Genomic DNA, 40586 nt, shown 5'->3' with positions numbered 1-40586 from the left:
GCGCTGGTGTTGTTTCGGCAATCACTGAGTAATCACAGCTGTGCTGTGATGGTGGCAACAGGGTATCCGCGCCACGGTGCGGATGTCCCGAGAGCCACTCAGGTGAAATGATAAAGAAGGGCTGCCTGAGGGCGGCCCTTTTTGCGTTTTAGGTAGCCACTTAGGCAGCAGTGATTAGTTTATAGTTTTTTAAAGTGAGGCAGCATGAACCCAATTGAATTAGAGTACCCGTTGTTGGGTCTTGTTGAGCAGTGTGCAGCATTGTGCGAACCTGCCTGCTGTGGTTTGGATGCCTACGATTTCTCACATATTCATGTCGCATCATTCTTGCTGCGGTTCAGCGGCGAGGGGAAGGCCAATGAACTTGATGTTTTAAAGATACGGTCACAACTGGAAACTTTAGATGCAAACTATGGTGTTTTCGGAGCGAGCGGGTCAAGGGCAACGATTATGGGCATGAACCAACACTTTACAGGTGAGCTCATTTCAAAAACCGTCTTTGAAATCCGAACTGCCCTAGAACAAGCCGCTGAGTTGTTGCGGTCGGAAGGCTTGCTCTAAATATCGGGGTGCTTAGGCCCATCTAACGCGGCACAAACGGTTTTGAGACGGTTTTAAGAACTCCGAGCTTATTGTCCTTGTCCCGTATTTTGCACCCAACGAGAAAGTGGTTTGGTGCGGGGCCCTTTTTCCCCCTTGCCACATCCTCCTAACAGGCGTATAGCGCGCAAGTTCGCTTTATGTGAATAACCTATCGGCAGGATTCGCTCCTGCCGTTTGGGTTTGAAGAGGGCCGGTGGAATGAGCTGTCGGTCGTCCTATCAACTCCTTAGCCTCGAAAGGCTATAGACAATGCAAAGCCAAAATATCCGTATTCGGCTCAAGGCATTTGACTATCGTGTACTGGACGCCAGCACACAAGAGATCGTCAACACTGCCAAGCGGACCGGAGCCTCCGTACGTGGCCCGATCCCAATGCCGAACAAGATTGAGAAGTTCACCGTTCTGCGTGGACCTCACGTTGATAAAAAATCGCGCGACCAGTTTGAGATCCGTACTCACAAGCGTCTGCTCGACATCATTGATCCGACCCCCCAGACCGTTGACGCGCTGATGAAGCTCGACCTCGCTGCTGGTGTGGACGTCGAGATCAAGTTGCAGTCATAAGATCGGAGGGTAAATCATATGCGCTCTGGTATTATCGCTAAAAAAGTGGGCATGACCCGCTTGTTCATGGAAGACGGCAAACAGATTCCTGTAACCGTTCTTCAGTTGGAAAACCTGCAGGTTGTTGCGCAGCGTACAGACGAGAAGGACGGCTATACAGCTGTTCAGCTTGGTGCTGGTGCTGCTAAAGCAAAACGTACGTCTCAGGCTATGCGCGGTCACTTCGCCGCTGCAAAGGTTGAGCCTAAGCGTAAAGTTGCAGAATTCCGCGTTTCCGCAGATGCTCTGATCGAAGTTGGTGCCGAAATTTCGGCCGAGCATTACCTGGAAGGTCAGAAAGTTGACGTTTCCGGTACTTCGATCGGTAAAGGTTTCCAGGGTGCTATGAAGCGCTGGAACTTTGGTGGTTTGCGCGCGACACACGGTGTTTCGATCTCGCACCGTTCGCACGGTTCCACAGGTCAGTGTCAGGATCCCGGTAAGGTTTTCAAAGGCAAGAAAATGGCCGGTCACATGGGTGCTGCCCGTGTAACCACTCAGAACCTGGAAGTTGTCAAAACTGACGCCGACCGTGGTCTGGTCTTCATCAAAGGCGCCGTTCCTGGCTCCAAAGGTGGTTGGGTCACTGTCAAAGATGCTGTCAAGAAGAAGGCCCCAGAGGGTCTGCCTTTCCCAGCAGCTATCAAGTCGGCAGCTGCCGAAGGTGGTGAAGCATGAAACTTGATGTAATCAAACTTGACGGCGGCAAAGCCGGCAACATCGAGCTGGATGCCGAACTGTTCGGTCTCGAAGCACGTGCGGACATTCTGCACCGTGTGGTTCGCTGGCAGCGTAACAACGCACAGGCCGGTACCCACAAGGTAAAGACCCGTTCGGAAGTGAACTACTCCACCAAGAAGATCTATCGTCAGAAAGGTACTGGCGGCGCTCGTCACGGTGCACGTTCTGCTCCGATCTTCCGCGGTGGTGGTGTTTACAAAGGTCCAGTTGTCCGTTCGCACGGCCACGAGCTGACCAAGAAGTTCCGTAAACTGGGTCTGCGCCACGCACTGTCTGCCAAAATGGCTGCTGGTGAGCTGGTTGTGATCGATAACGCTGACACCGACGGCAAGACTGCTGCTCTGGCGAAACAGGTTGCTAACCTGGGCTGGAAACGCGCTCTGGTCATCGATGGCGCAACAGCCAACGAAGGCTTCCTGAAAGCTGCCAAAAACATCGAAGGTCTGGATATCCTGCCGTCGATGGGCGCAAACGTCTATGATATCCTCAAGCGTGACACCTTGGTGATCACCAAAGCAGGTATCGAAGCATTGGAGGCTCGCCTGAAATGAGCGCTAAAGCAGAACACTACGACGTAATCCGTAAGCCGATCATCACTGAAAAAGCCACCATGGCGTCCGAAAATGGCGCGGTTGTTTTTGAAGTTGCGATCGACAGCAACAAACCACAGATCAAAACCGCCGTTGAGGCGCTGTTTGGTGTGAAGGTTAAGGCTGTGAACACAAGCATCACTAAAGGTAAAGTGAAGCGGTTCCGCGGTGGCTTGGGCCGTCGCAAGGACGTCAAAAAGGCCTATGTTACCCTCGAAGAAGGTAACACAATCGACGTGTCCACCGGACTGTAAGATTGCTAGAATGAATTGAGAAAGGCCCTCGCTGCAAAGCGGGGGCCTTTTTCGTTTGCCGTCTGCATGTTGCAGATGCACTCATGAGATATAGAAGCCATTTTTGAACAGGGTCTTACCGTCGTGAAGTATTATCGTGCGAAAAAGTTTAGTATTGAGTGGTGGGTTGGAAGTGTTGCAGCAGGAGTGTTTCTGTTGGGGACGGTTCCGGTATTTTCATCTATGCTTGTACACCCTTTCCTTGCTTCTCCTGATTGGGCTTTGCGCACCCATTGGTTGGCAGTTGTTCTGGGAATGTTTGGTGCTCTTTATGGGATATGGCTGATAGGAAAGAACGAAGGGTTAGGTCAGAAGCTTGGGCACCCTCTCAACCGCCTGCTTTTTTATACTTTCACAACCGGTTTTTGCTTTTGGCTTTCGGTCTCAAGTGTCGTGGTTGGGATTCCATTGGTAGGGGCGTTGGTGTTGGGAGTTGAGTTCAACATTGAGTATGAAGTCGCCGACCCAGAGGCGCGTAATTCACGAGGCTGCGCGCGACCAATCAAGGTTTCAGGGATGCCATTTGCGCTAAGCAAAATTTGTGGAGCGCCAGATGGGCTTCGGGCGTCATTAGCCCAAGGCTCGCGTGTCAAAGTTGTGGGGCATGGGACATGGATGGGTGTTTTTGTGAAGTCAGTTCGCAAATTGGATTAATTGATTGTTGCGAATTGACCCTCGCGCGGAATCAAGGGCGTATCCTGCTGCGCGAGCGTCATGCTGAAGGCATGTCTCTGGTGTAATCCGTCACCAATGGGGCGGCGTTGATGTAAAACACTTTTGAATTGAGGGGCCTGGTATATTAATCTACCCTGAAGTTTAGTGGCCTGCGGTCTGCCGTCTGACACGAGTTGATTTGAGAAGTTATATTTCGAACGAGCAAAAGGGATATTGGAATGGAGCTGTTATTGCTTGGGTTGGTTGGGGTGGCAATGCTGGGCGCCTTAGTATTCGATTCTTCAGATGATGATGTTGTGTCCGAAGATACCGAGAACAGCACGCCTGATCCTGCCGTGGCGGGGCAGGAACTCATTTTTGATGGCTCGCTTGTTCTTGAAGGCACCGAAGGTGACGACACGATCTCGTGGGGGCAGGAAAGTGACACCGTACCCGAGGAGATTAGGTTGCTCGGCGGGGATGATGTCGCGTTTCTTGACGAGCATATCGGCGTCGGTGTTTTTGGAGGTGAGGGCGATGATACCCTAACGAGTGTCGAGTATGGGACCCCGCTGCATGGCGGCGAAGGTAACGACGTTCTTGCGGGTGTTAATGCCAATCCCATGTATGGCGATGCCGGCAATGATCAGATCACCCTTGATATGAACGCCCAGCCGGGACCCGATACTTTTAGGATCGACGGTGGAGAGGGTGATGATACGATCAATGTTCACGCGGATGTTGGGATCGATACACCCCATCGAAGCGGAGCTGGTATCGAAGGTGGAGATGGCAATGACTCGTTTGAGTTCTTTCTCAATCTGGAAAACAGTGATGTGGATCTAGACGATTCCGGTGGACCGCTATTGACCACTCTGGGGCGTATCGAGGATTTCGACCCCAGCGAAGATAGCCTAGTGATTCAGCTTGCCTCGGACGAAGAAGCGGAAGAGCGCGAACTCGTGACAACCATGGAGCAAGTGGAGACCGATGGGCAGTTTGTCTCAACGATCCGCTTCGGGTTCCAGGAGCACGAAGATATCCCCGATGCCGCTGCGGCTGTGGCGATATTGACGGTCGTGAGCGATGTGCCTATTGGCCTTGAGGATATCGTAATAATGCGTGTTTGACGGAGTCGAACTGCCTTGTTTGTTCGGCTTTGGTTTGCTTTGAGACGGACGGATAACTCTTCCATTGCCAACCCTCCGATTCCCTGCTACCTCGCTCCAATCATCTAGCCTCGGATTCGTTCCGGGGCTGCTGATTTTTGGATGGGGACCTTCGGGGCCTTATATCGATGGCCACCTTCGGGGGGCTGAACATAGTCCAGGATGCCGGGAAAACTCGGTGCTTGGACACTGCTAAACGGAAGACAGAAAGCATGGCACTCAAGTCGTATAAACCGACGACGCCGGGCCAGCGTGGGCTGGTTCTGATCGACCGTTCGGAGCTTTGGAAAGGACGTCCCGTCAAGTCTCTCACTGAGGGTTTGACGAAATCGGGCGGCCGGAACAACACCGGACGGATTACCTCGCGCCGCCGTGGTGGCGGGGCAAAGCGCCTCTACCGGATCGTTGACTTTAAGCGTAACAAATTTGATGTTGCGGCGACCGTCGAGCGGATCGAATATGACCCGAACCGGACCGCATTCATCGCGCTGATCAAATACGAAGATGGCGAACAGAACTATATCTTGGCTCCACAGCGTCTTGCTGTTGGTGATCAGGTTATTGCGTCTGCAAAGGCCGACATCAAGCCGGGCAACACAATGCCATTCTCGGGCATGCCAATCGGTACCATCATTCACAACATCGAAATGAAGCCAGGCAAAGGCGGCCAGATCGCCCGTGCAGCTGGTACATATGCTCAGTTCGTTGGTCGTGACGGTGGCTACGCTCAGATCCGTTTGTCTTCGGGCGAACTGCGTCTGGTGCGTCAGGAATGTCTGGCAACAGTTGGTGCGGTTTCCAACCCCGACAACTCGAACCAGAACTTTGGTAAAGCTGGCCGTATGCGTCACAAGGGCATTCGTCCCTCTGTGCGTGGTGTGGTCATGAACCCGGTAGATCACCCACACGGTGGTGGTGAAGGCCGGACCTCGGGTGGTCGTCACCCGGTGACCCCATGGGGTAAGCCTACCAAAGGTGCTCGGACCCGTAACAAGAACAAAGCGTCAAGCAAGCTGATCATCCGCTCGCGTCACGCCAAGAAGAAGGGACGTTAATCTATGTCTCGCTCTGTATGGAAAGGCCCTTTTGTTGACGCTTATGTTCTCAAAAAGGCCGAAGCTGCTCGTGACTCGAGCCGCAAAGAAGTGATCAAGATCTGGTCGCGTCGCTCCACTATTCTGCCCCAGTTCGTGGGTCTGACTTTTGGCGTGTACAACGGCAAGAAACACATCCCTGTCAACGTCACAGAAGAAATGATCGGTCAGAAGTTTGGTGAGTATTCGCCAACTCGTACCTATTATGGTCACGCTGCTGACAAAAAAGCGAAGCGGAAATAAGTCATGGGTAAGGAAAAAAATCCCCGCCGCGTGGCAGACAACGAAGCAATGGCAAAACTGCGCATGCTCCGTACTAGCCCTCAGAAACTGAATCTGGTTGCTGGTCTGATCCGTGGTAAGAAAGTTGATAAGGCTCTGACCGAACTGACTTTCTCGAACAAGCGTGTTGCTCAGGACGTGAAAAAATGTCTTCAGTCGGCAATTGCCAATGCTGAAAACAACCACAACCTGGACGTAGACGAGCTGATCGTTGCTGAAGCCTATGTAGGCAAGAACATGACCCTGAAGCGCGGTCGTCCGCGGGCTCGTGGTCGTTTCGGCAAGATCTTGAAGCCGTTTGCTGAGATCACCATCAAGGTGCGTCAAGTTGAGGAACAGTCCTAATGGGTAACAAAGTAAATCCAATTGGCATGCGCCTCCAGGTCAACCGTACCTGGGACAGCCGCTGGTACGCTGACACCAAAGATTTTGGCGATCTTCTTCTGGAAGACATCAAGATCCGCGACTTCGTCAAAGAAGAGTGTAAGCAAGCTGGTATCTCGCGTATCATCATCGAACGTCCGCACAAAAAGTGCCGTGTTACGATCCACACAGCGCGCCCTGGCGTCATCATCGGCAAGAAAGGTGCAGACATCGAAACTCTGCGCAAGAAAATTGCCAGCATGACCGATAGCGAGCTGCACCTGAACATCGTTGAGGTTCGCAAGCCGGAACTCGATGCTGCTCTGGTTGGTGAGTCCATCGCACAGCAGCTGGAGCGCCGGGTGTCTTTCCGTCGCGCCATGAAGCGTTCGGTACAGAACGCGATGCGCATGGGCGCCCTGGGTATCCGGGTCAACCTTGCGGGTCGTTTGGGTGGTGCTGAGATCGCGCGTACCGAATGGTACCGTGAGGGCCGCGTGCCCTTGCACACACTGCGTGCCGACATCGATTACGCACACGTCGAAGCAAAGACTGCTTATGGTATCATCGGGATCAAGACTTGGATCTTCAAAGGTGAGATCATGGAGCACGATCCGCAGGCACGTGACCGTAAAGCACAGGAACTCCAGGACGGCCCAGCACCTCGCGGTGCAGGCGGTCGTCGCTAAGGGGGACATGACTAATGCTTCAACCAAAGCGCACTAAATTCCGCAAGATGCACAAAGGCCGGATCAAGGGTGAAACCAAAGGTGGATCCGATCTGAACTTTGGCACTTTCGGTCTCAAGGCACTCCAGCCCGAGCGTGTGACTGCACGTCAAATCGAAGCGGCTCGCCGCGCGATGACACGTCACATGAAACGTCAGGGCCGTGTTTGGATCCGTATCTTCCCGGACACTCCAGTGACCTCAAAACCTACCGAAGTCCGTATGGGTAAAGGTAAAGGTTCTGTGGACTTCTGGGCAGCCAAGGTTCGCCCTGGCCGCGTAATGTTCGAGATTGATGGTGTCGATGACGTCGTTGCACGTGAGGCCCTGCGCCTGGCTGCGATGAAGTTGCCAATCAAGACTCGCGTCGTGGTTCGCGAAGACTGGTAAGATCTTACCAATCTGAAAGAATTAGGCCCCCGCTGAGAAGTCAGCGGGGGCTTTCTTTGTATAGCACTGTTCAGTAAATGACCTAAGCTCTGCTAGGATTTACTGATGTTACAATTGTGCAACTCAATTAGCTTAGCCCAATAGTCCTTATTCTTTAGAGACAATACCAATCCATAGTGTGTTCGGGAGAAAGTTTCCGCCAATGGCTGTTTGGCTTCGGGCGAGCGCGTTCTTAGTTTGTATTTTGCGTCGCCAATTTGCCTTGTTGTCGAGTTGAGTGTCATGCGAACTCCGTTTGAGTTGGTGTAGGTCTCGGTGCATTTCCCAACTATTCCATAACAACTGAATGGTTCACGGCGCTCCCATTGTTTGTTCGGCCAAACCCGTTGAACAAACAGTCCTTGTTGATTGTATTCGTCTGTAGAAATTGGTCTTTTGTCGCCGTACTTCATCCGTGTCTTGACGATATAGTTTCCGTTGCGGGAGCCGGAAAAAGTGCTATCGACGATTTTGCCATCAGACGTTTCTACAGTCCACGTGCACCCTTTAGGCATTTCCCAAAAACGGATTCCATCTGTGTGTCCCGCTGTTGCGACGATTGACAGGCAGCCGGCCAACACGAGGGCGCCTAAGGTGCTGTTGAAGGGTTGATATAGATTACTCAAAGTCAGCTCCAGAAAATGTCAGACAAAAATAGTCTCTTAGAACGTTGGATCAGTTTCGGACTAGTCGCAATATGTATCCGCCTGGTGGAAGCTGGTCCAACGCTGCGTGACAACCCTCGTTTGGTGGCAGCGGAAGCGACCGGGTCGAGGTGGTGTTGAATGCAGGGGGCGTAGAGCCGACGAGCGACCTCGAGTCCGTTGGTGCCCATCTGGTTGGAGCGAATACTTATCGTTTTGATGCATTTGAGCGGCCGGATTTTGAACCGGCGTGGATACTCTGGTTCCTGAGCCAAGCGAGTCGAACGAAGAATACTCAGTATCCTCAATTCGCATGGAGCAGGTGTCGGGTGACGGTGGCGCGCGTACCGAGATCATTCTGTCCTATGACAGTGAAATATCCTTTACCCGCGAAGTGGTGGTGAGTGTTGAGGTTGTGGGTATGGATTGGAGTGATGTGGAGCTTGAGAGTGTTGATCGGTCGCTCCTGATGCCGCTTGCATAGGGCTTTGCTGGCACAGCTTGAACACCAGAAAGTTTCACAACGCAGAGTTCATAAGGGTGGGGGCCGCTTCTGCAAACAGCCCAGCCTTGTGAAACTTAGGGCGTTTGATTTTGGTTTTCATCGTAAAGTCCTAGTAGAAAAGAGCGCTTAGATAGTGAAATACCTCTAAATTAGTCTAGCTCGGCTCAAACAAGCGGTGTTTCACCGCGCCCTGGTTGGGTGTCTTTTCACAATAGCTAAATGCCATCGGCTGGCGTTTCGCCAGCCTTCGAATGCTCTATGTGTTTAGGGCGTGCACCTTCTTGTGCCAAGGGCGCAGTAAGCGTTTCAGGATGGAGGGTCCTAAGTTCCGATTGATTGCACCTGTTGCCTTGATGAGCGGCCTTGCGGCGTGCGGCGTGCGGCGGGGCTACATTTGATGGTAATGATATGTCTGCAGTTTTTGGCCTGTCCACAAATCTCAACAATCCAGTCGGTGGTCAGGCTACGGTTAGACCGTTTTCAGAGAGTGGACAAATACACTACGGCCCGTTGGTCAGGTTTGGACATCTCCGCAGGGCTGTACCTATTCGCGGACCCAGGGGCCGGGTGCGGCCCCCGTTTGGTATCTCGTGCTGAATCCTCATCATGTCGGCATGCCAAATACGCATGCCGGTTGCCCAAATACAGTGTTCTGACTACAGGCCGGGATGCCCTGGCAAGGGATGAAAATGCAGCAACTGTGCAACTGACATCCAGCTAGGGCTCCTTCGCAAAATTATGAGCGTCGATATCGGTATGTCCACGTCTAATCATCCCTTCAATCTAACTGTTCATGATATGGACATGTTTTGTGCTCATAAAGTTCTAATCACCCCGTTGGCTTGTTGTCAGAGTGAGATTGTTCGTAACGGGGCCTGTTTGTTTAACAAGTGGAGTTTCCCATGTTTCGAATGATTGTACCTGTTGTGCTGGTGTCCAGCCTTGCGGCCTGTGGCGGCGGCAACCGTGGTGTGGAATATGACAATAATGATATTTCAGCGATATTTGGTCCATCGACCAATCCCAAAAACCTAACTGTTGAGTCGTCGGCTGCCCTGGCCTTTGCGCAGAATGGTAGCCGTATTGGGCGTCCAAGCGGGCAGCATTGGACCTCGCCCAATGGCTGTACTTACTCGCGTACCCAAGGCCCAGGTGCTGCTCGGTCTGGTATCTGGTTCTAAATCCACATCACGTTGGGATGCCCAACGCCCATGCGGGTTGCGCGCTGACCATGTACTGACCGCATAGCGCGGAAAGGTGTTGAAACGCGGATCGATTAAGGGCACCTGCTGTGTAGAGTGAACCAACACAGCAGGAAATATGCCATGATCGAACGTATCGAAACAGGGGTCCGATCCTCTAAAATCGTCAAGCACAATGGCGTTGCCTATATCACTGGCCAAGTGGGCGAGGGTGAAACCATTCAAGAACAGACCGAAGAGTGTCTTCGTCGTCTGGAGGTTCTACTGATCCAAGCAGGGTCCTCACGTAAGCAGATGCTGCGGGCGACAATCTGGTTGGCAGATATGAGCGACTTTGCTGGCTTGAACGAAGTCTGGAACGCTTGGGTGCCCGAAGGCTTTGCACCAGCGCGCGCCTGTGGTGAGGCTAAACTTGCCCGGACAGAGCTGAAAGTCGAAATTATCGTAGATGCAGCCTACGACTAGTCAGTTCTCAGGTCGCTCACGTCTGACCTGGTGCAGTTAATAAGCTGGGCGCGGCAAGTCATTTGCCGCGCCCTCTCATTTTAAGATCAATCCTGATCAAACCGATCCGCGTGCATCACTTTTGACCAGGCTGTTACAAAGTCCATGACAAACGTGCCCCTGGAATCGTCTTGGGCATAGACTTCGGCAAGGGCGCGCAGCTGCGAGTTCGACCCAAACGCAAGATCTACACGTGTGGCTGTCCAGTTCAGATCTCCGGTCGCGCGGTCCCGCCCTTCATAGACGCCTCCATCAACGGGCGTCCACTTGGTGCCCATATCCAGCAGGTTCACAAAGAAGTCGGTCGATAGGGTGTCAGATGCATTGGTGAACACACCGTGTTTAGAGCCGCCATGATTGGCCCCCAGCACCCGTAGGCCGCCAACCAGAACAGTCATTTCAGGTGCAGTCAGTCCCAGCAGCTGACTCTTGTCCAGCAGCATCTCTTCAGGCGAGACGCTATAGGCCTGCTTTTGATAGTTGCGGAACCCATCCGCCTCGGGCTCCAGCACGGCAAAGCTGTCGACATCGGTCTGGTCCTGACTGGCATCCGTACGGCCCGGCGCAAACGGCACGTCCACCTCGTAGCCAGCATTCTTCGCCGCCTGTTCCGCCCCGGCTGACCCAGCCAATACAATCAGATCCGCCATCGACACCTTTTTGCCGCCAGACTGCGCTGCGTTGAACTTCGATTGAATGCCCTCAAGCGCAGACAATACCTTGGCCAATTGCGCGGGTTGATTGGCCTCCCAGTCCTTTTGCGGAGCCAGACGGATACGCGCACCATTGGCGCCACCCCGTTTGTCCGACCCACGGAAGGTTGAGGCCGAAGCCCAGGCGGTTGATACCAGCTCTGACACAGACAAGCCCAAGCTAAGAACATCAGCCTTTAGCGCCGCAATGTCATCGCTATTTACAAGAGGGTGATCCACAGCAGGTACATTGTCCTGCCACAACAGCTCTTCCTCGGGCGCTTCGTCGCCAAGATACAGCGACCGTGGTCCCATGTCCCGGTGAGTCAGCTTGAACCAAGCACGGGCAAAAGCGTCGGCAAACTCTTCTGGGTTTTCGTGGAACCGCTTGGCAATCGGCGCCAGCTCGGGGTGTTCACGCAGTGACAGGTCAGCTGTGGTCATCATAATCGGCACGGTCTTGTCCGATCCATCCACCTCTGGTGCATGGTTGTCCTGGGCCAGATCCTTGGCATGCCAGATAATAGCCCCCGACGGGGCCTCGACCTGTTCCCATTCATAGTTGAACAGCATGTCGAAATAGGTGTGGTCCCAGGTAGTTGGGGTAGGGGTCCAGGCGCCTTCAAAGCCCGAGGTCGTGGTGTGTACGCCTTTGCCGCTTTCAAAGCCATTGGTCCAGCCCAGACCCATTTCTTCAACATCGGCCCCTTCTGGCTCCACGCCAACCAGTTCGGGATCACCGGCGCCATGGCCCTTGCCAAAGGTATGGCCGCCTGCAACCAGCGCCACGGTTTCCTCGGGTGTCATCGCCATGCGGCCAAAGGTGTCGATCACGTCAAAGCCGGATTTCACCGGATCAGGCTCGCCATTTGGCCCCTGCGGGTTCACATATATCAACCCCATCTCAACCGCCGCCAGTGGGTTCTCCAGATCCCGCTCGCCACTATAGCGTTTGTCGGTCAGCCATTCGCCTTCAGATCCCCAATAAATGTCTTCTTCGGGCTCCCAAACATCAGCGCGGCCACCAGCAAAACCAAAGGTCTTGCCGCCCATGGATTCGATGGCGCAGTTGCCAGCCAGGATCATCAGATCCGCCCAGGAAATCTGGTTTCCGTATTTCTGTTTGATCGGCCACAACAGGCGGCGCGCCTTGTCCAGGTTGCCATTGTCTGGCCAGCTGTTCAGCGGTGCAAAGCGCTGGGTGCCGGTGGATCCGCCGCCGCGACCATCCGACATGCGATAGGTGCCGGCACTGTGCCAGGCCATGCGAATGAACAGTGGGCCATAGTGGCCATAATCGGCGGGCCACCAGTCCTGACTATCTGTCATCAACGCATAAAGATCCTGTTTTAGGGCCTTTAGGTCCAGCTTCTGAAACTCTTCAGCATAGTCAAAATCAGCGCCCATTGGGTCAGACTTCGCCGAGTGCTGGTGCAGGATTTTTAGGTTTAGCTGGTTGGGCCACCAGTCCTTGTTCGACTGTACACCAACCGAGGCGCTCATGGCGCCGCTGTGCATCACCGGGCAACCGCCTGTTTTTGAGGTGTCATTTCCGTCCATGTCAATCTCCTAGCTTTTTGAAATACGTCGGCTTGGGCTGCGCATGCCAATTGGGTGGCAAGCCACAGTGTTGATCGGAGGCTAGCAATGTGGTTCGATAGATGGAAATTGTAAGTTTGTATTGCTTCGATAAGGGAAAATTATGATGCAAGCCTGAATCCGTGCGTGGTGATGGGCTGCTTGACAGTGCCACATGGTCAGCGCTTTGCTGGTGGTTGTTGATGTGTTGGATCCGCGGGGCAAGCTCGTGGTGAGTGTGTAGCGAGTGAGGGTTTTGTGATGACTTTATTTGTAACGAGTTGGCGTGTGATTTGTCTTGTGGCGTTGGGCCTATTCAGTGCCAACATTGGGCTGGCCAGTGACCCCAAAATTGACCCGGCCGCGGCCAGCCGCACGATGTTGCTGCAGTTCTTTGAGCCTGATGCCGACCATGTTGCGTTAACTGCTGCCCTCAAGCCAAGTGCCGAGGATGTCCGGGCCGTTTACGCCGAGCCCCTGGCAAGTGAGATGATCAAGACCTACAACGAGATGTTTCAGCCCGGCATCGCGATCCGACCCAAACCCGACCAAAAAGAGCTGCTGACATTCTCGTCCACAACGGGCGCGCTGCAGTCGGGTGATCCGATGCTTGCGGAGTTTCCCGGTGGATACAAAGAGGTCTTGCCGCATATGATTTCAGATGTGCCCATCGTGCGTTTCAAGTTTGTCAAAACTGGCGAAAGCCTTGGTTTGGCTTTTGATGGATTGATCTATGTGAATGATCGCTGGGTATTCATGCCCAAGCCCTGGCGCAGCCTGCCATAAAGGGCGAAACCGTCGAACGTCGCATTGCGCGCTGTTTACCCCGTGTTGCGGCGATCCTGACTGCGGGCTTCGATCCGCTTGTCAAAAACCACCCGAATGTCGTCGCGGTTCTCGGTTGCCCAATCATGCAGCAACGCCAGGGGTTCAACAAACCTCTCGCCCAGCGGGGTCAGCGCATACTCCACATGGGGCGGCACCACATCGTAGACAGTGCGCTGGACCACGCCCCAATGCTCAAGATTGCGCAGCGTTTGGGTGAGCATCTTTTTCGAGATCCCCTCCATGCGGCGGGCGAGGGCACCGGGGCGCTGAGGTCCATGCGACAGGCTATAGATCAGCCCGGGCACCCACTTCTCTGACATCATCTCTAGCAACTGCCGGGTCGAACATTTCTTGTCGTAGTCTTCCTTGCTGATAGGGGTCATAAGCGATTTTCTTTCGTGGTTACCAAATGGTGCCTAGTTGAACTTTGGTTCTCGATGGTCAGATCTTAGTCACAACGCAAGCCAAAGCAAAGAAAGGGGCCCAACATGCCCGCCTATATGCTCTCCTTTGTTCGTGTCGACGATGTCGAGGCCCACGCCAAAGACTACATGCCCTATGCCCACCCCATTCTTGTACGTCACGGTGGCAAACCCTTGGCGGTAACCGATCACTATGCCGTGCCCGAGGGAGAGCTGCCCAAGGGGCGGTTGGTACTGGTTGAATTCCCCAGCACTGCAGCGGCCAACGGGTTCTACAATGACCCGGAATACCAGCCCTACAAAAAATTGCGGCACCAGATCTCGTCCAGCGACTTTGCCATCTTCGACGGTTTGCCTATGGCCTAAGGTTCATGCGCGGTGCCGGGCTAATCCCCTCGCACCGCCTCTCTTACTGCGGTAGACAGGCCTCATGTCACAGATTGAATCGCTCTTCGCCACCCGCCTGTACCGCGCTCCGCTGTCTGAACACGGCCCCAAGATTGACGCGGATGAATTGGAAAACTCTTGCCTTGTTATCGCCGAAGATGATGAGGCCGGCCAGGACTGGTGTGAGGAGAACGCCTATCCCGGTTATACTTCTTATGCCTCGCTGACCGATCTGCCTTGGCGGTTCCCGATCTTTGCTGACTTGGTGAAGTCGCTGGATCTACATGTGGCCGAGTTCGCCAAGGACGTGCAGTTTGATCTCGATGGCCGCGCTCTGGTGCTTGAGGATCTGTGGATCAACATCCTGCCCGAAGGCGGCATGCACGCCAGCCACATCCACCCGCATTCCGTGATCAGCGGCACCACCTATGTTGCCATGCCCAAAGACACCAGCGCGCTGAAGCTTGAGGATCCGCGGTCGGCAATGATGATGGCATCCCCCATCCGCACCAAAGACGCCCGTCGCGAATTGCAGCCCTTTATCTACATGAAGCCAGATGTGGGCGATGTATTGCTATGGGAAAGCTGGCTGCGCCACGAGGTGCCGATGAACATGTCCGAAGACGATCGCATTTCAGTCAGCTTCAATTATCGATGGGAGTGAGCGCCTGTCCACGAAGTGGCAATCGTTCCGGGGGAACGATTGAGGCGCGAACGGTCGGAGACCTAAAGCTTCCTGGAAACGCTCTGGGAGAGCGTTTCGGTTGCGAACTGGCGGAACACGAGGTTCGCGCCTGAACTTACAGTGGTGCAAAACGCATTCCCGTGGGAAGGGGCAAGCGCTAACGGGGTTTTAACCAGTGGCAGTTTCACGGTACCAATCGAAGAAAATCGCTGGGGAGAGATGTCATCGAATACGCAGAATTGACCCAATTGGCTGAAACGGTCCGAACAGAAAGGCTACTCCTTGTTGAGGTGCTTCTTTACGATGCTGATTTTCGTGACGGGGGGCGGCAAGAGTTGCCCCCATTAGCAAGAGAATTCTTGTCGCGTGTGGGGCGGGACAAAGTAAATCAGCTACTCCAAATTTTGGACGATTTGGCAAATATGCAATGGCGTTATTGCAATCCTAGAAGAGTGCTCAGCATGCACCACTCTGAGCCAAGCATGCTCGAGGAAACAAGATTGGCACGTGAGGTGTTGCGAGTTTTCGTTCCCGATATTCCAGATGAGGTTGCGCAGCGCCTTTCTAGTCAATTTATGCACGACGTAAGGTGATGGTGCGAACGGGCAGAACCAAGCCCCTTCACATCGCCCCAAACTCAGCTCTGAACGAACACAATGTCATCAAGCGTCAGCCCGGTTACGCTATCTAGCTGTATTGACGTGATGACTTCTGGCTCAGTTTCAGTCCCGGCAAAACTCATAACCAGAGTTGTGTAGGGGATAAGCTCACCGTCAATGTTGTAGGCCCTTGGCACCAACTCGGCCGAGGTCATCTCGCGGCCTTCGGTTTCCTCTGTGCGTTCAATTTGAACTGTCAGCGAATCCTCGTCAGGATCAAAATCGGTGATCCGAACCCCGGAAGAGGGTTCAATACTGCCGTCTGCGGGCCCATCATAATCAACCGTCGGGACCAACTCCAAGGTGACGTGGAATTCATCCTGGCCTTCGCCACCGGCCAAACCAACGGAAGAGTAGGAGGGCCACGGATCGCCGATTTCTGATCTAACTTCGAGACGGTCATCCCCTTCGCCGCCTCGTGCGTGGGTGTAGCTGTCATGTAGATCTGCCGTTAAATCGACCACGATCGTATCATTGCCCACCCCTCCGTCCGAAGTGTTGCCCGGTCCTACAAACAGCGTGTCATCGCCTTCGTCACCATAAATCGTATTGCTCGGGAAAGAACTTGTGATCTGGTCTTTCCCGCTGCCGCCGTGAACAGTGACGGTATCGAAGTTAATCTCGGCGGTGTCATGCCCACCCCCTAGATCGATTTCCTCGGTTTGAAAAATCAGGTCAGTTTCTTCGCGGTCCAATTCGTCAAAGTTAACAGCCGCAAGCGTGTCATCGCCCTGGGTCCCACTCAAGAGAGTATCCCCGTTGTAGGTTAAATCCTCGCCGGATGCCTCTTCGGCGCTGTCATCGGGTTGGTCGTCTTCGTTATCGAAAAGTGTCATCAGGACGCCAGCCCCAATAACTGCAGCAAAAAGGCTTAAAAACATAACGCACCCTTGGATTGAAGTTCTTAAATAAATTCTGCTTATAGAGTATTTGCAAACCATTAGGTGGTCAACTTGCCGAAACCTATGGGGCGGGTGTGAGTTTAAGAGGTGCAAGTTGATTGCCGACGTTGGTTGCTGCCAGTGGTTTGGTTACTCAGAACTGCACTGGCCGCCTCTAATGTTGAGGACTTCAGCTATTCGTGGCAAGGGTCATGCGCAAGAGGCCCGTCGTAAGGAAGCCAAGTTTATGAAAGAAGTGATTTTCATTTTTGCGGTTCCGTTGATGATCAACATAACGCTCAGCGTGCTTGCCGGCGTCACAAGTTTCTCAGTAATGGCGGCTACATATCTCGTAGGTGAAAATGTATGGGTTCTGTTGGCGATGGCGGTAGTCTTGCACCTGTGCGGGTTGCTGGTCGCGTCGCAAATCGCAGCCAGGCTTGTGCAGAGCGTGGTTTTGCCACAGGCCGCGTACACGCGCTGGTCCTTCTGGATCACTCGAATAGGATGCGCGATCGCCTTTGTCGCGCCTGTTTGTACGGGCTCGGTGTTAGTCTATACAGGCTGGCTCACGCCACGAGAGACCTTATCGGTTTCTGCCGCGCTAGCTTGCTGCCTGGCATATGGGGTTTTGGTGGTGGCGGGTTCTAGATCAGGTGCGCGTGTAAATAAACGATAGCCGTTTCTATTGATCGACTGGGAAAGGTATGTTTTAGACCGCTACATACGAAGCTATGAAAGACATTGATTATGAAGTGTAAACTAGTAATTTCAGCCATGCTGGTTGCTGCAATTTCAGCATGTAGCGTAGATCCACAAGCTGCCTACGAACGTCGCCAAGCGCTGATGACGCAGGTATTTCCTGTATCCTCTGATCGGGTAGGGCTGCACCTTGTGTTTCCTGTCGACTCGGTGCTGGAAGTGGTCTTTTTCCCGGAGCAGGTTGGACAAACCGAAGTCGATCGTCGTGTCGCAGGCTATTGCCAGCGCCTAGGCAAGCCGACGGTCAAGATCTCCAAGGCTCCGGAGTCTAGTAGCGCGACACTTGCAGACGGTACTGTGAGAGCCGCCACTCAGGTTTGGTACGACTGCGATTGATCGATTTTTGCTGGGGGCGAGGAGATCTCGCTGTGTTCAAACTAACGTGGCCAACCTTTCCCTTGCCCCCACACCCACACTCCCCTATAGGGACCCATCGCTAACCCCTATTCCGCATGGAATCAGGGCTAGGTGATTCTTTTGCTGCGCATCTCGTGCAGCGTGACATAACCCACCAGGTGCGAGGTTACCCAACAGGGGCCTTCTGGTGCTTTGGAAAGGACTGAGGCTATGAACGCCAAGGATCTTCGCGAAAAATCCGCGGATGAACTCCGCGATGAACTCGCAAACCTGAAGAAAGAAAGCTTTAACCTGCGCTTTCAACAGGCCACCGGTCAGCTGGAAAACACATCAGGCATCAAAGCGGCTCGCCGTAACGCTGCCCGCGTGAAGACCATTTTGAACCAAAAAGCTGCAGCAGCAGCTGAATAAGGAGCGACACGATGCCCAAACGTATTCTCACTGGCACCGTGACCAGCGACGCCAACGCCCAGACCGTAACTGTCTCGGTTGAACGCCGCTTCACGCACCCTGTTCTGAAGAAAACCATCCGTAAGTCCAAAAAATATCGGGCCCACGATGAAAAGAACGTTTTCAAAGTAGGTGACTCTGTACGCATCATCGAATGCGCACCTAAGTCGAAAACGAAACGCTGGGAAGTTCTGGAAGCTTAAGAGCCTTTAGAACCCTTAACCGACAGACATCCCAGTTTGTCGAAACCCTGGAAACGCCACGGCACGCATCGCCAGTTTCCATAGGTCGGGAGAAACCAAATGATCCAGATGCAAACTAACCTGGATGTTGCTGATAACTCAGGCGCTCGCCGAGTCCAGTGCATCAAGGTTCTGGGTGGTTCTAAGCGTAAGTACGCTTCCGTAGGTGACATCATTGTCGTCTCGGTTAAAGAAGCCATCCCACGTGGTCGCGTTAAGAAAGGTGATGTCCGTAAGGCTGTCGTCGTTCGCACCGCCAAAGAAGTTCGTCGCGCTGACGGCACTGCTATTCGTTTTGATGGCAACGCCGCTGTGATCCTGAACAACGCCAACGAGCCAGTAGGTACTCGTATCTTTGGCCCAGTTGTTCGTGAACTGCGTGCCAAGAACTTCATGAAAATCATCTCGCTTGCTCCGGAGGTGCTGTAACTATGGCTGCTAAACTCCGCAAAGGTGACAAGGTCATCGTGCTGGCTGGCAAGGACAAGGGCAAAGAAGGCGTTATCGCTTCCGTTGACCCAACTGCTGGCAAGGCTGTTGTTGAAGGCGTAAACATCGCCATCCGCGCAACACGTCAGACACAGACCGAGCAGGGCGGCCGTCTGCCCAAAGCTCTGCCAATCCAGCTGTCGAATCTGGCACTGCTGGACGCAAATGGCAAAGCAACCCGCGTTGGCTTCCGCATGGAAGGCGACAAGAAGGTTCGCTTCGCAAAAACCACAGGGGACGTAATCGATGCTTGATACTGTTGCTTACACCCCGCGCCTGAAGACCTTCTACAAAGAGAGCGTTCGCGCCACTCTGAAAGAGGAATTCGGCTACAAGAACGACATGCAGATCCCTCAGCTGGACAAAATCGTTCTGAACATCGGTTGTGGTCGTGCTGCTGTAAAAGACAGCAAGAAGGCAAAGTCGGCTCAAGCTGATCTGACCCTGATTTCTGGCCAGAAAGCACTGACAACTGTCGCTAAGCAATCCATCGCTGGCTTCCGCGTTCGCGAAGGCATGCCAATGGGTTCCAAGGTGACACTGCGCGGCGACCGGATGTATGACTTCCTGGACCGTCTGATCACCATCGCAATGCCTCGTATCCGCGACTTTCGCGGCGTATCTGGCAAATCTTTTGATGGTCGTGGCAACTACGCCATGGGCCTGAAAGAGCACCTCGTGTTCCCAGAAATCGATTTTGATAAAATCGACGAAAACTGGGGCATGGATATTGTGATCGCTACGACCGCGGATAACGACGCGGAAGCCAAGGCGCTGTTGAAAGCTCTCAACATGCCCTTCAATTCGTAAGCGCGGGAAGGAATAGACATGGCTAAGAAAAGCATGATCGAACGCGAGAAAAAGCGGGAGCGTCTGGTAGCAAAGTATGCTGCAAAACGCGCCGAGCTGAAAGAAATCGCGAATGACCAGTCCAAACCAATGGAAGAGCGCTTTGCTGCGCGTCTGAAATTGGCAAAATTGCCGCGCAACAGCTCGGCTACACGTTTGCACAACCGTTGCCAGCTGACCGGTCGTCCTCACGCTTACTATCGTAAGCTGAAGATCAGCCGGATCGCGCTGCGGGACCTTGGCTCAGCAGGCCAGATCCCCGGCATGGTGAAGTCGAGCTGGTAAGGGAGAGACAGATATGAACGATCCTATCGCAGATATGCTCACCCGGATCCGTAACTCTTCGTTGCGCGGCAAATCCACAGTCCTGACACCAGCTTCCAAGCTGCGTGCATGGGTTCTGGACGTGCTGACAGACGAAGGTTACATCCGTGGCTATGAGAAAACCACTGGTGCAGATGGCCACCCGGCTATCGAAATCAGCCTGAAGTATTACGATGGCGAACCTGTCATTCGCGAACTGAAGCGGGTCTCTAAGCCCGGTCGTCGCGTTTACATGGGCGTCAGTGACATCCCATCCGTCCGTCAGGGCCTGGGTGTGTCGATTGTCTCCACTCCTCGGGGTGTGATGTCGGACGCAAAAGCACGTGCAGCCAATGTTGGCGGCGAAGTGCTCTGCACCGTCTTCTAAGGAGGTCAATCAATGTCTCGTATTGGTAAAAAACCGGTTGAGCTGCCCGCAGGTGTTTCGGCATCTGTGTCCGGCCAGACCATCGAAGTTAAGGGTCCGAAAGGGACTCGTAGCTTTTCAGCCTCCGACGACGTGACCCTGGCGGTCGAAGATAACGTTGTCTCCATCACACCACGTGGCATGTCCAAGCGGGCACGTCAGCAGTGGGGCATGTCCCGCACCATGGTTGCCAACTTGGTAACCGGCGTGACCTCCGGCTTCAAAAAAGAGCTGGAGATCCAGGGTGTTGGTTACCGGGCACAGATGCAGGGCAACACCCTGAAGCTGAACCTGGGCCTGTCTCACGATGTGGAATACGTAGCACCCGAGGGTGTCACTGTGACGTCTCCTAAGCCAACTATCATCATTGTCGAAGGCATTGATGATCAGGCTGTAGGCCAAGTCGCAGCGAACATCCGCGCGTGGCGTAAGCCCGAGCCCTATAAGGGCAAAGGCATTCGCTACAAAGGTGAATTCGTCTTCCGCAAAGAAGGCAAGAAGAAGTAAGGACCAGCATCATGGCAAACAGCAAAAGAACCCTGTTTCTGAAGCGCCGCCTGCGCGTCCGGAACAAACTGCGCAAAGTGAACGCTGGACGTCTTCGTCTTTCTGTTCACCGTTCGAACAAGAACATCAGCGTTCAGCTGATCGACGACGTTCGTGGCGTTACTCTGGCTTCGGCTTCGACCCTGGAAAAAGATCTGGGCTTCGTAGGCAAGAACAACATCGAAGCAGCTACCAAAGTGGGTTCGGCAATTGCCGAGCGTGCTAAGAAAGCTGGTGTTGAAGAAGCATATTTTGATCGCGGTGGCTTCCTGTACCACGGTAAAGTGAAGGCCCTGGCCGACGCTGCCCGTGAAGGTGGTCTCAAGATCTAATCAATGCGGGCGGTGCCTTGGTGCCGCCCCGATGATCCGGGGGTTCCCTGCAAGGGGAACTCACCAGGATTGGAAATTTAGGCGCATAGCGCCGGATGAAAGGAATGCCTCATGGCAAGAGAAGATAACCGCCGCGGCGGCCGTCGTGATCGCGACGAAGCTCCGGAATTTGCAGATCGCTTGGTCGCGATCAACCGCGTTTCCAAAACCGTAAAAGGTGGTAAGCGCTTTGGTTTTGCAGCTCTCGTAGTTGTAGGCGACCAAAAAGGCCGCGTTGGCTTTGGTAAAGGTAAAGCGAAAGAGGTCCCTGAGGCCATTCGTAAAGCCACCGAGCAAGCCAAGCGTCAGATGATCCGCGTTCAGCTGCGTGAAGGTCGTACTCTGCACCACGATATGGAAGGCCGTCACGGCGCCGGTAAAGTGGTCATGCGTACAGCACCTGAAGGTACTGGTATCATCGCCGGTGGTCCAATGCGTGCCGTTTTCGAAATGCTTGGCGTCAAAGACGTTGTTTCGAAGTCGATTGGTTCGCAGAACCCTTACAACATGATCCGTGCAACCATGGATGGCCTCCGCAAAGAGTCCAGCCCACGTTCGGTTGCTCAGCGTCGTGGTAAGAAAGTTGCCGACATCCTGCCCAAGCGGGACGAAGCACCAGCAGCGGCACCTGCCGAAGCTGAAGCTTAAGGAGACCGGAAGATGGCTAAAACTATCGTAGTTAAGCAGATCGGTTCCCCGATCCGTCGTCCCGCCAAACAGCGTCAGACGCTGATCGGCCTGGGTCTGAACAAGATGCACAAGACACGTGAACTGGAAGACACTCCTTCGGTTCGCGGCATGGTGAACAAAATTTCACACATGGTCGAGATCATCGAAGAAAAAGGCTAAGTCCTTTTCCTTGAAGACATCGAAAACGCCTCCGGTTCCGCCGGGGGCGTTTTTTATGGAATGCAGTAGTTATACATGGACGATACCGTGTGTTTTCATTCCTAAACTCTATGCTGCTGGCCAGGTGCGGCTCGGACAGGAAGGTTCATCTCTGTAGGCCTTGATTGCAGCAGTGATTTCAGTTCTCAAATCTCTGGGCAGCTTGGTGTATTCTAGATCTGAGCAGTTGACTGTTCTGTCTGCGATGTCATGAAACATTTTGCCGTGGACATGGTTTAAAAGATAAGGTCCACACTTTTGCTCAAGTGACTCTGCAAGATTCCTGAATCTGTATGCTCTAAGGGTAATTGGGTTAGAGTGACGGCTTATGTGATCCAGCATCTCAGCTTTTACGTCAGGTTTTTCTTTAGCAATCATGTCCCATATTTTTCCCAAGTGGAATTTCATAGCGACGGTCCTGTAGTGTTGCCTTGCCTTGAATAGATCATCTTGAGGAAGCTCCCAATGCTCGGCCCACACCCCGTTAATCAAACGAATTTCTTCGGTGCATTGTAAATTATTTGCTCTGTTGATGTACTTCTGCTGGTCAACAAGCTGCTGTCTGATAGACGAAGGGATCTCCATTGCTTGAAGCATGTGGGAAACAACGCCTTCTTTTGAACGTTTGGCGTTGTCGTATGATAAGACAGCTAACTCATCAAATTCCGTTGTTCGAAGGTTTCGTAATACAAGTTCCATACGTGTTTCGAAACGATTGACGCTCGTGTTGAGCATGCCTGAAACGAATTTTCCAAATGGCATTGTATCTCGAACGCGGCTGTTATGTTGCCAGCGAGAGGGGAAAAATCCGACCCAATGGCGAAAACAGACGATCAACTTTGTTTGGTGACCACATAGGGCGTGCAATAGGAGAGAGGCTTGAGAAGAACTGATGGTGGAAATGGCCTCACTTGACACGATCAGGGTATGATAGCCCAATTTTTCTTTTGCCTGTAGCTCGCGGGAAAATTCATCTAGCGCACCGGGTGTCGAAACCTTGGTGTTCAAGCGGCGATCATGTACAGAAATCAGGATGCCGACCTTATTTAGCTGATCACTATTTCGCTTCAACAGGGCCTGAACAGACGTAGTTGCTGTTTTATGCATACCAGCATGGATAATGACTTTCATGAAAAATACCCGGGTTGGAGAGGGACTTGGGTTTGAATGCTGATACTCTGAAATAACAAACATTGACAGAACCCTTCTCAGTGAGGGCAGATGTTCTATGGAGAGGAACCGGTGGAACCCACGGAGTACGCCCTTGCAAAGAGATCGGGTTGACCGGGCAGAGCTGAAGTGTTCTTTATTTAACCATATGATTAATTAGAGGAAGCCTATAATGCCCGACCTTATTACCGCCTATTCCACTGCCCTTATCTCACTGCTGGTCTTTGTCCTAATTGTCCTTCTGCAATCCGCGCTGGTCGGCGCGGCCAAGGCCAAGGCGAACATGACGCCGGGCAGTGAACCTAATGCGGATTATGACAACCCGGTTTACCGTCTGAACCGCAGTCACCAAAACGGCATCGAGATCATGCCCGCAGCCGCCATCGCGGTGTTTGCCAGCATTCTGACCGGCGTATCGGCCTGGTGGGTCAACCTGCTGATGGTGCTGTTTTTGGTGCTACGGCTGATCTACGTCGTGATCTATGCGCAGAATGTGGGCAAGCCGACCCAGGGCATTCGCACCTTTGCCTTTGTCGCAGGCTGGGCGATGATTGTGGCCCTGTGCATCCTGTCTATTCTGGCGCTGCTCTGACGGCTTGTTGTCATGCCAAGGCTGCATAGCGGCTTGGCAGACTCGGCAATTGTTGGATAGCCGCCTCACTCCTATCTTTGTCTCATCCAAGATGAACCCCGCCAGCCAATTCGGGCTGGCCTGACAAGATGGAAGATAAAAATGACCAATGTACTCTCTTTTGATCTCGGCAACCGCCTGCGCGGTGCAATGGCCGACCTGCGGGCCTCACGCGCGCGTCAGACAGCGTTCAACCGCACCTATGCCGAGCTACAAAGCCTGTCGGCGGACGAGCTGATCGAATTTGGTATGCACCGTTCCGACCTGGCGGAGATCGCACGCCAACACGTTGAGGCCGCCTGACACGGCGACAGTTACGGTGCGTGCAAGCACACACCCTACACAAGACCACACGCCCACGGGAAACCGGGGGCGTTTTGCGTTGCTGAGTCTTTAGAGTGGGTTAACAACTGCATGCGCTCAGCGCATAGCGGCTTGGCCGAACCAGCATTTGTTCTATGACCGCACAATCATGTATCCATAGGGCAGCAAAAGACACGACGATCTAAGCCAACAAATGGCAAGTTAAAAGGACAAGAACAATGGCACATGCAGTAAACACCGTATCGACTGGCTTCAACCTGACCGCACGCATCCAAGCCTTTTTCGAAGGCGCTGCTCTGTCCTGGAAGCAAGCGACCGAATACAAGCGCACCTACGCCGAGCTGGACAAGCTGACCAGCCGTGACCTTGCTGACATCGGCGTGCGCCGCTGCGACATCGCAGAAATCTCCCGTATCCACGTATACGGCAAGTAATTCAGATTTCATTCGTCCCTTTTCCTCCTCCCTGGGGGATGAATGATCGCAGACGCCTCCGCCAAGCCGGGGGCGTTTTGCGTTTGAGGTGTTGCGCACCCAGCGTACGCCCTGGTTGGGGGATCTTAAGCGATACATGGCATTGTGCCCCTGATCGCGATCTTTGCCGGGTTTGGCACCCCGGCGCATATGGAGCCTGGCCCTCGTAAAGAAGGGGGCGCAACTGAACCGTTCCTTGCACGGGGGCAGCCCCCGTCTGCATCCATCCCGGCGGCGCCGCCATTCTTAACCGGCCCATCCGTTAGATACAGAATGACACCGCAGAAACCGACAGGGCAGGGGCCTTGGCGGGATGAAAGGATTCGTGTGTTAAAGGTCCGTTGACCCGCGCGCGTTCAAGTGGTCTGTGATGCGTCATGAAATCGGGACTAGAATACACCAAGCTTGCGCTCGCCGAGTATGATGGCAGTTGCCGTGACATTAATTTTGTCGCGCCCGATCCTTCGAGACTGCTGAAGCTGTTAGAAGGTCTGCAGTCGCGATTTGAAGAGGTTTCCGGAAGGACTTGGGAAGGTGATGAGTTTTCTGACGTAGGTCCTGACGGCGCCTATGGCTACTATCAATCAACAGGGGATATTAGTTTGAGGCTGAGCAAGGGCAGCGATCTAATTTCGGAAATGCAAGTCTTCTTGTTTCGAGAAAAAGACGGGTCGTTGTTTATTGAACTGACATTTTTCCCCGACGATATTTCTACTGAAAGACCCGTTGAACGATTTGTCGAACTGGTTTCAAAGTGGAAGAGCATTCTTAGGGCTGAAAAGGTCTTTTGTAGGTATGAAAATGCGTCATGGGCTTTAGACACTGGCGATACCGACGATGTATTTTGGGTCGGCTGATGGCTTGCAGAATGGGGGAGGTTCTTTTTCTTAGGTTTTGCATAGCAAACCCGCGCCTGACCTTCCCGTCAAACCGCAGGTTTGCCTCCGGCAAAACGGAGAAGGCGCTTTGCACCTCCCCAAGGTCAGGCGCTGATGCGTTTTCAGATTGTCTTGCAATCCAGTTCTCATAAACATGCTTGCCAATGTTATGGGAACGGGTCTCCTAAGTGGAGCGCAATTAACTGAAGCGAGTGATTGAAATGTATACGAGCCAAACAATTAAAACCTACGTTAGTTGGCTCACCTATCTTATACTATCGACTTGTATCGGAGGGGTGTTTGGCTCTGCTGCTACGGCTGATGGAGCGGGCGAGGTATTCAAGCCACATGTCGTTTTTTGGTACAACCAGGACTACTATGTTACGCCACCGCAATTTGTCGAACCTTTAGACGATACTCTGGGCGTTTTGTCTAAAGAAGTGCCTGACGAAAACACTATTCCCAACATTTGGGTCCTGCTTTTGGATGGGATGGAAACTATCAAGAGCTTTCCGAGGGCAGAGGAATTTGGGTTGGATGTAGATGAATTGTCTAGAAAACCAAGTTCCACAGTTGTCGATATACAAGTCCATTATCCGTTTTATGATGGCCTTAACCCTGAAGCCGCCTGGATTCGGTTCATAGTTGTCGACATCAAGTTTTTTGAGAGAGTTTTATCCCCAGAATGCTTGGATGACCTAATTTACAGAACAATAATTCATGAGTTTGGGACTCTCGCTGATTTTCAGGATTGCAAGCGAGACGAAACTTAGTTTTTGCATGGGCATTAGAATTTGCGCAGGTTTGCCAAAAACTTTGATCCTCACAGTCTGGGCGGTAACTGGACCCATGTTAGGATTAGTGCGAAGCAAGTCACTTGATCCCCGATCCCAACAGGTCTATAGGCACCCGGTGGCCATCCGGGCCACAAGAATCAAAATCACTGTACGCCGTGGTTGGCCCGAATACGCTTCGTGGGTCACATCCGGCAAGGAGAAGCGACATGAAACTTCACGAACTTAGCGACAATCCTGGCGCAACCAAAAAACGCAAGCGCGTTGGCCGTGGTCCGGGTTCCGGCACCGGTAAAATGGGTGGCCGTGGTATCAAAGGTCAGAAATCCCGTTCAGGTGTAGCCATCAAAGGCTTCGAAGGCGGTCAGATGCCTTTGTACCAGCGTCTGCCAAAGCGTGGCTTCAGCAAGCCAAACCGCAAGGCATTTGCTGTCATCAACCTGGGCCTGATCCAGAAATTCATCGACCTGGGCAAACTTGATGCCAAGTCGATCACTGAAGACGCTCTGGTCGAATCAGGTGTTGTTCGTCGCAAGCTGGACGGTATCCGCGTTCTGGCCAAAGGCGAAATCACTGCCAAAGCTAACATCTCTGTGACCGGTGCCTCAAAAGCAGCTGTTGAAGCAGTAGAAAAGGCAGGCGGTGCCCTGACTGTAGTGGCAAAAGAAGCCGCAGCTGAGTAAGCACTTGTGAGCGGCTGAAATGCCGCTTACATAGTCACCAGTTTTCCAATTGACGCCGCCCGAGCCGGAAAACGGCTCCGGGCGGCGTTTTCGCAATAAAGAGACCTTTTTCATGGTATCAGCAGCAGAACAAATGGCGGCGAACACCAGCTGGTCCGCGCTTGGCAAAGCGACAGACCTGCGTAATCGCATCCTGTTCACCCTCGGCCTTTTGATCGTCTACCGTCTGGGCACATTCATTCCGGTTCCCGGTATCGATGCAGCCGAGCTGCGCAACGTCATGGAGGAAGTCGGCCAAGGCATTGGCGGCATGATCTCCATGTTCACCGGTGGTGCGCTTGGCCGAATGGGCATTTTTGCTCTTGGCATTATGCCTTATATTTCGGCTTCGATCATTATTCAGCTGCTGACCTCGATGGTTCCATCGCTGGAGCAGTTGAAGAAAGAGGGCGAGCAAGGCCGCAAAAAGATCAACCAGTACACCCGCTACGGTACCGTGGCACTGGCAACCGCACAGGCCTATGGTCTGGCTGTTTCGCTTGAGGCTGGTGGGTTGGCAACCGATCCTGGCATGTATTTCCGTCTTGCCTGCATGATTACTCTTGTTGGCGGTACCATGTTCTTGATGTGGTTGGGCGAGCAGATCACCCAGCGTGGCCTGGGTAACGGTATTTCGCTGATCATCTTTGTTGGCATCATCGCCGAAGTTCCTGCCGCTCTGGCTCAGTTCTTTGCCTCGGGTCGTTCCGGTGCAATTAGCCCGGCTGTGATCGTTCTGGTTCTCTTGATGGTGATAAGCATCATTATGTTTGTGGTCTTCATGGAGCGTGCCCTGCGCAAGATCCATATCCAGTACCCGCGTCGTCAGGTTGGTATGAAGGTCTATGATGGTGGCTCATCGCATTTGCCGGTCAAGGTAAACCCAGCGGGCGTTATCCCGGCAATCTTTGCCAGCTCATTGTTGATGCTGCCGGCCACGATTTCTGCCTTCTCGTCTGAAGCTACCAGTGGTCCTGTGATGTCCTGGCTGTTGGCGAACTTCGGCCCCGGCCAGCCGCTGTACCTGTTGTTCTTCATCTCGATGATCGTGTTCTTTGCGTATTTCTATACGTTCAACGTTTCGTTCAAACCGGATGATGTCGCTGACAACTTGAAGAACCAGAACGGCTTTGTTCCGGGCATCCGCCCAGGTAAGAAAACCGCCGAGTATCTTGAGTACGTGGTCAACCGCGTGCTGGTGTTGGGCGCCGCCTATCTGGCTGCGGTCTGTGTTCTGCCGGAAATCCTGCGCGGTCAGTTTGCGATCCCGTTCTACTTTGGCGGCACCTCGGTTCTGATTGTTGTGTCGGTGACCATGGACACCATTCAGCAGGCTCAGAGCCATCTGTTGGCGCATCAGTACGAAGGTCTGATCGAAAAGAGCCAACTGCGTGGCAAGGGTAAGAAGCGCGGTAAGCGGGGACCATCACGCCGATGAACATTATTCTGCTTGGACCCCCAGGTGCCGGTAAAGGCACCCAAGCCCGCCATCTGGTTGAAACCCGTGGCATGGTACAGCTGAGCACCGGCGATATGCTACGCGAAGCCAAAACCAGCGGCACTGAGATGGGCAAAAAAGTTGCCGCGATCATGGATGCAGGCAAGCTGGTCACCGATGAGATCGTGATTGGTTTGATCGAAGAGAAGCTGACCGCTGAATCCGGCGCTGGTTTCATCTTTGACGGCTTCCCACGGACCTTGGCTCAAGCCGATGCCCTGGCTGCATTGCTGGCTAAGCTGGGCCAGTCGCTGCACACGGTTATTGAAATGCGTGTGGATGACGAGGCCTTGGTCAAACGCATCACCGGTCGTTTCACTTGCGGTGGTTGTGGAGAGGTTTATCACGACGAGACCAAGCCTACAGCCGAGGCTGGCAAATGTGATCATTGTGGCAGCACCGATATGGTGCGGCGTGCAGATGATAACGAAGACAGCCTGCGCACCCGTCTGATGGAATACTACAAAAAGACCTCGCCGCTGATTGGCTACTACTATGCCAAAGGCGACCTGCGCCCGGTCAACGGTCTGGCCGAAATCACCGAGGTGCAGAATTCGATCAAGGCCATTCTGGGCTGAACGATTTGATGACTTGATAACGAATTAGGGCTAGGGTTTTCCTAGCCCTTTTTTGATTTTAGGACATTGAATTATGATACCCCGCCTTTTTTCTAAATACCTATTGGCTGGTTGCTTTGTCACTTTGTTCACCTCTCAGCTACCGGCAGAGATAAGCGTCAAGGGCGTTCAAATAACTGGCATCGAGCTTCGCTATGAACTGAAGAACGGTCCAGATAGATTTTGCTTCTTGATAGCTGAATCCGTCAAAGACACCCCTTGGCTTCTAACCAATGTGGATTATTGGTTTGTTCCTGACGGCGATGAGAGTTCTGTGCCGCCATTGTATTGGGCGGTGTATTCAGCAGACAAGTATGTAATTCATGAGATACCACCTTTGAGTGTGTCCAGCGGCCGAATTACGATATCCGAAGAAGGCTCGCCCACAGGAGATAGCGCAAGGTTGCTGCTATTTAAACGTGGTTTCGACTGTACCCAAGTACCTGACCTTCAAGCGGTCTATGCAAAACAGGACATCGATACTCGTTTGCGTATGCCGATCGGGCTTTCCGAGGACGCAATGTTGACCTTGAAATCTGAAGTTTTTGAGGTGGAGTTTCGTAGGCAGAACTGAATTCACTGCCAATGCCAAGCCTTATCTACCAAACACTTCCCATGACCACAAAGGACACTGATCTATAATGTCTCGCCAACTCTTCTACGTTGTTGCCCTTCACCTTGCCGCAACAACAGCATCTGCCCAAGTCCTTGTCGATGACACCCGCGCCTGCGCCATGATGGAGGAAGAGCACGGGCTGCTTGATTTCGCGAGCGATGGCGGGCTGATCCTGGATCAATACGGCTACAGCTCGATGGAAATGTTCTGCCAGTTTTCACCCGAGCTGACCTTCAACTGGGACAACTACCAAGTCTCAACTCATATGGGGCAATGTGAATTTCCCGGCCCGGATTATGAGCCGCGATTGTTCACCTTTGTGATGAGCAACGAAGAGCCCGGCGTGGTGAAACTGTATAACGGTCAAGACGAACCACTGCCGTTCTATTCGTGTCCACACTAATTTTTTGGCAGTGCAACGCTGAGCAGATAGGTTGACTGTGCAAGCGACGTTCCACTTGGTCGAGGACTTTACTGATGTCTGCTGCGAAGAGTTGCTTTGAAAGCTTTGTCGAGTTTTTGCTTGGCCAAGGTCTCTTGGATAGAGCAAGCATCGAGACTGCATTGGCGCACCTTGACGGTTTGGATGGGGTCATTGCAGATCAGGCGTTCACCATAGGCTATGAGGCAATTGCATGGGAGGTGCGGCGACGCATGCATTTCTCCCAGCTTGTCGACTTTGTAAGGCAGAATAAGGCGGAGCTAGCGGAAGATCCTGGTGCTAGGTATTTCTTTGCCCAAGCGCTGCTTGATGATCCTGAGATGAGCGACGAAGAGCGCCAATTGTTGATTGGCTTGATGCCGGAACGGTATCAGAGCTTCTTGTCGAGGAGGTTTTTGGGCGACTAATTGTGGAGCCGCTATCGAATATAGGTAGGTAATTTTTTTGAGAGGTCATATATGAAAGTCATTCTCTCCTTTCTGGTGTTATTGGCGCTATCCGCATGTAACGATCAGAAGGGTTTCGACGCTTATATTTCGTTGGCTGCTATGAAGCTTCAGCCAGGAATGTCGCATGCTACAGTTGTTGAGGAAGTAGGTCGTTACGAGCAAGAAAGCGAGGGTCGCTCCGACGGAGGGAGTTATTCTGTGAATGGGGAAACTTTTGTTCTTCCCCTCAGTGACCGCTTCCATTTTCCTCGGCGGGATCTCGGACAAGAAGACCTGAAGGCATGTTCGAGGTCGGGCAGATGCTGGCCATCGACGTTCTTTGAAGAACTGGCGACGGGTTTGAAGGATGTTCAGGACTACGAACAGATAACCTTCATCAACGATGGAAGTATGCGCCTACGCCCTGTGCTTCGTGGCATTATTGACCGTTCGACAGATGAACTTGTTGGCATAATATCGAAAGCCCAGCTAGAGACCTGGCCCCAATAGTGGAAACATCAACCGATCAGGTCGAACCGGCCATGATCACAAAGAACCATCGCGTCAACCAAAAGGTGGGTTGACGATCTGTAAAATACCTCATACCCAAGCCCATCCCTTTAGGGAATCAATTCCTGTGGATGGGCTTAGCCTATTTGCAAGACTACCTCGAAATACTGGACCAAATGGCGTTACTGCCGGGGTCGAGTGTTGTGAAAAAAGGTTCCGGAGCTACGGAATCGCAACAAAAGGAACGTATCACGTGGCACGTATTGCCGGCGTAAACATCCCGACTGCAAAGCGGGTTCCAATCGCCCTCACATATATCACCGGTATCGGTAACACCACGGCTCAGGCCATTTGCGAAGCCGTAGGCATCGAAATGACCCGTCGTGTGAATGAACTGTCCGACGCCGAAGTTCTGAAAATCCGCGAGCACATCGACGCCAACGTCGAAGTCGAAGGCGACCTTCGCCGCGAAGTGACTATGAACATCAAACGTTTGATGGATCTGGGTTGCTACCGTGGTCTGCGTCACCGTCGCAACCTCCCCGTACGCGGTCAGCGTACTCACACTAACGCTCGCACCCGCAAAGGCCCTGCAAAGGCCATCGCTGGTAAGAAGAAGTAAGGGAGGGTTTGATCAATGGCACGCGAAAAGACTCGTACGAAGAAAAAAGAGCGTAAGAACATCGCCTCCGGCGTTGCTCACGTTAACAGCTCGTTCAACAACACCAAGATCCTTATCTCGGATGTTCAGGGCAACGCAATTGCATGGTCGTCGGCTGGAACCATGGGCTTCAAAGGCTCGCGGAAATCCACACCCTACGCTGCGCAGTTGGCTGCAGAAGATGCAGGCAAAAAAGCTCAGGACCATGGTGTTAAAACTCTGGAAGTCGAAGTTCAGGGCCCAGGTGGCGGTCGTGAATCCGCTCTGCGCGCTCTGGCCGCAATCGGCTTCAACATCACATCGATCCGTGATGTAACTCCGATGGCACACAATGGCTGCCGTCCGCCTAAGCGCCGCCGCGTCTAAGCGATATTAAATACCGCTGGGGTCCCGTGTTTTTTGCATGGGCCCCAGTTTGTCATTAGAAACCTCGGGCGCCTGAACCTACCGGACATGGGGTACAGGCAGGAATGGAGGGAACGCATGATCCATAAGAATTGGGCTGAACTGATCAAGCCGACACAGCTTGAAGTTAAGCCGGGCAACGACCCAGCGCGTCAGGCGACAGTCATCGCCGAACCACTGGAACGTGGCTTTGGTCTGACCCTGGGCAACGCCCTGCGTCGGATTCTGATGAGCTCGCTGCAAGGCGCCGCCATCACTTCTGTACAGATCGACAACGTCCTGCACGAGTTCTCGAGCGTTGCTGGTGTACGTGAAGACGTCACCGACATCATTCTGAACCTCAAAGGTGTTTGCCTGCGCATGGAAGTCGAAGGCCCTAAGCGTCTTTCGATCAATGCCAAAGGTCCAGCTGTTGTGACTGCTGGCGACATCGCCGAGTCCGCAGGTATCGAGATCCTGAACCGCGACCACGTGATCTGTCACTTGGACGATGGCGCTGATCTGTTCATGGAGCTGACCGTGAACACTGGCAATGGTTATGTTTCGGCTGAAAAGAACAAGCCGGAAGATGCACCCATCGGCCTGATCCCGATCGACGCAATCTACTCGCCGGTTAAGAAGGTTTCGTATGACGTTCAGCCGACCCGTGAAGGTCAGGTTCTGGACTATGACAAACTGACCATGAAAATCGACACCGACGGTTCGATCACGCCGGACGACGCCGTAGCTTTTGCTGCGCGTATCCTGCAGGACCAACTGTCGATCTTCGTGAACTTTGATGAGCCTGAGTCTGCTTCCCGTGCAGACGAAGACGATGGTCTCGAGTTCAACCCACTTCTGTTGAAGAAAGTGGACGAGCTGGAACTGTCTGTTCGTTCAGCAAACTGCCTGAAGAACGACAACATCGTTTACATCGGCGATCTGATCCAGAAAACCGAAGCCGAAATGCTGCGCACGCCGAACTTCGGCCGCAAGTCGCTTAACGAGATCAAAGAAGTGCTTTCGGGCATGGGTCTGCATCTCGGCATGGACGTTGAGGACTGGCCACCGGACAACATCGAAGATCTGGCGAAAAAGTTTGAAGACTCGTTCTAATAGGACTGGTCAAAAGATTGGAGAGGGCGTAAGGCCCTCTCCGAAATGCCCACATTGGTGGGGAAGTCTGGGCGATAATGCCCCAAGGAGAGTAGCCGACCCGCATCGGTTGCCAGACAAAGCATAAACCTTACGAAGGAATACGAAAATGCGTCACGCACGTGGTTACCGCCGCCTGAACCGTACACATGAGCACCGTAAAGCTCTGTTTGCTAACATGGCTGGCTCGCTCATCGAGCACGAGCAGATCAAAACAACTCTGCCAAAAGCAAAAGAACTGCGCCCAATCATCGAAAAGATGATCACGCTGGCAAAACGCGGCGACATTCACGCCCGTCGTCAGGCCTCGGCCAAGCTGAAAGAAGAGCAGTACGTTGCAAAACTGTTCGACATCCTGGGCCCACGCTACAAAGACCGTCAGGGTGGCTATGTCCGCGTCCTGAAAGCTGGCTTCCGTTATGGTGACATGGCTCCGATGGCGATCATCGAATTCGTTGACCGCGACCGCGATGCCAAAGGCGCAGCTGACAAAGCCCGCGTTGCAGCTGAAGAAGTTACTGCTGAAGAATAAGACCTTTGGATCCTAAGATCCCAAGCGTCGAAAGCCCTCGTTCCAACCGGAGCGAGGGCTTTTTTGGGAACTTGGAACGACATTTGAAACGGTCATTGCTAAGCTAACTCTGTCGACTATTCGACAAGCCCAATGTTGGGAAGTTTCCACGACTTATCCCAGAAGGGTTCAGTTGGTCCAAAGAAGCGAAAATAGGAGAACCAAGCACGCCCAGGTATGGTCTCGATCCAGTTATCCATTTTTCCTGCAGGTGCAGTCGGGCCGAAATAGACATCCACAGAACCATCAGAATTGGTTGCATATTTTGGCTCTTGTGACCCAATCATAGTGTTTTCATTACCCTCAATGAATGTGCGCGTGCCCTCGTCATATGCGACGACACTCCAGAACAAGGCAGCGGGAACGTTAGCAGGGATGTGTAGCATGTAGGACCTTCCCCCATCCAGCAGCTCGCCATTATTGTCCCAATGTGTGACTGCGTATTTTGATCCGGTGCCTGGCCCCGTAGACTGAATGCCAATGCCGAAGATCTCCCAATACAGGAGCGCCCGTTCTTCGAAGTGGTCAAAGTGTTCTTCCCGTTGACTGGGCGGATAAACGAACAGCTCTTTCCACTGTGTCCCGTCCCAATAGGGTGTGGTGACACGTCTTCGGGCGGTTGCCGCCCTAAGGGTAAGCTCACCCAATAGAGCGGCTTCGGTCAGAATTCGCTTTTGCCTTTCGTCAGGGGCAAAGGGCTTACCGACCTCGATGCCCAAAGACCTGAGTTTGGCCATCATGAAACGATCCCGCTCTGCAACAGGTTCGTTTTGAAGAATCTGCGAGAGACGCTCAAAATAGGCAAGGCCGGTGGGAGGGTTCTGGGTCCACACTCTATCGTCTGCCAGTATGAGTGGATAATCCGGTGGGCTTTCTCGTTTTGAGTACGGGTAGCCTCGAAACTTTGGTCCCAATTCTCGAACAGCTTTGGCTTTGTCATCGTCCAGCAAACGAGTGCCCAAAAAGACATTGTTCGTTGTCGAGTGAATGATCTGTAAGCCTTCGGAGTCAGCAGGTACTGTCTGCCCCGGGCCGACAATAAGGAATTTGCCGCCGGTCCCATCAAAGGGCCCCGGATTGCCCACCTCGGCAAGAAGGCGGTGCCAAAGGTCGGTAATAATACCTGAGTGATTTCCTGAAAAATCCTCAAAAATGAATGGACCGGTTTCCGACAGGTCAACCATTGCCATAACATAGGTCGCTGTCGTCGTCGGAGTCAGCGTGCCGCGACGATCTTGGTTTGAGGGGAGTGCGACAGGCTGGCCCCATTCGGCACCAAAGAAATCCCTCCAGGAATAGATATATCCGGCCTGATTAACCGCAGGCATTGCCCAGACATAGGCGAGATATGCGCTTGAAAAATCCAGCTCATCATACAGCCGGTCGATGGCGTCACTTGTGGGCACTCCGAGTTCGAGTTCGACATTTCCAATGTGGGTTTCTACGTTCTCGGTTGGGGTGTCCAGCTCAGCTAGGACAGTTGTCGCACAGATAGAAATCGCAACAACAAGGCCGCCGATCCCGGCTCGATTAAAGGCCTTCATGCATGTTCTCCCGCAAAACTCGCAACAAAACGCTGGCGAGGAAGTTAACCAAATTCTGCCTACAAACTTCAATTTGATTGTAAATGGCCAAGACACGCAGAATGGGTAAGGTTCCTTGATGTTAAGGACAACTCGCGTAAAAGGCTGGGAAACTGTTCATGGCTCGCTCAAATTTCAGCAGCCCTCTCTCCATCGGAGCGGGGCTTTTTTGCCAAGTAATGTCAAACTCTTTGACCGCCCCAGTTTAACCATCTGGCATCCTCAGGCGACAGCAGTTCAGCGCAGCGCTCTGAATACCGTCTGAGATCATCATCATTAAGACGGCTCTCCCACTTGTTGGATGTTCCTGAATCAAAGAACTTTGCGTGATCCACGAAGGGGGAGTCTTCGTGAAACCGACGTTCGCTCGTTTCGATAACCTTACGCATGCTGGAAAACGTGTTTGCCTCTGTTAGCGCATTGTGCGTTTCCGCTGGCAGATCAATTTTCAAAATATTAGCAAGTCGCGCTATCTCACCGTGCAGGTCTTTGCTCAGATCTGCATAGTGGAAGAAATGTACGTTTCCCTGGTCTTGACGCGATTTGGCCTGTTGGAAATGATGGGCGATGGAAGGCAGGCTTAGATCATCAGTACCCGTATTTGTCAGCGGTGCATCGAGAAACCGGTTGAAGCCTTCTCGGATATCCTCAGGGAATAACTCAGCCAGTTTGCCGGGATCTTTCATATTTGCAACATGACTTCGAAACGAGAAGTGGGCATCCACTGGGTGGCGATACACCACGATGTAGGTTGGCTCCGCTCCGTATGCGATGCCGTCCATTGGGGTATGGCTCTTTAGACAACGTCGTCGCGTCAGGCTTTCTTGTTTCCTTGCGATTGCCTCTCGGTCGCGAAACCCACAATCAAGCCACGGTGCGTCGTCTCGGTTGCCTGCATCTGGAACAACGCGACCATGGATTAGCATCATCACGATGTTCAATGTCCATGTGGTTCCGCATTTCGGCGGCGTGCTAACAATCACGTCATTGGGTCGTAGCTGAAAACTGTTCCATATATCTGTGTTCGTATTTGGGCCGCAATAATCGCGTTGACGTTGGGTGAGTACTGTTTGCATTGTAGTCCCCTGGCTGCGGAGGTGGGTCTAGAAACGGTAAGTCATGCCAAGTATCGGGCCAGATTGTTTGAATTCGTAGCTGTTTGTACCGCCATCATTGCTGACGCTGATGTGCCGAAAACCAACTCGTCCCACCCAATTGTCGCTAAAGGCATAGTCTGCGGTTAGCAAAACCTGCCAGGTCTCACGATCCTCCCAACCACCAACATCGGCGACGACTGTCCCGGCCCATTTTTCATTCAGGCTGAAACGGTGACGTAGTCCGATCACTGCATCGGTCCAATCATCCCCAAAACTACGGCTGTTGGTAGGCGATGTTCCCGCCTGTAGTGTCATGGTGGTGTCGGTATCGTACCAGCGTGCGCCGGCCAACAGGTCGGTGCTTGAGCTAGCGCTTTCATTGAGACGGTAAGACAGATATCCGGTCAAGATCCGGGTTTTGATTGATGTGTTTAACCCACTATAGGCCGGGCCCGGTGTTGCCGTGCCAAAACTGATGTCGGTCATCATGTAGTCCAGCGCAACGCCCCACTGCCCATTCTCGGCGGTGAATGTGCCCATAAATGTGCCGTCAAGGTTTTCCAAAGCGTCCGAGAAGCTGAGCGTTGCGCTGCGATCGCCGATGCTCGTCTCGGTTTCAGCTGCATACAAATACAACGAGGCAGAATAGCTCCAGTCCTGTGCCTGAACAGGTGAATGAGCAAGGACTGCTGCTGCCGCGAGCGTTGGAGTAATTATTCGTATCATAGCAAAACCCCTTAAAAACTAAGCTCAGGGTTGCGCGGGGAAGGGTGGATATCAAGGAATATCTGCAGTCGAAGTGATTTGGGCGGTTTGCCGACACCAGCCAAAGCGCCGCAAATAAGCTCAACTTTGGTCACCATGGCCCCATAGTCTGGCGGCATAAAAAGTTAACTTTTAGCCAAGGCGGTCACAGGATGTTGGTATTGCGCTCAAGAGCCGTCAAGGTTTCTGCGGGGATGGTTGCTGCCGTCTGCGCAGCTGCGCGACCGGTTCTTGAAGCGAAATTACCGCCGCCTCACTCTTGTTGTCGGAATACTGGAGGCCTGAACAATGGCCTCGATTGATATTGTCCGGCTGGATGAGGATCCGCACGAAAGCAATTACCAAATCCGCGAGGACACCTCGTCGCGCGGGGTTGATCTGGAGGGGGCGCAGATCAAGGCCACCTATGCGGATGGCACCACCGAGGTTCTGACATGGAAAGCTTTGGATCCGTGGACAAACGGTGGGGCAACCGGCTCTGACATCGATATGTCCTTTGGCTACAGCTGGCACGAGTTGTCGACTACCAAGCTGCTAACTTCGCTTGAGTTTGATCTGGCCCCGGCCAATTCGGTTTTTGATACCACACTGTCCATGGACGATGACCCGGGTGGAGATTCTACGCCAGGCTCGTTGAATGGCTTTCCGTTCAAGCTGTCTCCGGACTACGAAGATATGGCTGGCGACATCACCGCGACCTATACAGGCATCGTGAATCTGGCTGGCAGCCCGGCCGTTGGTGATCTCTATACCACCATGACCATCGACTTCTCAGGCCTGCCCGGGGGCGGGTTGTTGGGGGATCTGGTCTGGAACTCGGACATCGACACAATGACCGGGCCGTTTGAACCAAGCCTGGTTGCAACAGATGACGACCTAGAGATTTCAGGCGACGGCTCCGAGACTCTGAATGTGCTGGACAATGACCTCCACGCCGAGGGCGCTGATCTGACAATCACCCATATTGATGGTCTGGCGGTGGAGGCTGAGGATACAGTTACGCTGTCCTCTGGCGAGGTTGTAACGCTGAACGCGGATGGCACGCTCTCTATCAGCAATGACAGCGACGTAGATGAGACAAATTCGTTCACCTACACCGTCGAAGATGATGACGGGAACAGCGATACCGGATCTGTGGATGTCACCACTACGGTGGTATCCCCTGCTTGCTTTGTGGCGGGCACACTCATCGACACCGTAGACGGGCCTGTCGCTGTTGAGACGCTAGACATTGGGACCCTGATCAACACCCGCGATCACGGCGCCCAGCCGTTGCGCTGGATCGGTCGCAGTCCGCGTCGCGCTGTGGGCCGGGATGCGCCGGTGGTCTTCTCGGCGAATGCACTGGGCGATCACGGGTGCATTGCTGTCTCCCCCAACCACCGGGTCCTGATCACCTCGGAAATGGCCGAGCTGCTGTTTGGCTCTTCCGAGGTCTTGGTCAAAGCCAAGTATCTGGTCAACGACAGCTCGATCCGGGTTCAGGCGGATGGTCAGCCGTTGGTTTATGTCCACCTGCTGTTTGACCAGCATGAAATTATTTGTGGCAATGGATTGGAAAGCGAGAGCTACCACCCCGGTGCGGAAACACTGGACGGCTTTGATGCAGAAACCCGTGCCGAGGTGTTTGATCTGATGCCTGACCTAAACAGCTATGGCCCAACAGCACGTCTAGCGTTGAAATCACATGAAAGCAGGCTGCTTGCAGGGGCGGAGCACTAGATTTAATCCCGCCTACCCAGTCTAACGATTTTGTTAGCCAACGTTCACTTCAAAAGAATCCCGGAAGTTTCATCTTTTAACACTACCTATACCGGTAATTTTTTCCGTAGTTGGGTTTGGCGCTCCGAATGCCCATTTGTGTTTCTTCAAGTGACTTGGATTTCGCTGCGGTGATTGAGGCTGCGGCTGAAAGTATCTTAATCACAACTGCTGATCTGGATGCTCCTGGTCCGTCGATCGTCTATGTTAATTCAGCTTTTGAAAAAATGACGGGCTGGTCCAGTTCTGAGGTTATCGGAAAATCACCAAGGATCATGCAAGGCCCAAAAACCGATCTGAGTGTTTTTCGCAATATGCGTGATGCCTTACAGCTAAAAGGGTTTTGGGAAGGACGGACAACTAACTACCGAAAGAATGGAACAGCATTTTGGATGGAATGGACGGTCGTTCCGTTGGTAGGCGATGAGGGGCAAGTTTATCGCTATGTCGCGGTTCAACGTGACGTGACCGAGCGGTTCGAAGCTGAAAAGCGCCTTTGGGCTGCGCGGTCCGCAGCCAGTAAAGCAGAAAGGGCCAAGGCGAATCTCTCGCGATATTTTTCGCCGAAACTGGCTGAAGCGCTTTCAAAAAAAGATCAGCCTCTTGGGGCGGTGAAGCGTCAAAAATTGGCAGTTCTTTTTGCCGATATTGTTGGATTTACCGCAATATCTGAAACTATGAAGCCAGAAGAGGTTCTACACCTGTTGCGCGATGTGCATCGACTATTTGAGACATCAATCTTCAAATGGCACGGTTCCATTGAAGGCTACGTTGGTGATGAGGTCCTGGCCATCTTTGGCTTCCCAGATGATACTTCTCAAAACGCGACGAACGCCCTTTGTTGTGCATTTGACCTTCTTACAGCCACTCAGATCTTTAACATTCCAAGGATAAAGGCAGGGTTGCCAGCGGTTAACATTGGTATTGGGCTTCAATTTGGCCCGGTGGTTTTGGGGGATGTCGGGACCGAAAACTTTGTGGAGTTTACGGTGATTGGCGACACTGTAAACACAGCGAGTCGCTTGCAGGAAGCAACGCGCACCCTTGGTTGCGATTTGGTTGTTGGGGAAGAGTTGATAAACGCAGTCAAAGCTGAAGGGGTGAAAAACGTAACATCAGAGGTATTGGCTCGGATGACACCGCAAGGTGAATTATCTATTCGGGGAAAGGCTAGAACGGTCAATATTTGGAACGCGATCATAAGTCTTTGATAAGTGGCGTCTTCGATTGATGCTCACAGGGTAGCCGCCAGCGGTACTCCTATTCGAGAGTTTGGGCAAAAATAGC

Annotated in this window: 57 protein-coding genes; 49 read left to right on the top strand and 8 right to left on the bottom strand. The window is 53.0% G+C overall.

What is annotated here, in order from left to right:
- Positions 1-204 precede the first annotated feature (204 nt).
- The 12 genes from AC2T28_RS21265 (at position 205) to rplP (ending at position 7509) form a co-directional block, all read left to right on the top strand.
- Positions 205-561, top strand: a complete 357-nt coding sequence (locus AC2T28_RS21265) for a DUF6331 family protein (RefSeq protein ID WP_486750652.1) — start codon at positions 205-207, stop codon at positions 559-561.
- A 291-nt stretch (positions 562-852) separates the two neighbouring features.
- On the top strand, positions 853-1167 hold the full coding sequence (gene rpsJ, locus AC2T28_RS21260) for a 30S ribosomal protein S10 (RefSeq protein ID WP_167685406.1): 315 nt from the start codon (positions 853-855) through the stop codon (positions 1165-1167).
- Positions 1168-1185: 18 nt separating this feature from the next.
- A complete protein-coding gene (rplC, locus tag AC2T28_RS21255; protein WP_157024356.1) occupies positions 1186-1884 on the top strand; it encodes a 50S ribosomal protein L3 in 699 nt (232 codons plus the stop codon).
- On the top strand, positions 1881-2498 hold the full coding sequence (gene rplD, locus AC2T28_RS21250; protein WP_158980073.1) for a 50S ribosomal protein L4: 618 nt from the start codon (positions 1881-1883) through the stop codon (positions 2496-2498). The genes rplC and rplD overlap by 4 nt, the downstream gene beginning before the upstream one ends.
- On the top strand, positions 2495-2791 hold the full coding sequence (locus tag AC2T28_RS21245; RefSeq protein ID WP_167685409.1) for a 50S ribosomal protein L23: 297 nt from the start codon (positions 2495-2497) through the stop codon (positions 2789-2791). Before rplD ends, AC2T28_RS21245 begins: the two co-directional genes overlap by 4 nt.
- A 123-nt stretch (positions 2792-2914) precedes the next feature.
- On the top strand, positions 2915-3484 hold the full coding sequence (locus tag AC2T28_RS21240; protein WP_486750651.1) for a hypothetical protein: 570 nt from the start codon (positions 2915-2917) through the stop codon (positions 3482-3484).
- A gap of 239 nt (positions 3485-3723) precedes the next feature.
- Positions 3724-4614, top strand: coding sequence for a hypothetical protein (locus AC2T28_RS21235; protein ID WP_486750650.1), 891 nt, complete (start codon positions 3724-3726; stop codon positions 4612-4614).
- A gap of 251 nt (positions 4615-4865) precedes the next feature.
- Complete coding sequence (rplB, locus tag AC2T28_RS21230) at positions 4866-5708, top strand: 50S ribosomal protein L2 (RefSeq protein ID WP_486750649.1); 843 nt, start codon at positions 4866-4868, stop codon at positions 5706-5708.
- A gap of 3 nt (positions 5709-5711) precedes the next feature.
- Complete coding sequence (gene rpsS, locus AC2T28_RS21225; RefSeq protein ID WP_486750648.1) at positions 5712-5990, top strand: 30S ribosomal protein S19; 279 nt, start codon at positions 5712-5714, stop codon at positions 5988-5990.
- A 3-nt stretch (positions 5991-5993) separates the two neighbouring features.
- Positions 5994-6374 (top strand): 50S ribosomal protein L22, encoded by a 381-nt coding sequence (rplV, locus tag AC2T28_RS21220; RefSeq protein WP_486750647.1) that lies wholly within the window; start codon positions 5994-5996, stop codon positions 6372-6374.
- Complete coding sequence (rpsC, locus tag AC2T28_RS21215; protein WP_486750646.1) at positions 6374-7081, top strand: 30S ribosomal protein S3; 708 nt, start codon at positions 6374-6376, stop codon at positions 7079-7081. The genes rplV and rpsC overlap by 1 nt, the downstream gene beginning before the upstream one ends.
- A 14-nt stretch (positions 7082-7095) precedes the next feature.
- Positions 7096-7509 carry a 50S ribosomal protein L16 gene (gene rplP / locus AC2T28_RS21210; RefSeq protein WP_486750645.1) on the top strand — a complete coding sequence of 138 codons (414 nt, stop codon included), beginning with the start codon at positions 7096-7098 and terminating at the stop codon, positions 7507-7509.
- 92 nt (positions 7510-7601) lie between these two features.
- Here the strand turns inward: rplP and AC2T28_RS21205 are convergent, their stop codons facing one another.
- Positions 7602-8174 carry a hypothetical protein gene (locus tag AC2T28_RS21205; RefSeq protein ID WP_486750644.1) on the bottom strand — a complete coding sequence of 191 codons (573 nt, stop codon included), beginning with the start codon at positions 8172-8174 and terminating at the stop codon, positions 7602-7604.
- A gap of 268 nt (positions 8175-8442) precedes the next feature.
- Here AC2T28_RS21205 and AC2T28_RS21200 point away from each other — a divergent pair, with 268 nt between their 5' ends.
- The 3 genes from AC2T28_RS21200 to AC2T28_RS21190 all read left to right on the top strand — a co-directional run bounded on the left by AC2T28_RS21200 (position 8443) and on the right by AC2T28_RS21190 (position 10364).
- Positions 8443-8676, top strand: a complete 234-nt coding sequence (locus tag AC2T28_RS21200; protein ID WP_486750643.1) for a hypothetical protein — start codon at positions 8443-8445, stop codon at positions 8674-8676.
- 923 nt (positions 8677-9599) lie between these two features.
- Positions 9600-9878 (top strand): hypothetical protein, encoded by a 279-nt coding sequence (locus AC2T28_RS21195; RefSeq protein ID WP_486750642.1) that lies wholly within the window; start codon positions 9600-9602, stop codon positions 9876-9878.
- A 144-nt stretch (positions 9879-10022) separates the two neighbouring features.
- Complete coding sequence (locus AC2T28_RS21190; protein ID WP_486750641.1) at positions 10023-10364, top strand: RidA family protein; 342 nt, start codon at positions 10023-10025, stop codon at positions 10362-10364.
- Between the two features lie 86 nt (positions 10365-10450).
- Here the strand turns inward: AC2T28_RS21190 and katG are convergent, their stop codons facing one another.
- Positions 10451-12655 (bottom strand): catalase/peroxidase HPI, encoded by a 2205-nt coding sequence (gene katG, locus AC2T28_RS21185; RefSeq protein ID WP_486750640.1) that lies wholly within the window; start codon positions 12653-12655, stop codon positions 10451-10453.
- Between the two features lie 279 nt (positions 12656-12934).
- Here katG and AC2T28_RS21180 point away from each other — a divergent pair, with 279 nt between their 5' ends.
- Entirely contained in the window at positions 12935-13459 is a 525-nt protein-coding gene (locus tag AC2T28_RS21180) for a hypothetical protein (protein WP_486750639.1), read from the top strand.
- A gap of 35 nt (positions 13460-13494) precedes the next feature.
- Here the strand turns inward: AC2T28_RS21180 and AC2T28_RS21175 are convergent, their stop codons facing one another.
- Positions 13495-13884 carry a winged helix-turn-helix transcriptional regulator gene (locus tag AC2T28_RS21175; protein WP_486750638.1) on the bottom strand — a complete coding sequence of 130 codons (390 nt, stop codon included), beginning with the start codon at positions 13882-13884 and terminating at the stop codon, positions 13495-13497.
- Between the two features lie 105 nt (positions 13885-13989).
- Between AC2T28_RS21175 and AC2T28_RS21170 the strand changes: the two genes are divergently transcribed.
- Positions 13990-14289, top strand: coding sequence for a DUF1330 domain-containing protein (locus AC2T28_RS21170; RefSeq protein WP_486750637.1), 300 nt, complete (start codon positions 13990-13992; stop codon positions 14287-14289).
- A gap of 64 nt (positions 14290-14353) precedes the next feature.
- Positions 14354-14974 (top strand): 2OG-Fe(II) oxygenase family protein, encoded by a 621-nt coding sequence (locus AC2T28_RS21165; protein WP_486750636.1) that lies wholly within the window; start codon positions 14354-14356, stop codon positions 14972-14974.
- A 658-nt stretch (positions 14975-15632) separates the two neighbouring features.
- On the opposite strand, the gene AC2T28_RS21160 is transcribed toward AC2T28_RS21165, so the two are convergent.
- A complete protein-coding gene (locus AC2T28_RS21160; protein ID WP_486750635.1) occupies positions 15633-16490 on the bottom strand; it encodes a hypothetical protein in 858 nt (285 codons plus the stop codon).
- A gap of 160 nt (positions 16491-16650) precedes the next feature.
- Between AC2T28_RS21160 and AC2T28_RS21155 the strand changes: the two genes are divergently transcribed.
- From AC2T28_RS21155 to rpmD, 13 genes are all read left to right on the top strand, one after another.
- Positions 16651-17214, top strand: coding sequence for a hypothetical protein (locus AC2T28_RS21155; protein ID WP_486750634.1), 564 nt, complete (start codon positions 16651-16653; stop codon positions 17212-17214).
- A 71-nt stretch (positions 17215-17285) separates the two neighbouring features.
- The gene (locus AC2T28_RS21150) at positions 17286-17633 is read left to right on the top strand and encodes a hypothetical protein (RefSeq protein WP_486750633.1); all 348 of its coding nucleotides are present in this window, start codon (positions 17286-17288) and stop codon (positions 17631-17633) included.
- A 231-nt stretch (positions 17634-17864) separates the two neighbouring features.
- Entirely contained in the window at positions 17865-18065 is a 201-nt protein-coding gene (gene rpmC, locus AC2T28_RS21145) for a 50S ribosomal protein L29 (RefSeq protein ID WP_138163937.1), read from the top strand.
- Between the two features lie 11 nt (positions 18066-18076).
- Complete coding sequence (gene rpsQ, locus AC2T28_RS21140) at positions 18077-18307, top strand: 30S ribosomal protein S17 (protein WP_113821508.1); 231 nt, start codon at positions 18077-18079, stop codon at positions 18305-18307.
- A gap of 99 nt (positions 18308-18406) precedes the next feature.
- Positions 18407-18775, top strand: a complete 369-nt coding sequence (gene rplN / locus AC2T28_RS21135) for a 50S ribosomal protein L14 (protein WP_486750632.1) — start codon at positions 18407-18409, stop codon at positions 18773-18775.
- Between the two features lie 2 nt (positions 18776-18777).
- Positions 18778-19089, top strand: coding sequence for a 50S ribosomal protein L24 (gene rplX, locus AC2T28_RS21130; protein WP_486750631.1), 312 nt, complete (start codon positions 18778-18780; stop codon positions 19087-19089).
- A complete protein-coding gene (gene rplE / locus AC2T28_RS21125) occupies positions 19082-19645 on the top strand; it encodes a 50S ribosomal protein L5 (protein ID WP_486750630.1) in 564 nt (187 codons plus the stop codon). Before rplX ends, rplE begins: the two co-directional genes overlap by 8 nt.
- An 18-nt stretch (positions 19646-19663) precedes the next feature.
- Complete coding sequence (gene rpsN, locus AC2T28_RS21120) at positions 19664-19969, top strand: 30S ribosomal protein S14 (protein ID WP_486750629.1); 306 nt, start codon at positions 19664-19666, stop codon at positions 19967-19969.
- Positions 19970-19982: 13 nt separating this feature from the next.
- Entirely contained in the window at positions 19983-20375 is a 393-nt protein-coding gene (gene rpsH / locus AC2T28_RS21115; protein WP_486750628.1) for a 30S ribosomal protein S8, read from the top strand.
- 12 nt (positions 20376-20387) lie between these two features.
- Positions 20388-20921, top strand: coding sequence for a 50S ribosomal protein L6 (rplF, locus tag AC2T28_RS21110; RefSeq protein ID WP_486750627.1), 534 nt, complete (start codon positions 20388-20390; stop codon positions 20919-20921).
- Between the two features lie 11 nt (positions 20922-20932).
- Positions 20933-21292, top strand: coding sequence for a 50S ribosomal protein L18 (gene rplR, locus AC2T28_RS21105; RefSeq protein ID WP_486750626.1), 360 nt, complete (start codon positions 20933-20935; stop codon positions 21290-21292).
- Positions 21293-21403: 111 nt separating this feature from the next.
- A complete protein-coding gene (gene rpsE / locus AC2T28_RS21100) occupies positions 21404-21979 on the top strand; it encodes a 30S ribosomal protein S5 (RefSeq protein ID WP_167685427.1) in 576 nt (191 codons plus the stop codon).
- Positions 21980-21991: 12 nt separating this feature from the next.
- Entirely contained in the window at positions 21992-22180 is a 189-nt protein-coding gene (gene rpmD / locus AC2T28_RS21095) for a 50S ribosomal protein L30 (RefSeq protein WP_167685428.1), read from the top strand.
- A gap of 108 nt (positions 22181-22288) precedes the next feature.
- Here rpmD and AC2T28_RS21090 read toward each other — a convergent pair whose 3' ends face one another.
- Positions 22289-23350 carry a hypothetical protein gene (locus AC2T28_RS21090; protein ID WP_486750625.1) on the bottom strand — a complete coding sequence of 354 codons (1062 nt, stop codon included), beginning with the start codon at positions 23348-23350 and terminating at the stop codon, positions 22289-22291.
- A gap of 211 nt (positions 23351-23561) precedes the next feature.
- Between AC2T28_RS21090 and AC2T28_RS21085 the strand changes: the two genes are divergently transcribed.
- The 16 genes from AC2T28_RS21085 to rplQ all read left to right on the top strand — a co-directional run bounded on the left by AC2T28_RS21085 (position 23562) and on the right by rplQ (position 34054).
- Positions 23562-23981 (top strand): MAPEG family protein, encoded by a 420-nt coding sequence (locus tag AC2T28_RS21085; RefSeq protein ID WP_486750624.1) that lies wholly within the window; start codon positions 23562-23564, stop codon positions 23979-23981.
- A gap of 141 nt (positions 23982-24122) precedes the next feature.
- A complete protein-coding gene (locus tag AC2T28_RS21080) occupies positions 24123-24323 on the top strand; it encodes a DUF1127 domain-containing protein (protein ID WP_486750623.1) in 201 nt (66 codons plus the stop codon).
- Between the two features lie 239 nt (positions 24324-24562).
- The gene (locus AC2T28_RS21075; protein WP_486750622.1) at positions 24563-24778 is read left to right on the top strand and encodes a DUF1127 domain-containing protein; all 216 of its coding nucleotides are present in this window, start codon (positions 24563-24565) and stop codon (positions 24776-24778) included.
- A 416-nt stretch (positions 24779-25194) separates the two neighbouring features.
- Positions 25195-25674 (top strand): hypothetical protein, encoded by a 480-nt coding sequence (locus AC2T28_RS21070; RefSeq protein ID WP_486750621.1) that lies wholly within the window; start codon positions 25195-25197, stop codon positions 25672-25674.
- Between the two features lie 242 nt (positions 25675-25916).
- Positions 25917-26468, top strand: a complete 552-nt coding sequence (locus tag AC2T28_RS21065; protein WP_486750620.1) for a hypothetical protein — start codon at positions 25917-25919, stop codon at positions 26466-26468.
- A gap of 230 nt (positions 26469-26698) precedes the next feature.
- Entirely contained in the window at positions 26699-27172 is a 474-nt protein-coding gene (gene rplO / locus AC2T28_RS21060) for a 50S ribosomal protein L15 (protein WP_486750619.1), read from the top strand.
- A gap of 112 nt (positions 27173-27284) precedes the next feature.
- Positions 27285-28649 (top strand): preprotein translocase subunit SecY, encoded by a 1365-nt coding sequence (gene secY, locus AC2T28_RS21055; protein WP_486750618.1) that lies wholly within the window; start codon positions 27285-27287, stop codon positions 28647-28649.
- On the top strand, positions 28646-29287 hold the full coding sequence (locus AC2T28_RS21050; RefSeq protein WP_486750617.1) for an adenylate kinase: 642 nt from the start codon (positions 28646-28648) through the stop codon (positions 29285-29287). Before secY ends, AC2T28_RS21050 begins: the two co-directional genes overlap by 4 nt.
- A 73-nt stretch (positions 29288-29360) precedes the next feature.
- Entirely contained in the window at positions 29361-29900 is a 540-nt protein-coding gene (locus AC2T28_RS21045; RefSeq protein WP_486750616.1) for a hypothetical protein, read from the top strand.
- Between the two features lie 67 nt (positions 29901-29967).
- Positions 29968-30345, top strand: coding sequence for a hypothetical protein (locus AC2T28_RS21040; RefSeq protein WP_486750615.1), 378 nt, complete (start codon positions 29968-29970; stop codon positions 30343-30345).
- Between the two features lie 74 nt (positions 30346-30419).
- The gene (locus AC2T28_RS21035; RefSeq protein WP_486750614.1) at positions 30420-30791 is read left to right on the top strand and encodes a hypothetical protein; all 372 of its coding nucleotides are present in this window, start codon (positions 30420-30422) and stop codon (positions 30789-30791) included.
- Positions 30792-30842: 51 nt separating this feature from the next.
- Positions 30843-31322 (top strand): hypothetical protein, encoded by a 480-nt coding sequence (locus tag AC2T28_RS21030; RefSeq protein WP_486750613.1) that lies wholly within the window; start codon positions 30843-30845, stop codon positions 31320-31322.
- 253 nt (positions 31323-31575) lie between these two features.
- The gene (gene rpsM, locus AC2T28_RS21025) at positions 31576-31944 is read left to right on the top strand and encodes a 30S ribosomal protein S13 (protein ID WP_486750612.1); all 369 of its coding nucleotides are present in this window, start codon (positions 31576-31578) and stop codon (positions 31942-31944) included.
- A 15-nt stretch (positions 31945-31959) separates the two neighbouring features.
- Positions 31960-32349: a 30S ribosomal protein S11 gene (gene rpsK, locus AC2T28_RS21020; protein ID WP_486750611.1), complete on the top strand. Its 390-nt coding sequence runs from the start codon at positions 31960-31962 to the stop codon at positions 32347-32349.
- Between the two features lie 117 nt (positions 32350-32466).
- Positions 32467-33483: a DNA-directed RNA polymerase subunit alpha gene (locus AC2T28_RS21015; protein WP_486750610.1), complete on the top strand. Its 1017-nt coding sequence runs from the start codon at positions 32467-32469 to the stop codon at positions 33481-33483.
- A 148-nt stretch (positions 33484-33631) separates the two neighbouring features.
- A complete protein-coding gene (gene rplQ, locus AC2T28_RS21010; RefSeq protein WP_486750609.1) occupies positions 33632-34054 on the top strand; it encodes a 50S ribosomal protein L17 in 423 nt (140 codons plus the stop codon).
- Between the two features lie 116 nt (positions 34055-34170).
- On the opposite strand, the gene AC2T28_RS21005 is transcribed toward rplQ, so the two are convergent.
- The 3 genes from AC2T28_RS21005 to AC2T28_RS20995 form a co-directional block, all read right to left on the bottom strand.
- Complete coding sequence (locus AC2T28_RS21005; RefSeq protein WP_486750608.1) at positions 34171-35637, bottom strand: DUF1214 domain-containing protein; 1467 nt, start codon at positions 35635-35637, stop codon at positions 34171-34173.
- Positions 35638-35858: 221 nt separating this feature from the next.
- Positions 35859-36752 carry a sulfotransferase domain-containing protein gene (locus tag AC2T28_RS21000; protein WP_486750607.1) on the bottom strand — a complete coding sequence of 298 codons (894 nt, stop codon included), beginning with the start codon at positions 36750-36752 and terminating at the stop codon, positions 35859-35861.
- 27 nt (positions 36753-36779) lie between these two features.
- Positions 36780-37499 carry a porin family protein gene (locus tag AC2T28_RS20995; protein ID WP_486750606.1) on the bottom strand — a complete coding sequence of 240 codons (720 nt, stop codon included), beginning with the start codon at positions 37497-37499 and terminating at the stop codon, positions 36780-36782.
- Between the two features lie 327 nt (positions 37500-37826).
- Here AC2T28_RS20995 and AC2T28_RS20990 point away from each other — a divergent pair, with 327 nt between their 5' ends.
- Together AC2T28_RS20990 and AC2T28_RS20985 are read left to right on the top strand one after the other, a co-directional pair.
- Positions 37827-39260 carry a Hint domain-containing protein gene (locus tag AC2T28_RS20990; protein WP_486750605.1) on the top strand — a complete coding sequence of 478 codons (1434 nt, stop codon included), beginning with the start codon at positions 37827-37829 and terminating at the stop codon, positions 39258-39260.
- A 128-nt stretch (positions 39261-39388) separates the two neighbouring features.
- Positions 39389-40510, top strand: a complete 1122-nt coding sequence (locus AC2T28_RS20985) for an adenylate/guanylate cyclase domain-containing protein (RefSeq protein ID WP_486750604.1) — start codon at positions 39389-39391, stop codon at positions 40508-40510.
- The last annotated feature ends 76 nt before the right edge of the window (positions 40511-40586 follow it).

Source organism: Parasedimentitalea nitratireducens (assembly GCF_057444295.1).
Note: the sequence above shows the minus strand (reverse complement) of the source record. Positions and strands in the feature narration are given on the sequence as shown.

Bases quoted from the DNA above. Each gene is read 5' to 3' on its own strand.
- AC2T28_RS21265 (WP_486750652.1), top strand. From the start codon at position 205: ATGAACCCAATTGAATTAGAGTACCCGTTGTTGGGTCTTGTTGAGCAG.
- rpsJ (WP_167685406.1), top strand. From the start codon at position 853: ATGCAAAGCCAAAATATCCGTATTCGGCTCAAGGCATTTGACTATCGT.
- rplC (WP_157024356.1), top strand. From the start codon at position 1,186: ATGCGCTCTGGTATTATCGCTAAAAAAGTGGGCATGACCCGCTTGTTC.
- rplD (WP_158980073.1), top strand. From the start codon at position 1,881: ATGAAACTTGATGTAATCAAACTTGACGGCGGCAAAGCCGGCAACATC.
- AC2T28_RS21245 (WP_167685409.1), top strand. From the start codon at position 2,495: ATGAGCGCTAAAGCAGAACACTACGACGTAATCCGTAAGCCGATCATC.
- AC2T28_RS21235 (WP_486750650.1), top strand. From the start codon at position 3,724: ATGGAGCTGTTATTGCTTGGGTTGGTTGGGGTGGCAATGCTGGGCGCC.
- rplB (WP_486750649.1), top strand. From the start codon at position 4,866: ATGGCACTCAAGTCGTATAAACCGACGACGCCGGGCCAGCGTGGGCTG.
- rpsS (WP_486750648.1), top strand. From the start codon at position 5,712: ATGTCTCGCTCTGTATGGAAAGGCCCTTTTGTTGACGCTTATGTTCTC.
- rplV (WP_486750647.1), top strand. From the start codon at position 5,994: ATGGGTAAGGAAAAAAATCCCCGCCGCGTGGCAGACAACGAAGCAATG.
- rpsC (WP_486750646.1), top strand. From the start codon at position 6,374: ATGGGTAACAAAGTAAATCCAATTGGCATGCGCCTCCAGGTCAACCGT.
- rplP (WP_486750645.1), top strand. From the start codon at position 7,096: ATGCTTCAACCAAAGCGCACTAAATTCCGCAAGATGCACAAAGGCCGG.
- AC2T28_RS21195 (WP_486750642.1), top strand. From the start codon at position 9,600: ATGTTTCGAATGATTGTACCTGTTGTGCTGGTGTCCAGCCTTGCGGCC.
- AC2T28_RS21190 (WP_486750641.1), top strand. From the start codon at position 10,023: ATGATCGAACGTATCGAAACAGGGGTCCGATCCTCTAAAATCGTCAAG.
- katG (WP_486750640.1), bottom strand. From the start codon at position 12,655: ATGGACGGAAATGACACCTCAAAAACAGGCGGTTGCCCGGTGATGCAC.
- AC2T28_RS21180 (WP_486750639.1), top strand. From the start codon at position 12,935: ATGACTTTATTTGTAACGAGTTGGCGTGTGATTTGTCTTGTGGCGTTG.
- AC2T28_RS21175 (WP_486750638.1), bottom strand. From the start codon at position 13,884: ATGACCCCTATCAGCAAGGAAGACTACGACAAGAAATGTTCGACCCGG.
- AC2T28_RS21170 (WP_486750637.1), top strand. From the start codon at position 13,990: ATGCCCGCCTATATGCTCTCCTTTGTTCGTGTCGACGATGTCGAGGCC.
- AC2T28_RS21165 (WP_486750636.1), top strand. From the start codon at position 14,354: ATGTCACAGATTGAATCGCTCTTCGCCACCCGCCTGTACCGCGCTCCG.
- AC2T28_RS21160 (WP_486750635.1), bottom strand. From the start codon at position 16,490: ATGACACTTTTCGATAACGAAGACGACCAACCCGATGACAGCGCCGAA.
- AC2T28_RS21150 (WP_486750633.1), top strand. From the start codon at position 17,286: ATGAAGTGTAAACTAGTAATTTCAGCCATGCTGGTTGCTGCAATTTCA.
- rpmC (WP_138163937.1), top strand. From the start codon at position 17,865: ATGAACGCCAAGGATCTTCGCGAAAAATCCGCGGATGAACTCCGCGAT.
- rpsQ (WP_113821508.1), top strand. From the start codon at position 18,077: ATGCCCAAACGTATTCTCACTGGCACCGTGACCAGCGACGCCAACGCC.
- rplN (WP_486750632.1), top strand. From the start codon at position 18,407: ATGATCCAGATGCAAACTAACCTGGATGTTGCTGATAACTCAGGCGCT.
- rplX (WP_486750631.1), top strand. From the start codon at position 18,778: ATGGCTGCTAAACTCCGCAAAGGTGACAAGGTCATCGTGCTGGCTGGC.
- rplE (WP_486750630.1), top strand. From the start codon at position 19,082: ATGCTTGATACTGTTGCTTACACCCCGCGCCTGAAGACCTTCTACAAA.
- rpsN (WP_486750629.1), top strand. From the start codon at position 19,664: ATGGCTAAGAAAAGCATGATCGAACGCGAGAAAAAGCGGGAGCGTCTG.
- rpsH (WP_486750628.1), top strand. From the start codon at position 19,983: ATGAACGATCCTATCGCAGATATGCTCACCCGGATCCGTAACTCTTCG.
- rplF (WP_486750627.1), top strand. From the start codon at position 20,388: ATGTCTCGTATTGGTAAAAAACCGGTTGAGCTGCCCGCAGGTGTTTCG.
- rplR (WP_486750626.1), top strand. From the start codon at position 20,933: ATGGCAAACAGCAAAAGAACCCTGTTTCTGAAGCGCCGCCTGCGCGTC.
- rpsE (WP_167685427.1), top strand. From the start codon at position 21,404: ATGGCAAGAGAAGATAACCGCCGCGGCGGCCGTCGTGATCGCGACGAA.
- rpmD (WP_167685428.1), top strand. From the start codon at position 21,992: ATGGCTAAAACTATCGTAGTTAAGCAGATCGGTTCCCCGATCCGTCGT.
- AC2T28_RS21090 (WP_486750625.1), bottom strand. From the start codon at position 23,350: ATGAAAGTCATTATCCATGCTGGTATGCATAAAACAGCAACTACGTCT.
- AC2T28_RS21085 (WP_486750624.1), top strand. From the start codon at position 23,562: ATGCCCGACCTTATTACCGCCTATTCCACTGCCCTTATCTCACTGCTG.
- AC2T28_RS21080 (WP_486750623.1), top strand. From the start codon at position 24,123: ATGACCAATGTACTCTCTTTTGATCTCGGCAACCGCCTGCGCGGTGCA.
- AC2T28_RS21075 (WP_486750622.1), top strand. From the start codon at position 24,563: ATGGCACATGCAGTAAACACCGTATCGACTGGCTTCAACCTGACCGCA.
- AC2T28_RS21070 (WP_486750621.1), top strand. From the start codon at position 25,195: ATGAAATCGGGACTAGAATACACCAAGCTTGCGCTCGCCGAGTATGAT.
- AC2T28_RS21065 (WP_486750620.1), top strand. From the start codon at position 25,917: ATGTATACGAGCCAAACAATTAAAACCTACGTTAGTTGGCTCACCTAT.
- rplO (WP_486750619.1), top strand. From the start codon at position 26,699: ATGAAACTTCACGAACTTAGCGACAATCCTGGCGCAACCAAAAAACGC.
- secY (WP_486750618.1), top strand. From the start codon at position 27,285: ATGGTATCAGCAGCAGAACAAATGGCGGCGAACACCAGCTGGTCCGCG.
- AC2T28_RS21050 (WP_486750617.1), top strand. From the start codon at position 28,646: ATGAACATTATTCTGCTTGGACCCCCAGGTGCCGGTAAAGGCACCCAA.
- AC2T28_RS21045 (WP_486750616.1), top strand. From the start codon at position 29,361: ATGATACCCCGCCTTTTTTCTAAATACCTATTGGCTGGTTGCTTTGTC.
- AC2T28_RS21040 (WP_486750615.1), top strand. From the start codon at position 29,968: ATGTCTCGCCAACTCTTCTACGTTGTTGCCCTTCACCTTGCCGCAACA.
- AC2T28_RS21035 (WP_486750614.1), top strand. From the start codon at position 30,420: ATGTCTGCTGCGAAGAGTTGCTTTGAAAGCTTTGTCGAGTTTTTGCTT.
- AC2T28_RS21030 (WP_486750613.1), top strand. From the start codon at position 30,843: ATGAAAGTCATTCTCTCCTTTCTGGTGTTATTGGCGCTATCCGCATGT.
- rpsK (WP_486750611.1), top strand. From the start codon at position 31,960: ATGGCACGCGAAAAGACTCGTACGAAGAAAAAAGAGCGTAAGAACATC.
- AC2T28_RS21015 (WP_486750610.1), top strand. From the start codon at position 32,467: ATGATCCATAAGAATTGGGCTGAACTGATCAAGCCGACACAGCTTGAA.
- rplQ (WP_486750609.1), top strand. From the start codon at position 33,632: ATGCGTCACGCACGTGGTTACCGCCGCCTGAACCGTACACATGAGCAC.
- AC2T28_RS21005 (WP_486750608.1), bottom strand. From the start codon at position 35,637: ATGAAGGCCTTTAATCGAGCCGGGATCGGCGGCCTTGTTGTTGCGATT.
- AC2T28_RS21000 (WP_486750607.1), bottom strand. From the start codon at position 36,752: ATGCAAACAGTACTCACCCAACGTCAACGCGATTATTGCGGCCCAAAT.
- AC2T28_RS20995 (WP_486750606.1), bottom strand. From the start codon at position 37,499: ATGATACGAATAATTACTCCAACGCTCGCGGCAGCAGCAGTCCTTGCT.
- AC2T28_RS20990 (WP_486750605.1), top strand. From the start codon at position 37,827: ATGGCCTCGATTGATATTGTCCGGCTGGATGAGGATCCGCACGAAAGC.
- AC2T28_RS20985 (WP_486750604.1), top strand. From the start codon at position 39,389: ATGCCCATTTGTGTTTCTTCAAGTGACTTGGATTTCGCTGCGGTGATT.